The organism is Cellulomonas sp. Marseille-Q8402 (assembly GCF_965119525.1).
The window spans coordinates 969660-1025792 of sequence record NZ_CBCPLX010000002.1 but is presented as its reverse complement, the minus strand read 5'-3'; the positions used below and the strand labels follow the sequence as shown (position 1 = coordinate 1025792).

The 56133-nt window shown below is 74.1% G+C and carries 53 protein-coding genes and 1 pseudogene (2 of these 54 running past the window's edge); 22 read left to right on the top strand and 32 right to left on the bottom strand.

The annotated features are described in order from the left end of the window. Both typA and ACWPWW_RS15650 read right to left on the bottom strand, forming a co-directional pair. On the bottom strand, nt 1-991 hold the 5' portion of the coding sequence (gene typA, locus ACWPWW_RS15655) for a translational GTPase TypA (protein WP_454051265.1). It extends 938 nt beyond the left edge of the window; the window shows 991 of its 1929 coding nt (coding positions 1-991); it begins with the start codon at nt 989-991; the stop codon falls past the left edge of the window. Between the two features lie 132 nt (nt 992-1123). Then, entirely contained in the window at nt 1124-3046 is a 1923-nt protein-coding gene (locus tag ACWPWW_RS15650) for an ABC transporter ATP-binding protein (protein WP_454051264.1), read from the bottom strand. A gap of 94 nt (nt 3047-3140) precedes the next feature. Here ACWPWW_RS15650 and ACWPWW_RS15645 point away from each other — a divergent pair, with 94 nt between their 5' ends. Then, on the top strand, nt 3141-3755 hold the full coding sequence (locus ACWPWW_RS15645; protein WP_454051263.1) for a PH domain-containing protein: 615 nt from the start codon (nt 3141-3143) through the stop codon (nt 3753-3755). A 3-nt stretch (nt 3756-3758) separates the two neighbouring features. Here ACWPWW_RS15645 and ACWPWW_RS15640 read toward each other — a convergent pair whose 3' ends face one another. The 5 genes from ACWPWW_RS15640 to ACWPWW_RS15620 all read right to left on the bottom strand — a co-directional run bounded on the left by ACWPWW_RS15640 (nt 3759) and on the right by ACWPWW_RS15620 (nt 9852). Next, nucleotides 3759-4817, bottom strand: coding sequence for an ABC transporter permease (locus ACWPWW_RS15640; RefSeq protein WP_454051262.1), 1059 nt, complete (start codon nt 4815-4817; stop codon nt 3759-3761). After that, nucleotides 4814-6445, bottom strand: coding sequence for an ABC transporter permease (locus ACWPWW_RS15635; RefSeq protein ID WP_454051261.1), 1632 nt, complete (start codon nt 6443-6445; stop codon nt 4814-4816). Before ACWPWW_RS15635 ends, ACWPWW_RS15640 begins: the two co-directional genes overlap by 4 nt. Nucleotides 6446-6652: 207 nt before the next feature. Next, on the bottom strand, nt 6653-8497 hold the full coding sequence (locus tag ACWPWW_RS15630; protein WP_454051260.1) for an ABC transporter family substrate-binding protein: 1845 nt from the start codon (nt 8495-8497) through the stop codon (nt 6653-6655). 322 nt (nt 8498-8819) lie between these two features. Then, complete coding sequence (locus ACWPWW_RS15625) at nt 8820-9227, bottom strand: VOC family protein (RefSeq protein WP_454051259.1); 408 nt, start codon at nt 9225-9227, stop codon at nt 8820-8822. An 85-nt stretch (nt 9228-9312) separates the two neighbouring features. Beyond that, nucleotides 9313-9852 carry a CGNR zinc finger domain-containing protein gene (locus ACWPWW_RS15620; RefSeq protein WP_454051258.1) on the bottom strand — a complete coding sequence of 180 codons (540 nt, stop codon included), beginning with the start codon at nt 9850-9852 and terminating at the stop codon, nt 9313-9315. A gap of 84 nt (nt 9853-9936) precedes the next feature. On the opposite strand from ACWPWW_RS15620, the gene ACWPWW_RS15615 reads away from it, so the two are divergent. After that, nucleotides 9937-10629 (top strand): hemerythrin domain-containing protein, encoded by a 693-nt coding sequence (locus ACWPWW_RS15615; protein ID WP_454051257.1) that lies wholly within the window; start codon nt 9937-9939, stop codon nt 10627-10629. Between the two features lie 97 nt (nt 10630-10726). Beyond that, nucleotides 10727-11170 carry an iron chaperone gene (locus tag ACWPWW_RS15610; protein ID WP_454051256.1) on the top strand — a complete coding sequence of 148 codons (444 nt, stop codon included), beginning with the start codon at nt 10727-10729 and terminating at the stop codon, nt 11168-11170. A gap of 11 nt (nt 11171-11181) precedes the next feature. Here ACWPWW_RS15610 and ACWPWW_RS15605 read toward each other — a convergent pair whose 3' ends face one another. From ACWPWW_RS15605 to ACWPWW_RS15585, 5 genes are all read right to left on the bottom strand, one after another. Continuing rightward, the gene (locus tag ACWPWW_RS15605; protein ID WP_454051255.1) at nt 11182-11829 is read right to left on the bottom strand and encodes a D-alanyl-D-alanine carboxypeptidase family protein; all 648 of its coding nucleotides are present in this window, start codon (nt 11827-11829) and stop codon (nt 11182-11184) included. A 113-nt stretch (nt 11830-11942) separates the two neighbouring features. Further along, nucleotides 11943-12290 carry a cytoplasmic protein gene (locus ACWPWW_RS15600; RefSeq protein ID WP_454051254.1) on the bottom strand — a complete coding sequence of 116 codons (348 nt, stop codon included), beginning with the start codon at nt 12288-12290 and terminating at the stop codon, nt 11943-11945. 44 nt (nt 12291-12334) lie between these two features. After that, nucleotides 12335-13420, bottom strand: coding sequence for a redox-regulated ATPase YchF (gene ychF / locus ACWPWW_RS15595; protein WP_454051253.1), 1086 nt, complete (start codon nt 13418-13420; stop codon nt 12335-12337). Between the two features lie 51 nt (nt 13421-13471). Continuing rightward, nucleotides 13472-15034, bottom strand: a complete 1563-nt coding sequence (locus tag ACWPWW_RS15590; protein WP_454051252.1) for a hypothetical protein — start codon at nt 15032-15034, stop codon at nt 13472-13474. After that, nucleotides 15010-15786, bottom strand: a complete 777-nt coding sequence (locus tag ACWPWW_RS15585) for an ABC transporter ATP-binding protein (RefSeq protein WP_454051251.1) — start codon at nt 15784-15786, stop codon at nt 15010-15012. The genes ACWPWW_RS15590 and ACWPWW_RS15585 overlap by 25 nt, the downstream gene beginning before the upstream one ends. Before the next feature lie 51 nt (nt 15787-15837). On the opposite strand from ACWPWW_RS15585, the gene ACWPWW_RS15580 reads away from it, so the two are divergent. After that, nucleotides 15838-17202, top strand: a complete 1365-nt coding sequence (locus ACWPWW_RS15580; RefSeq protein WP_454051250.1) for a DNA recombination protein RmuC — start codon at nt 15838-15840, stop codon at nt 17200-17202. Between the two features lie 52 nt (nt 17203-17254). Here the strand turns inward: ACWPWW_RS15580 and ACWPWW_RS15575 are convergent, their stop codons facing one another. Then, nucleotides 17255-18301 (bottom strand): 4-hydroxy-3-methylbut-2-enyl diphosphate reductase, encoded by a 1047-nt coding sequence (locus tag ACWPWW_RS15575; protein WP_454051249.1) that lies wholly within the window; start codon nt 18299-18301, stop codon nt 17255-17257. Nucleotides 18302-18367: 66 nt separating this feature from the next. Between ACWPWW_RS15575 and xseA the strand changes: the two genes are divergently transcribed. The 3 genes from xseA to ACWPWW_RS15560 all read left to right on the top strand — a co-directional run bounded on the left by xseA (nt 18368) and on the right by ACWPWW_RS15560 (nt 21205). Then, a complete protein-coding gene (gene xseA / locus ACWPWW_RS15570; protein WP_454051248.1) occupies nt 18368-19714 on the top strand; it encodes an exodeoxyribonuclease VII large subunit in 1347 nt (448 codons plus the stop codon). 242 nt (nt 19715-19956) lie between these two features. Further along, on the top strand, nt 19957-20202 hold the full coding sequence (locus ACWPWW_RS15565; RefSeq protein WP_454051247.1) for an exodeoxyribonuclease VII small subunit: 246 nt from the start codon (nt 19957-19959) through the stop codon (nt 20200-20202). A 67-nt stretch (nt 20203-20269) separates the two neighbouring features. Further along, a complete protein-coding gene (locus ACWPWW_RS15560; protein WP_454051246.1) occupies nt 20270-21205 on the top strand; it encodes a carbohydrate kinase family protein in 936 nt (311 codons plus the stop codon). A gap of 129 nt (nt 21206-21334) precedes the next feature. Here ACWPWW_RS15560 and ACWPWW_RS15555 read toward each other — a convergent pair whose 3' ends face one another. Genes ACWPWW_RS15555 through ACWPWW_RS15540 form a run of 4 tightly spaced genes read right to left on the bottom strand, consistent with a single transcriptional unit; the run spans nt 21335 to nt 25810 of the window. Continuing rightward, entirely contained in the window at nt 21335-22648 is a 1314-nt protein-coding gene (locus ACWPWW_RS15555) for an ABC transporter ATP-binding protein (RefSeq protein WP_454051245.1), read from the bottom strand. Between the two features lie 32 nt (nt 22649-22680). Then, nucleotides 22681-23529 (bottom strand): carbohydrate ABC transporter permease, encoded by an 849-nt coding sequence (locus ACWPWW_RS15550; RefSeq protein WP_454051244.1) that lies wholly within the window; start codon nt 23527-23529, stop codon nt 22681-22683. Then, complete coding sequence (locus ACWPWW_RS15545; protein WP_454051243.1) at nt 23529-24515, bottom strand: carbohydrate ABC transporter permease; 987 nt, start codon at nt 24513-24515, stop codon at nt 23529-23531. Before ACWPWW_RS15545 ends, ACWPWW_RS15550 begins: the two co-directional genes overlap by 1 nt. Continuing rightward, nucleotides 24512-25810, bottom strand: coding sequence for a sugar ABC transporter substrate-binding protein (locus tag ACWPWW_RS15540; RefSeq protein ID WP_454051242.1), 1299 nt, complete (start codon nt 25808-25810; stop codon nt 24512-24514). Before ACWPWW_RS15540 ends, ACWPWW_RS15545 begins: the two co-directional genes overlap by 4 nt. Nucleotides 25811-25985: 175 nt before the next feature. Between ACWPWW_RS15540 and ACWPWW_RS15535 the strand changes: the two genes are divergently transcribed. Both ACWPWW_RS15535 and ACWPWW_RS15530 read left to right on the top strand, forming a co-directional pair. Continuing rightward, complete coding sequence (locus tag ACWPWW_RS15535; RefSeq protein WP_454051241.1) at nt 25986-26654, top strand: carbonic anhydrase; 669 nt, start codon at nt 25986-25988, stop codon at nt 26652-26654. 73 nt (nt 26655-26727) lie between these two features. Then, nucleotides 26728-28140 (top strand): class II fumarate hydratase, encoded by a 1413-nt coding sequence (locus ACWPWW_RS15530; RefSeq protein ID WP_454051240.1) that lies wholly within the window; start codon nt 26728-26730, stop codon nt 28138-28140. Nucleotides 28141-28270: 130 nt separating this feature from the next. Here the strand turns inward: ACWPWW_RS15530 and ACWPWW_RS15525 are convergent, their stop codons facing one another. Both ACWPWW_RS15525 and ACWPWW_RS15520 read right to left on the bottom strand, forming a co-directional pair. After that, on the bottom strand, nt 28271-30376 hold the full coding sequence (locus tag ACWPWW_RS15525; protein WP_454051239.1) for a Cache 3/Cache 2 fusion domain-containing protein: 2106 nt from the start codon (nt 30374-30376) through the stop codon (nt 28271-28273). A 156-nt stretch (nt 30377-30532) separates the two neighbouring features. Then, nucleotides 30533-31015, bottom strand: coding sequence for a MarR family winged helix-turn-helix transcriptional regulator (locus ACWPWW_RS15520; RefSeq protein WP_454051238.1), 483 nt, complete (start codon nt 31013-31015; stop codon nt 30533-30535). Nucleotides 31016-31337: 322 nt separating this feature from the next. Here ACWPWW_RS15520 and ACWPWW_RS15515 point away from each other — a divergent pair. Then, a pseudogene (locus ACWPWW_RS15515) lies at nt 31338-32114 on the top strand (FUSC family protein); the annotation flags it as partial. Between the two features lie 66 nt (nt 32115-32180). Here the strand turns inward: ACWPWW_RS15515 and ACWPWW_RS15510 are convergent. Both ACWPWW_RS15510 and ACWPWW_RS15505 read right to left on the bottom strand, forming a co-directional pair. After that, on the bottom strand, nt 32181-33527 hold the full coding sequence (locus tag ACWPWW_RS15510; protein WP_454051237.1) for a PhoH family protein: 1347 nt from the start codon (nt 33525-33527) through the stop codon (nt 32181-32183). Between the two features lie 298 nt (nt 33528-33825). Continuing rightward, nucleotides 33826-34587, bottom strand: coding sequence for an isoprenyl transferase (locus ACWPWW_RS15505; RefSeq protein ID WP_454051236.1), 762 nt, complete (start codon nt 34585-34587; stop codon nt 33826-33828). Nucleotides 34588-34787: 200 nt separating this feature from the next. Between ACWPWW_RS15505 and trhA the strand changes: the two genes are divergently transcribed. Both trhA and ACWPWW_RS15495 read left to right on the top strand, forming a co-directional pair. After that, the gene (gene trhA, locus ACWPWW_RS15500) at nt 34788-35456 is read left to right on the top strand and encodes a PAQR family membrane homeostasis protein TrhA (protein WP_454051235.1); all 669 of its coding nucleotides are present in this window, start codon (nt 34788-34790) and stop codon (nt 35454-35456) included. Between the two features lie 111 nt (nt 35457-35567). Continuing rightward, nucleotides 35568-35702, top strand: coding sequence for a hypothetical protein (locus tag ACWPWW_RS15495; RefSeq protein WP_454051234.1), 135 nt, complete (start codon nt 35568-35570; stop codon nt 35700-35702). Here the strand turns inward: ACWPWW_RS15495 and ACWPWW_RS15490 are convergent. Genes ACWPWW_RS15490 through mca form a run of 3 tightly spaced genes read right to left on the bottom strand, consistent with a single transcriptional unit; the run spans nt 35678 to nt 37772 of the window. After that, nucleotides 35678-36505 carry a carbon-nitrogen hydrolase family protein gene (locus ACWPWW_RS15490; protein ID WP_454051233.1) on the bottom strand — a complete coding sequence of 276 codons (828 nt, stop codon included), beginning with the start codon at nt 36503-36505 and terminating at the stop codon, nt 35678-35680. The two genes, ACWPWW_RS15495 and ACWPWW_RS15490, sit on opposite strands and share 25 nt — an antisense overlap. After that, nucleotides 36502-36918: a hypothetical protein gene (locus ACWPWW_RS15485; RefSeq protein WP_454051232.1), complete on the bottom strand. Its 417-nt coding sequence runs from the start codon at nt 36916-36918 to the stop codon at nt 36502-36504. Before ACWPWW_RS15485 ends, ACWPWW_RS15490 begins: the two co-directional genes overlap by 4 nt. Beyond that, the gene (mca, locus tag ACWPWW_RS15480) at nt 36915-37772 is read right to left on the bottom strand and encodes a mycothiol conjugate amidase Mca (protein ID WP_454051842.1); all 858 of its coding nucleotides are present in this window, start codon (nt 37770-37772) and stop codon (nt 36915-36917) included. Before mca ends, ACWPWW_RS15485 begins: the two co-directional genes overlap by 4 nt. A gap of 136 nt (nt 37773-37908) precedes the next feature. Between mca and ACWPWW_RS15475 the strand changes: the two genes are divergently transcribed. Both ACWPWW_RS15475 and greA read left to right on the top strand, forming a co-directional pair. Continuing rightward, on the top strand, nt 37909-38319 hold the full coding sequence (locus tag ACWPWW_RS15475; protein ID WP_454051231.1) for a DUF4307 domain-containing protein: 411 nt from the start codon (nt 37909-37911) through the stop codon (nt 38317-38319). A gap of 253 nt (nt 38320-38572) precedes the next feature. Further along, nucleotides 38573-39061: a transcription elongation factor GreA gene (gene greA, locus ACWPWW_RS15470; RefSeq protein WP_454051230.1), complete on the top strand. Its 489-nt coding sequence runs from the start codon at nt 38573-38575 to the stop codon at nt 39059-39061. A gap of 139 nt (nt 39062-39200) precedes the next feature. On the opposite strand, the gene ilvA is transcribed toward greA, so the two are convergent. From ilvA to ACWPWW_RS15455, 3 genes are read right to left on the bottom strand one after another with little or no spacing between them, the layout of a single operon-like run. Beyond that, the gene (ilvA, locus tag ACWPWW_RS15465) at nt 39201-40406 is read right to left on the bottom strand and encodes a threonine ammonia-lyase (RefSeq protein ID WP_454051229.1); all 1206 of its coding nucleotides are present in this window, start codon (nt 40404-40406) and stop codon (nt 39201-39203) included. A gap of 11 nt (nt 40407-40417) precedes the next feature. Further along, nucleotides 40418-41758: an AI-2E family transporter gene (locus tag ACWPWW_RS15460; RefSeq protein WP_454051228.1), complete on the bottom strand. Its 1341-nt coding sequence runs from the start codon at nt 41756-41758 to the stop codon at nt 40418-40420. Then, the gene (locus ACWPWW_RS15455) at nt 41755-42909 is read right to left on the bottom strand and encodes a cystathionine gamma-synthase (RefSeq protein ID WP_454051841.1); all 1155 of its coding nucleotides are present in this window, start codon (nt 42907-42909) and stop codon (nt 41755-41757) included. The genes ACWPWW_RS15460 and ACWPWW_RS15455 overlap by 4 nt, the downstream gene beginning before the upstream one ends. 199 nt (nt 42910-43108) lie before the next feature. Between ACWPWW_RS15455 and msrA the strand changes: the two genes are divergently transcribed. From msrA to ACWPWW_RS15440, 3 genes are all read left to right on the top strand, one after another. Then, nucleotides 43109-43777: a peptide-methionine (S)-S-oxide reductase MsrA gene (msrA, locus tag ACWPWW_RS15450; protein ID WP_454051227.1), complete on the top strand. Its 669-nt coding sequence runs from the start codon at nt 43109-43111 to the stop codon at nt 43775-43777. Between the two features lie 114 nt (nt 43778-43891). After that, nucleotides 43892-44599: a HEAT repeat domain-containing protein gene (locus ACWPWW_RS15445; RefSeq protein WP_454051226.1), complete on the top strand. Its 708-nt coding sequence runs from the start codon at nt 43892-43894 to the stop codon at nt 44597-44599. After that, on the top strand, nt 44596-45294 hold the full coding sequence (locus ACWPWW_RS15440; RefSeq protein ID WP_454051225.1) for a hypothetical protein: 699 nt from the start codon (nt 44596-44598) through the stop codon (nt 45292-45294). The genes ACWPWW_RS15445 and ACWPWW_RS15440 overlap by 4 nt, the downstream gene beginning before the upstream one ends. 139 nt (nt 45295-45433) lie before the next feature. Here the strand turns inward: ACWPWW_RS15440 and deoD are convergent, their stop codons facing one another. Next, nucleotides 45434-46153, bottom strand: a complete 720-nt coding sequence (deoD, locus tag ACWPWW_RS15435; protein ID WP_454051224.1) for a purine-nucleoside phosphorylase — start codon at nt 46151-46153, stop codon at nt 45434-45436. Between the two features lie 109 nt (nt 46154-46262). Further along, nucleotides 46263-46667 (bottom strand): FKBP-type peptidyl-prolyl cis-trans isomerase, encoded by a 405-nt coding sequence (locus tag ACWPWW_RS15430; protein ID WP_454051223.1) that lies wholly within the window; start codon nt 46665-46667, stop codon nt 46263-46265. 123 nt (nt 46668-46790) lie between these two features. Between ACWPWW_RS15430 and ACWPWW_RS15425 the strand changes: the two genes are divergently transcribed. Further along, nucleotides 46791-48059 (top strand): FAD-binding protein, encoded by a 1269-nt coding sequence (locus ACWPWW_RS15425; protein ID WP_454051222.1) that lies wholly within the window; start codon nt 46791-46793, stop codon nt 48057-48059. A gap of 92 nt (nt 48060-48151) precedes the next feature. On the opposite strand, the gene ACWPWW_RS15420 is transcribed toward ACWPWW_RS15425, so the two are convergent. Both ACWPWW_RS15420 and ACWPWW_RS15415 read right to left on the bottom strand, forming a co-directional pair. Then, nucleotides 48152-49558, bottom strand: coding sequence for a cystathionine beta-synthase (locus tag ACWPWW_RS15420; RefSeq protein WP_454051221.1), 1407 nt, complete (start codon nt 49556-49558; stop codon nt 48152-48154). Nucleotides 49559-49742: 184 nt separating this feature from the next. Further along, entirely contained in the window at nt 49743-50606 is an 864-nt protein-coding gene (locus ACWPWW_RS15415) for a Bax inhibitor-1/YccA family protein (RefSeq protein ID WP_454051220.1), read from the bottom strand. A 270-nt stretch (nt 50607-50876) separates the two neighbouring features. On the opposite strand from ACWPWW_RS15415, the gene ACWPWW_RS15410 reads away from it, so the two are divergent. The 4 genes from ACWPWW_RS15410 (at nt 50877) to ACWPWW_RS15395 (ending at nt 54992) form a co-directional block, all read left to right on the top strand. Next, nucleotides 50877-51827: an ABC transporter ATP-binding protein gene (locus ACWPWW_RS15410; RefSeq protein ID WP_454051219.1), complete on the top strand. Its 951-nt coding sequence runs from the start codon at nt 50877-50879 to the stop codon at nt 51825-51827. After that, nucleotides 51824-52651, top strand: coding sequence for an ABC transporter permease subunit (locus ACWPWW_RS15405; RefSeq protein WP_454051218.1), 828 nt, complete (start codon nt 51824-51826; stop codon nt 52649-52651). Before ACWPWW_RS15410 ends, ACWPWW_RS15405 begins: the two co-directional genes overlap by 4 nt. 11 nt (nt 52652-52662) lie before the next feature. After that, nucleotides 52663-54252, top strand: a complete 1590-nt coding sequence (locus ACWPWW_RS15400) for a histidine kinase (RefSeq protein WP_454051217.1) — start codon at nt 52663-52665, stop codon at nt 54250-54252. 116 nt (nt 54253-54368) lie between these two features. Continuing rightward, nucleotides 54369-54992 carry a response regulator gene (locus ACWPWW_RS15395; protein WP_454051840.1) on the top strand — a complete coding sequence of 208 codons (624 nt, stop codon included), beginning with the start codon at nt 54369-54371 and terminating at the stop codon, nt 54990-54992. Here the strand turns inward: ACWPWW_RS15395 and ACWPWW_RS15390 are convergent. Beyond that, a protein-coding gene (locus ACWPWW_RS15390; protein ID WP_454051216.1) for an efflux RND transporter permease subunit crosses the window boundary here: on the bottom strand, nt 54972-56133 show its end. Its footprint extends 2000 nt past the window's final position; only the last 1162 of its 3162 coding nucleotides appear in the window; its start codon lies beyond the right edge, outside the window — the gene reads right to left on this strand; it ends in the stop codon at nt 54972-54974. The two genes, ACWPWW_RS15395 and ACWPWW_RS15390, sit on opposite strands and share 21 nt — an antisense overlap.

Below are 56133 nucleotides of genomic sequence, written 5' to 3'. Positions count from 1 at the left end.
GCGGACGCGGGTCGTCGGGGTCGGTCAGCGTCTCGCCGATGGTGATGTCGGCGATGCCCGCGACGGCGACGATGTCACCGGGGCCGGCCTTGTCCGTCGGCACGCGGTCGAGCGCCTTCGTCTCGAGCAGCTCGGTGATGCGGACGTTCTGCATCGTGCCGTCGTGGCGCGCCCAGGCGACGGTCTGGCCCTTGGTCAGCTCGCCGTTGAAGATGCGCAGCAGCGCGAGGCGGCCGAGGAACGGCGACGCGTCGAGGTTGGTGACGTGCGCCTGCAGCGGCGCGCCCTCGGTGTAGGTCGGGGCCGGGATCTTCTCGAGGATCGTCGCGAACAGCGGCTCGAGGTCCTCGGAGTCCGGCAGCCCGCCGTCGGCCGGCTGGGTCAGCGACGCGCGGCCCGCCTTGGCGGCGGCGTAGACGACCGGGACGTCGAGGATCGCGTCGAGGTCCAGGTCCTCGACCTCGTCGTGCAGGTCGGAGGCCAGGCCCAGCAGGAGGTCGGTCGCCTCGGCGACGACGTCCGTGATGCGGGAGTCGGGGCGGTCGACCTTGTTCACCACGAGGATGACCGGCAGCTTCGCGGCGAGCGCCTTGCGCAGCACGAAGCGGGTCTGGGGCAGCGGGCCCTCCGACGCGTCGACCAGGAGCACGACGCCGTCGACCATCGACAGGCCGCGCTCGACCTCGCCGCCGAAGTCGGCGTGGCCCGGGGTGTCGATGACGTTGATGGTGATGCCGCCGGGCTCGCCCACCGAGGCCGCCGCGGGGCCGGCGTACCGGACCGCGGTGTTCTTGGCGAGGATGGTGATGCCCTTCTCGCGCTCCAGGTCGCCGGAGTCCATCGCGCGCTCGTCCACGTGGGCGTGCGCGCCGAAGGCGCCGGACTGGTGGAGCATGGCGTCCACGAGCGTGGTCTTGCCGTGGTCGACGTGGGCGACGATCGCGACGTTGCGCAGATCGCCGCGCACCCGGGTGCCGTCGGGCACAGACATGTCAGGACTCATTCCGCGAGGGGTGAAGTGTGAGGGCGCGACGACGTCGAGCGCCGATCAAGTGTACGCGCACGCGCGCCCCGGCACGAGAGGGTGCTCGTGCCGGGGCGCGCGGGGTGGTGCGGGGGCTGGTCAGACGCCCGATCCGCCGCGGGGGCGGATGTTGCCCTCGTAGCTGCCCTTGTTCTCGACCTCGGCGTCCTCGAAGGCCTGGACCCGCAGCCCGTCGGCCAGCGCGGTGGCGCCCGGCGCGGGCGTGCCGGCGGCCGCGGCCAGCAGCCGGTCGCGCTCCTCGCGGCGCAGCTTCTGCTCCGCGGGGTTCGGCACCGGGACGGCGGCGAGCAGGCGCCGCGTGTAGTCCTGCTGCGGGCTGCGCAGGATCTGCGCGCGGGGGCCGACCTCGACCAGGTCGCCCTTGTTCATCACGGCGATCCGGTTGGACAGGATCTCCACCACCGCGAGGTCGTGGCTGATGAACAGGCACGCGAAGCCGTACTCGCGCTGCAGCTCCTGGAACAGCTCCAGCACGCGGGCCTGCACGGACACGTCGAGCGCCGAGGTCGGCTCGTCCGCGATCAGCAGCTTGGGCGACAGGGCCAGGGCGCGGGCGATGCCGACGCGCTGGCGCTGGCCGCCGGACAGCTCGTGCGGGTAGCGGTTCCGCATGGCGCGGGGCAGGTGCACCCGGTCCAGCAGGCTCTCGACCCGGCGGTCCAGGTCCGCGCCGGTCGCGACCTTGTGCAGCTTGAGCGGCTCCCCGATCGACTCGCCGATCGGCAGGCGCGGGTTCAGCGAGGAGCCCGGGTCCTGGAACACGATCGACACGTCCTGGCGGACCGCGCGCAGGTCCTTGGGCTTCACGCCGGCCAGCTCGACGCCGTTGACCTTGAGCGAGCCGCCCGCGACCGGGAGCAGGCCCACGGCGGCGCGGCCGACGGTCGTCTTCCCGGAGCCCGACTCGCCGACCAGGCCGACGACCTCGCCCTTGCCGATGGTCAGGTCGATGCCGTTGATCGCCCGGAAGGCCGGGACGCGGCCGCGGCCCGGGTACTCGATGACCAGGCCCTCGGCCTCGAACGCGAACCCGGTCTGCGTGGTGTCCAGGGTGCCGGGCCGCTGCAGGGGCTGGCCGAGCGGCCGCTCGGAGACGTGCAGCGCGGCGGTGCCCTCGGCCTCGGCGACCGGGTGGTCGCCGTTCAGCCCGGCGGCCGCGAACGTCTCGGAGCCCAGGTGCGGGACCGCGTCCAGCAGCTGGCGGGTGTACGTGTGCTGCGGCCGGTTGAAGATCTCGTCCGAGGTGCCGGACTCGACCACGCGGCCGTTCTTCATCACCATCACGCGGTCGGACAGGTCCGCGACCACGCCCATGTCGTGGGTGATGAGGATGATGCCGGCGTCGACGCGGTGCCGCAGGTCGCGCATCAGCTTGAGGATCTCGGCCTGCACCGTCACGTCGAGGGCCGTGGTCGGCTCGTCGGCGATCAGCAGCTTCGGCTCGCAGGCGAGCGCCTGGGCGATCATCGCGCGCTGGCGCTGGCCGCCGGAGAGCTGGTGCGGGTACTTGTCGACGGCCTCGTCCGGGTTCGGCAGGTCGACCATGCGCAGCAGCTGGACGGCGCGTGCGCGGGCCTCCTTCGGGCTCATCTCGAAGTGCACGCGCAGCGTCTCGACGATCTGGAACCCGATCGTGTAGACGGGGTTCAGGGCCGTCATCGGCTCCTGGAAGATGACCGCGACGTCCTTGCCGCGCACGCCCGAGAGCTGCTTGTGGTTCAGCCCGAGCAGCTCGCGGCCGGCGAGCCGCGCGGAGCCCTCGGCCCGGCCGTTCGGCGGCAGCAGGCCGATGAGCGACATCGACGACTGGGTCTTGCCGGAGCCGGACTCGCCGACGATCGCGAGCACCTCGCCGGGGCGGACGTCGTAGTTGACGTCGACGGCGGCCGGGAACCACTCGCCGTCGACGAAGAACTCCACCGTGAGGTCGCGGACCTCGAGGATCGGGGCCTTGGCGTCGACCGGGGGCGTACCCGGGGCAGAGGCGGTGTCAGTGGTCACGGTTCACGAGATCCTTCCGTGGGGCGAGCCCGAGGGGTGCGGGCCGCGCGACGTCGAGACGGGCGGGAGTCCCCTGGTCTGGGACGATGTCCGCATGGTCTCGGCGGACGTGGTGGAGTACAGGCCGGCCTTCGGCCGGGTTCTTGCGGTGGTCGTGGCGACGCTCGGTGGCGGTGGCCTCGTGGCCGGCCTGGTGGCCGACCCGGGTGCGACGTGGCCCTTCGTGGCGCCGGTGCTGCTGGGCGTCGCGCTGGTCTGGGCCGCCTACTGGCGTCCCGCCGTGCTGATCAGCCCCGCGGGGGTCGAGCTGCGCAACGTGACCCGGACGATCGAGCTGCCCTGGCCGACGATCCAGCGCGTGGACACCCAGTACGCCCTCACGCTGCACACCGCCTACGGCGACTACGCGGCGTGGGCCGCACCCGCGCCAAGCCGGACCCGCGTGACGGTGTCCGGCGCGGACGACGCCGCGCACCTGCCCGGGTCGAGCTACGGCGCCGGCGGCAGCATCCGCCCCGGCGACCTCGCGTCGAGCGCCTCGGGTCAGGCGGCGATCATCGTGCGCACCCGCTGGGAGGAGCTGCGCGACGCCGGCCTGCTGGACGACCCGCGCGTCGAGCGCGCCCGGCCGCGGGTCCGCTGGCACGTCGGCACGCTGGCCGCGATCGTCGTGCTGATCGCGGCCAGCGCGCTGACCGTCGCGCTGTGACACTCAGGCGCTCGCCGTGGTCCGGGCCCCGGCGTCGGCCCGGCGGGCGTCCGCCTTCGACAGGGCCCGCTTGGTCGGGATGCGGCGCTGCCGCGGGTCGAACGCGTCGCGCAGGCCGTCACCGATGAAGTTCACGCACAGGGCGATCGCCACGATGAACAGACCGGGCCACCAGAACAACCAGGGCCGGGTGGCGAAGGCCGACTGGTACTCGTTGATGAGCTGGCCCAGGCTGACCTCGGGGCTGCTGATGCCGAACCCGAGGTAGGACAGCGCGGTCTCCAGCAGGATCGCGGAGGCCATGAGCAGCGTCGCGTTGACGATGATCACGCCGACGGCGTTCGGCAGGATGTGCTTGAACATGATCCGGAAGCTCGACGCCCCGGCCACGCGCGCGGCGTCCACGAACTCCCGCTCCCGCAGGGTGAGGAACTGCCCGCGCACCAGGCGCGCCATGTTGGTCCACGTCACGAGCGAGAGGGCGATCGCCAGGGTCCACGGGTTCGCCCCGCCGACCAGCACGCCGAGGATCGCGCCGATCATGATGACCGGGACGGTGATGATCATGTCGGTGAACCGCATGAGCAGGTTGTCCCAGCGGCCGCGGAAGTAGCCCGCCAGCGCGCCCACGACGACACCGATGGTCGTCGAGAGCAGGCCGATCACGACCATGACGGTCAGCGACTGCTGCGTGCCGCGCATGACCATCGCGAAGCCGTCGTGGCCGATGTTGTCCTGGCCGAACGGGTGCGAGCCGATGTGGAACCCGCCGTCGAAGCCCATGGTGGGCGCGCCGCCGGCGTTCACGATGTCGCTCGTCTCGCGGTAGTTGTACTGCCACCAGCCGGGGATCGGGCCCCAGCCGATGGACGTGGTCACCAGCAGGACGATCGCGGCCAGCACGACCGCCGAGATCATCGCGCCGCGGTGGCGCAGGAACCGGCGCAGGACGATGCGGCCCTGCGAGAGGCCCTCGACCTCCTTGAGCTCGATGGCGTTCTCGACGTTCTCCGCCGGGTCGACGATGCCCTCGCGGGGCTCGAGAGGGGGCTGGATGCTCATGCGTTGACTCGAATCCGGGGGTCGAGCGCCGCGTACACGAAGTCCACGACGATGTTGGCCAGGACCAGGAGCGTGCCCGTCACGAGGAAGTACCCCATGATCGGGTCGGCGTCCTTGTCGGCCAACGACTTGATGAACAGCTGGCCCATGCCGCTCCAGCCGAAGATCCGCTCGGTGATGATGGCGCCGCCGAACAGCGCGGCGATGTCCAGCGGCACGATGGTGGCCAGCGGGATCAGCGCGTTGCGGAACGCGTGCCGGACCGTCACGACGCGCTCGGGCAGGCCCTTGGCGCGCGCGGTGCGGATGTAGTCCTGGTTCATCACCTCGAGCAGGCTGGCGCGGGAGTACCGCGTGTAGCTCGCGAACGAGACGAGGATCAGGGCGATCGTCGGCAGCACCAGGTGCGTGTACTTGTCGAGCGTCTGCACCCAGAAGTCGCCGCCCAGACCCGGGGTCTGGGAGCCGATCGTCGCGATCGGGCGGCCGTTGATCTTGGACGCGTCGGAGTACTGCTCCCACACCCGCATGACGCGGTCGACGAAGATCAGCGCGCCGACGAAGAGGCCCGTGATCATGGCGCCGCGGATGGAGACCTTGCGGTCCATCCCGCCGTACAGGTAGCCGACGACGCCGGCGACCGCGAGCGTGACGAGGGCCAGGCCGCCGATCAGCAGCCAGGAGGCGTTCACGAACGCGTACTGCAGCGGGTAGTACAGCGCGACCCCGAGGGCGACGACGGTGAGCGAGGAGTACAGCGCCCGCCGGTCGCGCAGGCCCGCCGACAGGGCGGTCACCGCGAACGCGACGCCCACGCCGAGCGCGCCGATCACGACCGGGCCCAGGCTCGGGTCCGTCAGCCAGTCGCTGGTCGAGACGAAGAACAGGATGCCGGCGGTGGCCAGCAGGCTGGCGCCGAACGCGATCCAGCGCGTGCGCGTGCTCCCGCCGATGACCGACGACCAGATCACGCCGGAGATCACGGACAGCAGCGCGATCCACAGCGGTGGCACGTGCGGGTCCGCGAGGAAGTCGTTGAAGCCGATGGCGCCCCAGAGCTTGAGGAGCACCGCGACCCAGAAGGACGGCAGCGAGTACAGCACGAACGACATGAACGTGACGCTGTAGTCGAAGCGCGTGTACTGGCGCAGGGCCGACACGATGCCGACGAGGACGCCGAGGCCGATCGCGAGGAACGTGGACGCGGCCACGAGCTGCAGCGTGCTCGGGATGGCGCCGCTCAGCAGCGACGGGACCGACTGCCCGGTCCGCCAGCTGGTGCCGAAGTCGCACTGGCCGATGACGCAGCCGCCGATGCCGGCCAGCCACTTGAGGTAGCGGATGACGGGCGGGGTGTCGAGGTCGAGCGCGTCGATGCGCGCCGCGATCAGCGCCTCCTTGTTGGGGGCGGTGCTGGTGCGCAGCTCCTCGAGGGGGTCGAGCGAGTAGGCCAGGAGCATGTAGACGATGAACGTCGCTCCGAGCAGCACGACCGCGGAGGAGAGCAGGCGCCGGCCGAGGAACGTCAGCGTCGGTGCGCTGGTGCGCCACCAGGGACGACGTGCCGGTTCCGGCGCCCCGGCCACGGCGGGCACGCCGGTGGCACGGGTAGGGGCAGAGGTGGCCATAGGGTCCTTGACCTCACGGGAGGGGATGACTCGCGATGGGCGATTCTACGCGTACCGGATAGGGGACGCTGATCGCCGGCCCTCGTGGGGCGGAGCGAGCTCGGGCTGGTGCGGGCTGAGCAGGATCGGCACGCCGACGGGGGCACTGCGGCGGTGTGGCCGCAGTGCCCCCGTCGGGTGGAGACCTGGGTCGGTCAGATCACGGCGTCACTCGGACGCGGTGATCTCCCAGTCCCAGTAGTTCCAGAAGATCGTCGGCGAGAGCGCGATGGTCGAGACGCCCTGGAGGACGTCGCGGTGCGCGACCACACCGGGGAACTGGAAGAGGTTGACGCCGAACGCGTCCGCGTTGAGCAGCTTCTCGATCTCGATCGTCAGCTCGGTCTCGCGCTCGGGGTCCGTGTTGGTCGACATCTCGCCGTAGAGCGCGTCCACCTCGGGGTTGGCGTACCCGCCGAAGTTGTTGACGCCACCCTCGATGTAGTTCGCCTCGGAGTTCAGGGCGAACGTGTTGGTCGACTGCCAGCCGAAGAGCGACGCGTCGTACGTGCCGCCACCGAGCAGCGAGCTCCAGTTGTCGTCACCGTTGTCGATGACGTTGAAGCCGGCCTGCGCGGCCGAGGCCGCGATCAGCTGGTACTCGTTGGCACGACGCACGTTGGACTTGCCGTAGAGGAAGCGCACGTCCACCGGGGTGGCGACGCCGGCCTCGGCGAGCAGGGCCTGGGCACCGGCGACGTCCACGTCCGCGAACGCCTCGGAGCCGTTGGCCGCGATGACCTCGTCGTACGTCGGCGAGCCCGGGACCACGGTGAAGGAGTCACGCGTGGTGGCGTCCTCCTGCAGCGGGAGGACCAGCTTCTCCAGGATCTCCTGGCGCGGGATGACCTTGAGGAACGCCTCGCGGACCTTGCGGGCCTTCTCGGCGTCGCCGCCGTAGGTGGCCGGGTCGAACGGGCCGCCGTTGTTGAAGGTCAGGTCGACGTGCTCGTAGGTGCCCTCGGGCGCCGTCTCGTACGTGATGCCGTCGATGCCCTCGAGGGTCTGCAGCACGTCCACCGACGACTGCGGCGCGATGAGGTCGACCTCACCGTTCTGCAGCGCGGTGACCGCGGCCAGCGGGTCCTCGGTGTAGCGGATGGTGATCTCGTCCACCTTGGGCTCGGGGCCCCAGGTGTAGTCCTCGTTCTTCGTCAGCGTGACGTACTGGTTCTCGACGAAGTCGGAGATCACGTACGCGCCGTAGGAGAGGTAGAGGCGCTCGTCGTCGGGCAGCGACGTGAAGTTGAAGCCGTTGTTCCACGTCTCGGCGATCGGGGCGAGCGCGGCCGCGTCGTTGTTCTTGAACGCGTCGATCAGCGCCTGCTTCGCCTCGGCCGGGTCGTCCAGGCCCAGGGCGATCTCGGCCACCGCGTGCGCCGCGATGGGCGACGGCTGGCTCATCGAGACCTCCCAGTCGGAGCGGGGCTCCGTGTAGTGGAAGGTGACCGAGCGGTTGTCGTCGCTGATCTCCGGGAACTCGGTGATCAGGTTCATCGCCTCGGACGAGGAGTCGAAGTACACCTGGCCCTCGGCGGTCGAGACCGTGCCGTCCTCGGCGGTCTCCGACTCCTCGGTGGTGTCGAACATGTCGTTCTGCGCGCCCCACCACAGGATCATGTCCGCGGCGTCCACCGGCTCGCCGTCGGACCAGGTGACGCCCTCGTTGATCGTGTACTTGACGACGAGCGGGTCCTCGGACTCCACCTCGTAGGTGCCGAAGTCCTCGTTCTTCGCGAGGTTCAGGTCACCGTCGTAGTAGTTGAAGAACGAGGTCATCAGATAAATGATGTTCGCGTTCGCCGTGGCGTTGCCGTTCGACGTGAGGTTGTTCGTCGAGAACATCGGCTGGTTCCAGCTGACGTTGACCGACGTGGTCTCGTCGATCTCGCTCTCCGTCGCCGGGGCCGAGCACGCGGTGAGCACGAGGGCCCCCGACGCCGCGACGGCCAGGACGGCGCTTGTTCGCCTGATCTTCAATGTTCCTCCTGTGAAGGTGGCGCCCAGCGTCACTCGCCGTCCCGAGCCACCCCCGAGGGGTCGTCCCGAGCACGGCAGACGCACGGTCCCGCCATGGATGGGGCAACGCTAGAGGCCCCACTCAGGACAAAATGGACACAGCCCCCCTGATCGGCCGATCGTTACCGGATCGATACTGAGCAGTAGTGTCCAGCATTCAAGACGCTACATGCCCGTAACCTCCGGGAAACATGCGCGTCCGGCCGTCCGCGCCGCCGACGGAGCCCGTCCTGGGGCCATCGGCTCAGCGCGGGCGAGGGGTTCTGTGGTAAGGGACCGGCCGCTCCTGCCGCGTCAGACCGCCGCGGCTGCCGCGTCAGACCGCCGCGGCGACGCGGACCGCCTCGACGTTGAGGACGTTGCCGTCCGGGTCGGCGAACCACACGGACCGCATCCCGTTGTCGCTGAGCACGCCGTCCTCCCAGGTGCCGGACGGCAGCTCGAAGGTCTGGAACGTGATGCCCTGCGCGCGCAGGGCGGCGACCTCCTCGTCGAAGGCCTGGTCGGCGACCTGGAAGGACACGCTCGTGGCCTTGTTCGTCCCGGCGTAGGAGGACGGGTAGACGAGCATCGCGCCCTGCTTCGTCGCGTACACGACGCCCATCGTGTCGTCGAGGCCGGGCATCTCCGTCTGCCGGAAGCCCAGGACCTGCTCGTAGAACTGGCGCGCCCGCGCCACGTCGCTCACCGCGAGGCAGGGCATCGCGGGGTGGTCGGAGAGCATCACGCCTCCATCGCGGGCCGGGCGACCGTCGTCCGGCCGGCACCCGCGAGCGTAGGTCCGGTGCCTCGCAGCGCCGGCGCCCGCGTCAGGCCGGGCCGGCGCCGGCCCGGCCGCGCCGCCGGTAGGCCCGCGCCTTCATCACGTCCCCGCACTCCCCCATCGAGCACCACCGGCCCGACCGGTTCCGGGAGGCGTCGTGGTAGACCCACTGGCAGTCGGGGTTCGCGCAGGCCTTGAGCCGCGCCCACTCCCCCGTGGCCACCGCCCGGTGCAGCGCCGCGAGCACCCCCGCCACCAGCGCGCGGTCGCCGGTCGTCCCGGGCGCGGGGACGAGCCGGACCCCGACGCCGCCGGGATCGAGCACCAGCGGGTGCTCGGCGGCGACGGCGGCGAGGGTCGTGCCGTCCCCCCGGGTCAGGTAGTCCCGCAGCGCGTCCCGCACCGCGACGAGGGTGTCGGGCCCCGCGCCCCGGAGCCGGTCGACCCCGTGGAACCGGTCGTCGGTGTTGAGGAGCGCGCGCAGAGCCTCGGTCCCGTCCGGCGCCACCCCGGGCTCCGTGCCGCGCTGCACCCAGCGGTCGAGCGCGCTGAGCGCCACCGTGCTCGGAGCCTTGACGTCGGACATGCCCGTGAGGATAGTCGTCACCACCGTACCGAGTACACCGGTGACGTCGCCACGACGGCACCCCTGCTGAGAGCGAGCTCGACGATGACCGCCAGCACCGACCGCCGCGCGGCGGACCTCCCCGGTTGCGACACCTCCGGGCTGATCCACGTCCACCAGCTGTTCCGCCGGGCCTTCACCGACGCCCCGGTCCTCGTCCGCGGCGTCGCCGAGGGCGACACCGCCCGGGTGCGCGTCGTCGCCGCGCACGTCCGCGAGGTCGCCGGCGGCCTGCACCACCACCACGAGGGCGAGGACCTCCTCCTCTGGGACACCCTCGAGGAGCGCTCCCCCGGCTGCGCCCTGCACGTCGGGCTGATGCGCGCCCAGCACGGCGCGGTCGCTGACCTGCTGGCGGATATCGATGCCGCGCTGCCCGCCTGGGAGGCCGACGCGTCGGCGGACGCGCGCGACGAGGTCGCACGGCGGCTGGACGCGCTGCACCGGCTGCTCGTCCAGCACCTCGGCGAGGAGGAGGAGCGGATCCTGCCGACGGCCTCGAGCGTGATGTCCCAGCGCGAGTGGGACCAGCTGCACGAGCACGGCATGGCGGCGATCCCCCGCGACCGGATGCTCATCCAGCTCGGGTGGATCCTCGACGCCGTCCCCCCGGCCGAGCGCGCGGGCTGGCTCCGCACCAACCTGCCCGCGCCGGCCCGCCTGCTGTGGCACGTCGTCGGGCGACGGACGTTCGCCGCGCACCGGGCGCGGGTCTACGGGGTGCCCGTCCGCGGGTGACCCGGTGCGACCCGTCAGGATCGGAGAAGCCTCGCGGGGTGCCGGCTCCCTAGCCTGGGCGGGACGGATGACGACCTCCTGCACGAGGAGACCCGAGATGGCCACCACCGAGACGACCAGCGGCTTCACCGCCGAGGAGCGCGCCGCCATGAAGGAGCGGGCCCAGGAGGTCCGCGCGACGAAGCGCCCCGGAAAGGCGAAGGCCGACCCCGGGGCCGAGCTGCTCGCGAAGATCGCCGAGATGCCCGAGGACGACCGCGTCATGGCGGAGCGGGTGCACGCCCTCGTCCGCGAGGCCGCCCCCGGCCTCGAGCCGCGCACCTGGTACGGGATGCCCGCCTACGCCCGGGACGGCAAGGTCGTGTGCTTCTTCCAGCCCGCGAGCAAGTTCAAGGCCCGCTACGCGACCCTCGGGTTCAACGACGACGCCCGGCTCGACGACGGCGCGATGTGGCCGACGGCGTACGCGCTGACCCGCGTCACGGACGTCGAGGCGGAGCAGATCCGGGTGCTCGTGGCGCGGGCCGCGGGCGACGCCTGAGGCGCGGCCGCTCAGGCGCCGGTGAGCTTCGCGATCCGGTCCGGCTCGGGGCCGGTGCCGTCGTTCCAGCCGAGCAGCGCCCCGATCATGCGGCGCGGCTCGGTGATGTTCTCGTGGTTCACGACGGCGGCGGCGGCCTGCTGCGCCGTGTCGCCGCCGCGGAGCAGCGCGAGCGCGGCGACCTCGGGGCTGCCCGGCGCGGGCGCGGTCCAGCCCAGCAGCACGCCGAGCATCCGGCGGCACTCGTTCAGGCTCTCGGCCTCGGCGGGGGTGAGGGACACGTCGGCCTCCAGGGGTAGGGCGATCGGGGCGTCGGAGACGTGCTCGTCGAGGCGCGGCCGGTACTCGAAGTGCCACGCCTCGCGGTTGGTGCGGACCCACCCGTACGCGTGCCCGCGCCGCTCGAACCAGTCGCGCGGGTTCTCGCCCTCGTCCGGGATGTCGAGCCCCATCCCGACCTCGTGCTTCGACGTCCCCGGCTTCGACGCGAGCGCGCCGGTGCCGGCGAGGAAGGCGGCGTACAGCTGCGCCTGGAACTCCCGGGACCGCCACGCCGTCGTGATGCCCTCGGGGGCCCCGTCCCGGCGGCAGTGCAGGTAGGACACGGCGGCGTCCGGCGCGAGGAAGGCGCCACCCCCGACGTGCGTCAGGTTCGCCATCGCACCGCCTCCGGTCCGGGTGCGCGGATGAGCTCGTGCTCACGCTAGACCTCGGCGTCGCGAGGCTCCGGCGGCCGTGCCCCCGAGGCGGCGGGTCGCTCGGGCCGACGCGCTCAGCCCGGGCCGAGCACCGGGCCCGCCGCGGGCGGCGCGGTGCTGCCCTTCAGCTCGACCAGCACCACCCGGGTCGGCGTCGTCCCGGTGTTCTCCCCCGTGTGCTCCTGCGCGGGCAGCCACACCACGGCGCCCTGCGGCAGCTCCACGTCGCGCTCGCCCTGCGACCCGCTGAGCCGGCGCCGGAACGCGGACTGCGTGAGCATGACGCTGTCCGGGTGGACGTGCGGCGTCGTGCGGTCGCCCGGCTCGTCCTGGTACTGCAGGACCCGGACGAGCGCGTTCTCGAAGACGACGGCGTAGTGGTCGGGATTCGTCACGACCGGGTCGAGAGCCATCTCCGTCATGGTCCTCGTGCGGCGGCGCCCCGTCCAGGGCCCCGACCCGGCGGTCAGACGTTGAAGCGGAACTCCACGACGTCGCCGTCGGCCATGACGTAGTCCTTGCCCTCGATGCGCGCCTTGCCCGCGGACCGAGCGGCCGCCACGGAGCCGGCCTCGACCAGGTCGTCGAAGCTGATGACCTCGGCCTTGATGAAGCCCTTCTGGAAGTCCGTGTGGATGACACCCGCCGCCTGCGGCGCGGTCCAGCCCTGGTGGATGGTCCAGGCGCGGGACTCCTTCGGACCGGCCGTCAGGTAGGTCTGCAGGCCGAGGGTGTGGAAGCCGACCCGGGCGAGCTGGTCGAGGCCGGCCTCGTCCTGGCCGTTGTCCGCGAGCATCTCCTTGGCCTCGTCGGGCTCGAGCTCGACCAGGTCGGACTCGAACTTCGCGTCGAGGAAGATCGCGTCGGCCGGGGCGACGAACGCGCGCAGCTCGTCCTGCATCGCGGTGTCCGCCAGGCCGGCGTCGTCGGTGTTGAAGACGTAGATGAACGGCTTCGCGGTCATGAGCTGCAGCGACGCGAGGTCGGCCAGGTCGATGCCGGCGGCCTTCGCGCCCTGGAACAGCGTCTGGCCGGACTCGAGCACGGCCTGCGCGGCCTGCGCCGCGGCGAGCTCGGCGGGGTCCGCCTTCTTGATGCGGACCTCCTTCTCGAGCCGCGGCACGACCTTCTCGAGCGTCTGCAGGTCGGCCAGGACCAGCTCGGTGTTGATCGTCTCGATGTCGTCCTTGGGCGAGACGCGGCCGTCGACGTGCACGACGTCGGGGTCGGCGAACGCGCGGGTCACCTGGCAGATGGCCTCGGCCTCGCGGATGTTCGCGAGGAACTTGTTGCCGAGCCCCTCGCCCTCGCTGGCGCCCTTGACGATCCCGGCGATGTCGACGAACGACACCGTGGCGGGGAGGATCTTCTCGCTGCCGAAGATCTCCGCGAGCTTCTCGAGCCGCGGGTCGGGCAGGGGCACGACCCCCACGTTGGGCTCGATCGTCGCGAACGGGTAGTTCGCCGCGAGGACCTGGGCGCGGGTGAGCGCGTTGAAGAGCGTGCTCTTGCCGACGTTGGGCAGGCCGACGATGCCGATGGTGAGTGCCACGGGCGACCATCCTAGGGGTCCGCGGCCCGGCGTGGAGCCTGCGCGCCCGGCTCAGGCGAAGGAGCGGATGGTCTGCAGCAGCTCGGGCGCCCGCTGGTCGTACACCCGCGCACCGGCCCGGATCCCGAGCAGCAGCACCGCGGCGCCCACCCCGAGGCCCACGACCAGCGCCAGGACGTCGAGCAGGAGGACGTCGGTGAGCACCGCCACGACGCCGAGGGCGATCGTCGGGACGCACAGCGCGAGCAGCACGAGCATGCCGACGGTCTGCGAGAGCATCACCGCGAACGACGACCCCTGCGGCGTGGAGAACGGGTTGTCCCCCGGCTTGGGCACCGGGTAGACGACGCGGGCGGAGTACACGGACGACGCCCCGATGCCCACGGCCAGCACCCCGAGGGACATGCCGAGCACCGGGAGCGTCGCGTCCCAGCGGTCGCTGACGCCGAGGACCAGGACGTCGGTGGCGAGCACGACCACGCCGCCGACCAGGAGGCCGGCGAGCGCCCGCCCCGCGCGGTCGACGCGGCCGTCGATCGGCGCGGCGAGGTGCGTCCAGAAGGCCGTGTCGTCGTACGCGACGTCCGCACTGAGCGACCAGCCCATGACGAAGGCGACGAGCACCCCCGCGCCGAGCAGCGCGTCGCCGCCCCGGCCGAGGAACCAGAGGAGCAGCACCAGGACCGGCACCACCGCGACCGCCGCCGCGTAGCGGGAGTCGCGCAGCCAGTAGGTGAGGCAGCGGGCGGCGACGGCCCCCGTCGGGGTGGCGGGCAGGCGGCCGAAGAACCCGAGGCCCGCGCTGCGTGCCACGTGGCCGCTGCCGCCGGGCCGCACCAGCGCCGCCGAGAGCGCCCGGTCCCAGACGAGCACCAGCACGCCGAGCGTCCCGAGCGCGAGCGCGAGCTTGGCGACCGCCGCGAGCCACGCCCCGCCGGCGACGTCGGCGGCGAGCGCCCACGGCGCTCCGAGCGGCGTCCAGCCGGCGACCACCGCGGCCTCGGGGAGCGCCTCGGCGACGGCCGACAGGCCCGCGGTGACGCCGAGCAGGATGGGCCCGGCCAGCATCAGCGGGACGATGGCCAGCACGGCCGCGACCTCCCGGAACCGGCGGCCGCCGACCAGCGGGGCGAGCAGCGTCGTCACCGTCCGGGAACCGACCACGCAGAGCGCGACCCCCAGCGCCCCGCCGAGCAGGCCCGCGGCGAGCGCGGCCGGCCGCTGCCACCAGGCCAGCGCGGACGCGGCGCCCAGCAGCACCGTGGCGGCCCCCGGCACGCCGACCAGGCCCGCGAGGGTCAGCCCCGTCAGCAGGTGCCGGCGGCGCAGCGGGAACAGGCGGAACCGCTCCGGGTCCAGCGTGCTGTCGACGCCGAACGCCACCAGCGGCAGCAGCCACCACCCCGCGACCAGCAGCGTCCCCGCCAGGACGACGACCGTGCGGGCCAGCTCCGGGTCGTCCTGCGCGCCGAGCACGACCAGCCCGGCGGTCGCGAGCCCGACGAGGAACAGCGCGTAGGCGACGGACAGCAGCAGGCCGATCAGCTTCCACACGCTGCGCCGCAGACCGTTGCGCAGCAGGGCCAGCTTCAGTCGGACGAGGTGCGCAGCCACGCCAGCGCCCCCTCCGTGCGGCGACCCCCGACCAGCTCCACGAAGCGGTCCTCGAGCGTGGCCCCGGCGCGGACCTCCGCGATCGGCCCCTGCGCGAGCACGTGCCCGCCGGCGATCACGGCGACGTGGTCGCACATCCGCTGCACCAGGTCCATGACGTGCGAGGAGACGACCACCGTGCCGCCGCCCGCGACGTAGGACGCGAGGATGTCGCGGATGTTCGCGGCGGACACCGGGTCGACGGCCTCGAACGGCTCGTCCAGCACGAGCACCCGCGGGGCGTGCACGAGCGCGCAGGCCAGGGCGACCTTCTTGGTCATGCCGGCCGAGTAGTCCACGACGAGGGTGTCCGCGTCGGCGGCGAGGTCGAACGTCCGCAGCAGGTCCGCGGTGCGGTCCCGCACGACGTCGCGGTCCAGGCCGCGCAGGAGGCCGGCGTAGGTGACCAGCTGCGCGCCGGTGAGCCGGTCGAACAGCCGCACGCCGTCGGGGAGCACGCCCAGCAGGGTCTTGACCGCGAGCGGGTCGGCCCACAGGTCGTGGCCGCGCACGAGCACGCGCCCGAAGTCCGGGCGGAGCAGGCCGGTCGCCATCGACAGCGTCGTGGTCTTGCCCGCGCCGTTCGGCCCGACCAGCCCGTAGAACGACCCGGACGGCACCTCCAGGTCGACGCCCGCGACCGCGATCTTCTGGCCGAAGCGCTTCCAGACGCCCTGGATCGACAGGGCGGGTGGTGCGACCGGGGCCGTCATCGCCCCAGCATAGGTGCGTGCGTGTCGGTGGTGCCTGGCAATCTGCAGGTCATGGACACGGGACTCGTCGTCGCACTCGCCGGAGCACTCCTCGTGGGCGCCGTGCTGGGCTGGCTGGGCGCGTCCGCGCGGACGGGCAACCGGCTGCGCGCGGCCGAGGTGGACGCGGCCCGGTGGCGGACGGCGGCGGAGCTGGGCGGCGCGCCGGACGAGGACCGCCAGGCCGACCGGTTCCGGTCCATCGCCGCCGACGCGCTCGCGCAGAGCAGCGAGCAGTTCCTCGCGCTCGCGCACCAGAGCCTCGCCGCGCGGCACCAGGAGCAGGCGGGCGACCTCGCCCAGCGCGAGCAGGCGGTGCGGGCGCTGGTCGATCCGCTCGCGCGGACGCTCGACGCCGTGCGGGCCGAGCTGCGCACGGCCGAGCAGGGCCGCGCCCGGGGCGACGCCGCGCTCGGGGAGCAGGTCCGGCAGATGCGCGAGGAGGCCGGCCGGCTGCGGGAGCAGACGTCGCAGCTGGTCACGTCGCTGCGTTCCTCGCAGGTGCGCGGCCGGTGGGGCGAGGTGCAGCTCCGCCGGGTGGTCGAGGCCGCCGGGATGCTGCCGCACGTGGACTTCGCCGAGCAGGACCAGGTGCGCACCGACGACGGCCTGCTGCGGCCCGACATGGTGGTGCACCTGGCGGGCGGCAAGCGCGTGGTCGTGGACGCGAAGGTGGCGTTCCTCGGGTTCCTCGAGGCCGCCGAGGCGACCGACCCGGCCGAGCGGGAGCGCCGGCTCGCCGCGCACGCCCGGCACCTGCGCGCGCACGTCGACCAGCTCGCCGCCAAGCGGTACTGGGACCAGTTCAGCCCGTCCCCCGAGTTCGTCGTGATGTTCGTCCCGGCCGAGGCGTTCCTGCACGCGGCGCTCGACGTCGACCCCGGGATCGTGGAGCGGGCGTTCGAGAAGGACGTCGTCATCGCCACCCCGATGACCCTGCTCGCGCTGCTCCGGACCGTCGCCTACGCCTGGCGGCAGGACGCGCTGGCCAGCAACGCGCAGGCGGTGCTGGACCTCGGCAAGGAGCTGCACGGACGGATCGCGACGCTCGGCGGGCACCTGTCGAAGGTCGGGCGGGCGCTCGACTCGGCCGCGACCGCGTACAACCAGTCGGTGGCGTCGCTGGAGTCGCGCGTGCTGGTCAGCGCCCGGAAGTTCCAGGACCTGCGCGTCGTCGACGCCGGGCTGGAGACGCCGCCGTCCGTCGAGCGGCGGCTCTCCGTGGTCACCGCGCCCGAGCTCGTGGCCTGGGAGTCGGAGCGCGTGGTGGGCATCGACGCCGACGGCCCGGCGGCACCCGGCACCGGACGACGGCGCGCCGATGCCCTCGGGGCGCTGGACGACGCGGTGCTGGGGGACGTGCGCCCGGACGCCTGACGCAGCGCGGAGGCGTGACGCCACGCGCGGACGCCTGACGCGGTACGGCCGGTCAGGCCGGGTGGATCGACAGGTCGCGGCGCTCGCCCCGCCGCGGCCGCGGGTCGTCGGTGCCGGCCGCGCGCAGGTCGGTGCGGAGCTCCCGCGGCAGCGAGAACATCAGGTCCTCGGTCGCCGTCCGCACCTCCTCGACGTCGCCGAACCCGTGCACGGCCAGCAGCTCCAGCACCTCCCGCACCAGGAGCTCCGGCACGGACGCCCCCGACGTCACCCCGACGGTGCGGGCACCGGTCAGCCAGGCCGGGTCCACCTGCGCCGCGGTGTCGACCCGGTACGAGGTCCGCGCGCCCGCCTCCAGCGCGACCTCGACCAGCCGGACCGAGTTCGACGAGTTCGCCGACCCGACCGTGATCACCACGTCGCACTCGGGCGCCAGCTTCTTCACCGCGACCTGCCGGTTCTGCGTGGCGTAGCAGATGTCGTCGCTCGGCGGGTCCTGCAGCAGCGGGAACCGCTCGCGCAGCCGGCGCACCGTCTCCATCGTCTCGTCGACGGACAGCGTGGTCTGCGAGATCCACACCACCCGGGACTCGTCCCGGACCACCACGTCGGCGACCGCCTCGGGCGAGGCCACGACCTGCACGTGCTCGGGCGCCTCGCCCTGCGTGCCCTCGACCTCCTCGTGGCCCGGGTGGCCGATCAGGAGGACGTCCAGGTCGTCGGCCGCGAACCGGACGGCCTCCCGGTGCACCTTGGTCACCAGCGGGCAGGTCGCGTCGATCGTGCGCAGCGACCGGGCCTCGGCCGCCGCCTTCACGGCCGGGGACACCCCGTGCGCCGAGAACACCACGCGGGCGCCCTCGGGCACCTCGTCGGTCTCCTCGACGAACACCGCGCCGCGCGCCGCGAGCGAGTCGACGACGTACCGGTTGTGCACGATCTCCTTGCGGACGTACACCGGGGCGCCGTAGTGCTCCAGCGCCTGCTCCACCGCCACCACCGCGCGGTCCACGCCGGCGCAGTACCCGCGCGGGGCGGCCAGCAGCACGCGCCCGCGGACGGGGGCGGCGCTCGGCTCGGCACCGGGGGCGACGGTCACCCGGCCAGTCTAGGTGGGGTGCTGCCGGGCGCGGCCGTTGTCGGGCCCGCATGACAGGCTGGGCCGGTGCAGCAGTCCTCCGCCGCGGCCTCCTCCGCAGCCTCCGCAGCCTCCGCAGCCCCCGCCGCCGCCGCGCCCACCGAGCTCCCGGTGCGCGCCGCCGACACGACCGCCGAGCGTCCCTGGCCGGTGCGGCTGCTGTCCGCCAAGATCGCCGACTACGTCGCGAAGATGTCGGCGCTGTGGGTCGAGGGCCAGGTCGTGCAGCTCAACCGGCGGCCGGGCGCGAACATCGCGTTCCTGACCCTGCGCGACACCGACACCGACATGTCGCTGCCCGTGTCCCTGCCGGCGCAGGTGCTCGCCGCCGCCGAGACCCCGCTCGCCGAGGGCGCCCACGTCGTCGTGCACGCACGGCCGACCTTCTGGACCAAGCGCGGCACCCTGCAGCTGAACGCCGACGCGGTGCGGGCGGTCGGCGTCGGCGAGCTGCTCGCCCGCATCGAGCACCTCAAGCGCGTGCTCGCCGCCGAGGGGCTCTTCGACGCCGAGCGCCGGGTCCCGCTGCCGTTCCTGCCCGCCGTCGTCGGGCTGGTCTGCGGGCGCGAGTCCAAGGCCGAGCACGACGTGGTCGTCAACGCCCGCGCCCGCTGGCCGCAGGTCGAGTTCGTGATCCGCGAGGTCGCCGTGCAGGGCGTCAGCGCCGTGCCGCAGGTGAGCCGCGCCATCGCCGAGCTGGACGCGGACCCGCGCGTCGAGGTGATCGTCGTCGCCCGCGGCGGCGGCTCCGTCGAGGACCTGCTGCCGTTCAGCAACGAGAGCCTGGTCCGGGCGGCCGCAGCCTGCCGCACGCCGCTGGTGTCCGCGATCGGCCACGAGACGGACACCCCGCTGCTCGACCTGGTCGCCGACTACCGCGCGTCGACCCCGACCGACGCGGCCAAGCGGATCGTGCCCGACGTCGGCGAGGAGCGCGCCCGCGTCACGCAGGCCCGCGCCCGGATCCGGGCCGCCGTCGAGCACCGCGTCGCCCGCGAGGCCGCCGGCCTGCAGCAGGTCCGCAGCCGCCCCGTCCTCGCGCGGCCGCACACCATGGTCGAGACCCGCGAGGCCGACGTGCACCGGCTGCGGGACCACGCCCGGCGCTCGCTCGACCACGCCCTGCAGGGAGCGGTCACGTCGACACGGGCGCTCGCCGCGCAGGTCCGGGCGCTCTCCCCCGCGGCGACCCTCGACCGCGGCTACGCCGTGGTGCAGACCGCCGACGGCACCGTGGTCCGCGACGCGACGAGCGTGTCCGCCAAGGACTCGCTGCGGGTGCGGGTGTCCCGGGGCGAGCTCATGGCGACCGTGCTCGCGGTGGCCCCCGCCCGGCGACGGCCCTCGGACGCCGAGACCGACGGCGACGCCTGACCTCCCCCGGACGGATGCCCGCCGGCCGGGGTGTGCTCGGCAGGGGTGCACTGCGGGAGGCGTGCACCGCGGGAGGGTGTCCACGTCGCCGGAGGACAGGTGCCGCTCCCGGGCGGCACGCCGACGGCCACGAGCGGGCCCGGACCAGCCCCGCGGCCGCCCGTCGCGCCCACCCAGGACGACTCCGCCGGACACGACCCCGGACGACTCCGCTGGACACGGCGTCCGGGGTCGTTGGTTAGATGGGTGGCGTGAGCGCCACCACCCCCGCACCGGACGCCGCGAGCGTCACCGAGCTGTCCTACGAGCAGGCCCGGGACGAGCTCGTCTCCGTCGTGTCCCGCCTGGAGGCCGGCGGCGCGACGCTCGAGGAGTCGCTGGCCCTCTGGGAACGCGGCGAGGCCCTGGCCGCCCGCTGCCAGGAGTGGCTGGACGGCGCGCGCGCCAAGCTCGACGCCGCCCGTGGCGAGGACGACCCCGCGTCCTGACCGGCGAGGCCCGCTGATCCCCCGACTGTCCCCGAGCCGGCACCGACGCCGGACGCGAAGGAGTCCCATGACCGAGCAGCACGCCCGCGCCCTCGTCGTCGGGGAGGCGCTGGTGGACGTCGTCCTCCGTCGCGGCGCCGACCCGGTCGAGCACCCCGGCGGCAGCCCCGCGAACGTGGCGATCGGGCTCGGCCGGCTCGGCCGCCGGGTGGACCTGCTGACGTGGCTGGCGGACGACGCGCACGGCGACCTGGTCCGCGAGCACCTCGCCGGGTCGGACGTGCACGTGCTGACCGGCGACCGGGCCCCCGACCGCACGCCGGTCGCGCGGGCGCACCTGGACGCCGACGGCGCCGCGACGTACGAGTTCGACCTCACCTGGGACCTCCCGGGGCGCTGGGACGAGGGCGACGAGGCCCCGCTGGTCGTGCACACCGGGTCGATCGCCACGGTCATCGAGCCCGGCGCCGCCGCGGTGGCGCAGCTGCTGGCCGACCGCCGGGCGACGTCGACGCTGACCTACGACCCCAACCTGCGGCCCGCGCTCATGGGCAGCCCCGAGGAGACGCTGCCGGTCGTCGAGCGCCTGATCGCGCTGGCGGACGTCGTCAAGGTCTCCGACGAGGACCTGGCCTGGCTGCACCCCGGCGTCGCGCCGGTCGAGGTCGCGCAGGACTGGCTGGGCCGGGGCCCGTCGCTGGTCGTCGTCACGCTGGGTGGCGAGGGCGCGCTCGCGCTGACGGCGGGCGGTGACGAGGTCCTGGTGACGGCCCCGCCCGTCGAGGTCGCGGACACGGTCGGCGCCGGCGACTCGTTCATGGCCGCGCTGGTCGACGGCCTCTGGACCGCCGGCCTGCTCGGCGCGGACGCCCGCGAGCGCCTGCGCGCCGTCGACCGGGCCACGGTCGAGCGCGTCCTCGTCCGCTGCGCGGCCGTCGCCGCCATCACGGTCTCCCGCGCCGGCGCCAACCCGCCCACCACCGCCGACCTCGGCGAGGCCTGACCCGCAGCCCGGACGGCCGCGAGGTCGTCACTCCGGCACGAGGTCGTCCCGCAGGACGGGCGACCTCGTGCACGAGTGACGACCTCGCGGTGCGCCGGGTGCGGCGTCGCGGTGGCGCCGGCGTCGCGGTCAGCCGGCCGCGCGGTGCCGGCCCGCCGCCTCGGCCGCGGCCTGCCGGTCGCTCGGGCGTCCGCCGCCGTCGGCGTCCCGGTGCGCGCGCTCGAGCGCGGCCCGCCGGTCCTCCTCCGTCTCGGAGTCGATCCGCTGCGCGTCCTCGACGCTGTAGGTGAGGTTCTCGCCGGACTCCGGGTCGAACACCAGCAGCCGCTTCGGGTCGAACCACAGCTCGGCGCGGCTGCCGTCCCGGACGCGGCTCTCGGAGCCGAGCGAGACGATCATCTGCGTCCGCATCCCCTCGCCGTCCAGGTCACGGTCGAGCTCCTCGAGCTTCTGGGCGACGTCGGCGTGCGTCTCGAACGGGATGTACGCGTAGAGCTCCGACCCGAGCCACTCGACCACGTCGACGTCGGCCTCGAACGACGCGCCCGTGGCGCGCTTGTCGTCGTCCAGGACCCGCGCGTCCTCGACGTGCTCGGGCCGCAGGCCGACGATGACCAGCTCCCGGCCGCCGAGCCGCTCGCGCAGGCCGTCGGGCAGCGGCACCTCGCCGAACGGCAGCTTCAGGGTGTCGCCGCGCACCTCGCCCGGCAGGAAGTTCATCGGCGGGGACCCGATGAAGCCGGCGACGAACAGGTTCACCGGCTGCTCGTACAGCGCACGGGGGCTGGCGACCTGCTGCAGCTCGCCCTTGCGGAGCACCGCCACCCGGTCGCCGAGGGTCATCGCCTCGGTCTGGTCGTGGGTGACGTAGACGGTCGTCGTGCCGAGCCGGCGCTGCATGCGCGCGATCTCGGTGCGCATCTGCCCGCGCAGCTTGGCGTCGAGGTTGGACAGCGGCTCGTCGAACAGGAACGCCTGCGCGTCCCGGACGATCGCGCGGCCCATCGCGACGCGCTGCCGCTGGCCGCCCGACAGGTTGGCCGGCTTGCGGTCGAGGTGCTCCCGGAGCTCCAGGGTGTCCGCGGCGTACTCGACGTTGTCCTTGATCTGCTCCTCGGTGTACTTGCCCTTCTGCAGGCGCAGCGGGAACGCGATGTTCTCGTACACGGTGAGGTGGGGGTAGAGCGCGTAGTTCTGGAACACCATCGCCAGGTGCCGGTCGCGCGGCGCCTTGTCGTTGACCACCTGGTCGCCGATCCTCAGCTCCCCGGACGTGATGTCCTCGAGGCCGACGATCATCCGGAGCAGCGTGGACTTCCCGCAGCCGGACGGGCCGACCAGGATGACGAACTCGCCGTCCTTGATGTCCAGGCTGACGCCGTTCACGGCGGGGTAGCCGTCGCCGTACTTCTTGACGATGTCCGTCAGGGTGATGGATGCCATGAGCTCCTCCTGGAGTTCTCAGCGCGCGGGTCTCAGCCCTTGACCGCGCCCTGGGTCAGCCCGGACACGATCTGGCGCTGGAACAGCAGCACCAGGACGACCACGGGGATGGTGACGACCACGGCGGCGGCGGAGATCGCGCCGGTGGGGTCCTCGAACTGGGACGCGCCGGAGAAGAACGCCAGCGCGGCGGGCACGGGCCGGGCGGCCTCCGTGGAGGTCAGCGAGATGCCGTACACGAAGTCGTTCCACGCGATGAAGAACGCGATCAGCGCGGTGGTGAACACGCCCGGCGCGGCCAGCGGGACGATGGCCTTCCGGAACGCCTGCCAGGTGGTCGCGCCGTCCACCTGCGCGGCCTGCTCCAGCTCCCACGGGATCTGCCGGAAGAACGCGGTGAGCGTCCAGATGGAGATCGGCAGCGTCAGCGACAGGTACGGGATGACCAGGCCGGCCCAGGTGTCGTAGAGGCCGATGGTCCGCCACAGGTTGAACAGCGGCGTGACGATCGAGATGACCGGGAAGATCGACACCCCGAGCGCGGTGGTGAGGATCAGCTTGCGCCCCGGGAACTCCAGCCGGGCGATGGCGTAGGCCGCCAGCGTGGCCAGCACCGAGGAGATCGCGGTCGCGATCAGCGAGATGCCGATCGAGTTGCGCAGCGAGGACAGGAACAGGTCCTGCGCCGAGCCGTCGGGGGCCAGGATCTGCTCGTAGTTGGTCCACGTCCACGTGGTCGGCAGGAACTTCCCGGTGGTCAGGTCGCTCGGCAGCTTGAACGACGTCGCCATGATCGACACGACCGGGAACAGCGCGTACAGCAGCACCGCCACCGTGATGGCCGCCCAGGCCACCTTCTGCTTGCGGGACAGCGCGCCCATCACTTCTCCCCCCGTGCACCCGCGAGGTCGACCTTGAAGATCTTGATCGCGACGAAGCAGATGATCATCACGCAGATGAACAGCAGCACCGAGATCGCGGAGCCGAGCCCGATCTCCAGCCGCCCGATCGACGTGCGGTACGCCAGCAGCGACAGCACGGTGGTGCCGTTCGCGCCGTTGGTCATGATGAAGACGTTGTCGAAGATGCGGAACGCGTCGAGCGCCCGGAACAGGACGGCGACCATGATGGCGGCCTTCATGTTCGGCAGGACCACGCGCCGCATCCGCTGCCACCAGGTGGCGCCGTCGACCTGCGCCGCCTCCTCGAGGTCGCCCGGCACCTGCGCCAGACCCGCCAGCAGCAGGAGCGAGATGAACGGCGTCGTCTTCCACACCTCGGAGGCGATGATGACGAACAGGCTGGTGCCGGTGCCCGCGAACCAGTTGAGGTCGGAGCTGATGCCCGGCACCCAGTCGAACCACTGGTTCACGTACCCGGAGTCGATGCTGAACGCGTAGAACCACGCGAACGCCGAGACCACGGTGATGATGCCGTAGGGCACGAGGATCGCGGTGCGGAGCAGCCCGCGGAGCCGGGTGATCGCCCGGTGCATGATCATCGCCAGCGCGAAGCCGAGCACCACCTCGATCGCGACGGTGATGACCATGATGATCGTCGTGACCAGCAGCGACTGCCAGAACACCGGGTCGCTCAGGATCACGCCGTAGTTGCCGAGCCCGATGAACGCGCGGTCGTCCGGCGCGGTCAGCCGGTTGCGGAACAGGGACTCGTAGACCGCCTGCGCGATCGGGTAGGCGGTGACGGCCAGCATCACCACGAACGCGGGGCCGGCGAGCAGCCAGCCGAGCCGGGCCTCGGCCCGCGCGCGGTCGCTCTTCCGGGGCTTCGACGCCTTGTCCGGGCCGGCGCCCCGGGTGCTGCTCCTCGCGACGCCCGCCGTGGCGCCCGTGACCTCGGTACTCACAGCAGTCGCTCCCCTCGCAGCACGGCGGTGATGAAGTCGGTCGACTCCTGCGGCGTCGTGTCCGGGTTCACGGAGACCGGCGGGTGCCACGTCTCCTGGAGGCCCTGGGAGACCTCGTTGTAGTACGGCGTCTGCGGGCGGGGCGCCGCCTGCTCCAGCGACTGCCGGATGACGTCCGCCATCGGGAACGTCTCCTGCACCTCGGGGTCGTCGTAGGCCACGGTGCTGGACGGCGGGTTGCCGTCGGAGACGAAGTACGCCGCCTGGTTCTCGGGCGCCACGATGCACGCGGCGGCCTCGTAGGCCTCGTCGACGTGCCGGCTGAACGCCCCGACGCCCAGGTTGATCCCGCCGTACGGCGGCGCGGCGTCCTCGCCCTCCACCACCTGCGGGTAGACCGCCCAGCCGACGTCGTCCAGGAACGACTGGTCGAGGGTGCCGTCCTCGACGGCGCCCTGCATCGCCGGCCAGACGAACGGCCAGTTGACCATGAACGACCCCGAGTCCCCCTGGAACTGGGACAGCGACGCGTTCTCGTCCTGGGTCGGCAGGCCGGGCCCGCCGAGCCGCTCGGACCCGATCTCGCCGATGATGCGCGCGGCCTCGCGCCCGGCGTCGGAGTCCAGACCGAGCTCCACGTCCTCGGCGCTCGCCTCCGGGGTCTCGACGATCTGCCCGCCGGCCGACTCGACCAGCGCGTTGATCCACACCGTGTACGCCTCGGCCTTGATGCCCTGGACGCCGAGCTGCAGGTCCTGGTCGCGCGCGACGTCCATCACCTGGTCCCAGGTCACGGGGGTCGTCGCGGGGTCCAGACCGGCCTGCTCGGCGACCGACTTCTTGTACCAGAGCAGCTGCGTGTTGGCCCAGAACGGCACGGTCACCAGCTCGTCGCCCCAGGAGGCGCCCTGCAGCGCGCCCTCGGCGACGTCCTCGCTGACCTGCTCGGCGATGTCGTCCGGCACCGGCGCGAGGAACCCCGCGTTCGCCAGCTCCGGGATGAACGGCGGGTCCAGGCTCATCAGGTCGATCGACGCGTCCTTCGCCGCCAGGCGCCGGGCCAGCTGCTCCCGCTGCGAGCTCGCCTCCCGGGGCAGCACCGAGACCTCGATCCGGTACGCGCCGCCCGCCTCCTCCGTGCACTGCTGCGCCAGCGCGGCCTGCCCGCCGGCGTCCGGGTTGGTGTACCAGGTGAGCACCGGGGTGTCGTCGGCCGGCGAGCACGCGGCCAGCCCTGCCCCCAGCGCGAGCACCGTGGCCCCGGCGATCGCCCTCGACCGTCTCCGCACCCTCATCGCCCTTCCGCCGGTCGCGGGCGCCCGACCAGGGCATCCGCGACATGTCCGCACGTCCGTGGCCCCACGGTGCACCGGTCCGCGCACCTCTGCCACCGGAGAGCACCCGGGGGCGCGGGCCCCGCACCTGCGGACACGTGCCGGAGCACCTGGCGCGTGGTGCGACGATGGGGGCATGGCACCGACCACGACCCCCGCCGAGGCCTGGTCCGCGCTGCGCGCGGGCAACGACCGGTTCGTCCGCGGCGCGATGGAGCACCCGTCCCAGGGCTTCGAGCGCCGCGCCGAGGTGAGCTCCGCGCAGCACCCGTTCGCCGTGGTGTTCGGCTGCTCGGACAGCCGCGTCGCGGCCGAGATCATCTTCGACCAGGGCCTCGGCGACGTGTTCGTCGTCCGCACCGCGGGCCACGTGCTCGACACGACGGTGATCGGCTCCATCGAGTACGGCGTCGAGGTGCTGGGCGCGTCGCTGGTCGTCGTCCTCGGGCACGACTCGTGCGGCGCGGTGGCCGCGGCGACGGCGGCGCTCACCACGGGCGAGCTGCAGCGCGGCTTCGTCCGGGCCGTGGTCGACCGCGTGATCCCGAGCATCGTGGGGATGGCGCACGGCAAGGACGGGGAGGGCCGCCCGCGCGACCTGTCGACGATGGACCCCGCCGACCTCGGCCACGAGCACGTGCGGCACACCGTCGACATGCTGCGGTCGTACTCGGTCACGCTGGCCGAGGCGGTCGACGAGGGCCGGTGCGCCGTGGTCGGCGTGGAGTACACGCTCGCGGACGGCGGCGCCCGCCTGACGACGGTCGTCGGCGACGTCGGCGAGGAGCCCGTCAGCGAGGTGTGACCTCCGCCACCCCGGTCCGCCCGGGCCGGGGGCCACGGGGACGGGCGCGCCCCGCGATGGCAGGATGCCGCGCATGAGCACGCATGCTGACGACGACGTCGAGTACCGCACCGAGCACGACACGATGGGCGAGGTCCGGGTGCCCGCGGCCGCCCTGTACCGCGCGCAGACCCAGCGCGCCGTCGAGAACTTCCCGATCAGCGGGACCGGCCTGGAGCGGGGCCACGTCGCCGCGCTCGCCCGGGTCAAGAAGGCCGCCGCCCTGGCCAACGCCGAGCTGGGCATCCTCGACCGCGCGGTCGCCGACGCCATCGCCGCCGCGGCGGACGAGGTCGCGGACGGCCGGCACGACGCGCACTTCCCGGTCGACGTCTACCAGACCGGCTCCGGCACGTCGTCGAACATGAACATGAACGAGGTGCTCGCCACGCTCGCGACGCGGTCGCTCGGCAGCGACGTGCACCCGAACGACCACGTGAACGCCTCCCAGTCGTCCAACGACGTGTTCCCCACGTCCGTGCACGTCGCCGCGACCGACGGCGCGGTCAACGACCTGGTCCCCGCGCTGGAGCACCTGGCCGCGTCGCTGGAGCGGCTCGCGGCGAAGCACGCGGGCGACGTGAAGTCCGGCCGCACGCACCTGATGGACGCCACCCCGGTGACGTTCGGCCAGGAGTTCGGCGGGTACGCGGCGGCGGTCCGCCGGGGCGTCGAGCGCGTGCAGGCGGCGCTCCCCCGCGTCGCCGAGGTGCCCCTGGGCGGCACCGCGGTCGGCACCGGCATCAACACCCCCGCCGGCTTCCCGCAGCGGGTGATCGCGCTGCTCGCCGAGGAGACCGGGCTGCCGCTGACCGAGGCCCGCGACCACTTCGAGGCGCAGGGCGCCCGCGACGGGCTGGTCGAGCTGTCCGGCGCGCTGAAGACCATCGCCGTCAGCCTGACCAAGATCTGCAACGACCTGCGCTGGATGGGCTCCGGGCCCAACACCGGCCTCGGCGAGATCCGCATCCCCGACCTGCAGCCGGGCTCGTCGATCATGCCGGGCAAGGTCAACCCGGTGATCCCCGAGGCCGTGCTGATGGTCGCCGCGCGGGTGGTCGGCAACGACGCGACGGTGGCGTGGGCCGGGGCGTCGGGCTCGTTCGAGCTCAACGTGCAGATCCCCGTGATGGGGCAGGCCGTGCTCGAGTCCGAGCGCCTGCTCGCCGCCGCGTGCCGGGTGCTGGCCGACCGCACCGTCGACGGCATCGAGGTCGACGTCGAGCGCGGCCGGGCCTATGCCGGCTCCTCGCCGTCGATCGTGACGCCGCTCAACCGCGTGATCGGCTACGAGGCCGCCGCGAAGATCGCCAAGCACGCCGTCGCGCAGGGCATCACGGTCCGCGACGCCGTGGTCGCGCTCGGGTACGTCGAGCGCGGCGAGGTCACCGAGGCCCAGCTCGACGAGGCCCTGGACCTGCTGAGCATGACCCGCCCGAAGGGCTGACGGGCCCGGGTTCGCGGGCCCCTGGCGCGCGAGCGGGCAGCCGACACGTCGAGGGAGCACCCGGTGGGTGCTCCCTCGACGTGTCTCGTGCTCACCCGCGCAGGGCGCACGCCGGCCGGGTGGCCGCGGGTCAGCGCGCGAGCGTGAACTCGTCGGCGCCGCGGGCGAGCTCGGCGGCGACGTCGGTCAGCGACACGACGGCCTGCCGGACCTCGGCGGCGCCGTCGAACGCCTGGCCGGCGGCCTCGGCCACGTCGGCCGCGCTGCCCGCGATGTCGCTGGTGCTCGACGCGGCGACCACCAGGTTCCGCTCGATCTCCGACGTCGTGGCGCTCTGCTGCTCCACCACCGCGGAGACCGCGCCCTGCAGCCCGTCGACCGTGGTGACCGCCTGCGAGATCCGGCTGACCGAGGCCTGCACGTCGGCGGCGTCCCGGGTGACGGCCTCGAGCACCGGCGCGATGGTGCCGATGGCGTTGGACGTCTGCTGCGCGAGGTCCTTGACCTCGCCGGCCACGACCGCGAACCCGGCGCCCGAGGCGCCCGCGCGGGCCGCCTCGATCGACGCGTTGAGCGCCAGCAGGTGGGTCTGGCTGGCGATGGTGGTGACCGTGTCGAGGACGGCGGCGATCTGCGACGTGGACGCGGCGAGCCGGTCGGCGGCGGACGCGGCGTCGGCGGTGATGCCGACGGCCTGCGCCGCCTCGCCCGACGCGGCGGTGACGTCCTGCGCGACGGACTCGATGGACGAGCGCATCTCGGTCATCGCGGCGGTGACGGTCTGGACCTCCGTGCTCACGACCGACGCGGAGCCGGCGGCGCCCTCGGCCCGGGACACCGTGCGGCCCGCGGCCTCCTCGAGCGTGCCGGACGACCCGTCGAGGCGGCCCGCCGTGCTGCGCACCGCCTCCGCGCCCTGCTGCATCCGGGTCAGCGCGGCGCGCATGGCGTCGATCGCCTCGCCGAGCGCCGCCCCCATGACGCCGATCTCGTCCTGGCCCTCGCCGCGCACCTCGACGGACAGGTCGCGGTCGGCGACCCGGCGCAGCGCGGTGGTCAGCCGGCCCACGCGGCCGACGACCCGTCCGGAGATCCACACGACCAGGGCGACGGCCAGCAGCGCGACGACCAGCCCGACGACGAGCAGCGTGAGCATGAGGGTGCCGGACCCGGCCTCGAGCTCGGCGGACACGGAGCGCATGTCGGCGTCGAAGCCCCAGGCGGCGATGGTCCAGCCCCACGGGGCGTACCGGGCGACCTGCACGGACGCCGCGCCCGCGTCGCCGAGGTCGATCCGCTCGGTCGCGGTCTCGCCGTCGGGCAGCTCGGCGGCAGCCTCGACCAGGCGGGTGGCGTACGCGTCGCCCGCGGCGTCGACCTGGCCCGCGGAGTCACCCGCCTGCGCCCCCGGCGGCGGCACGACCCAGGCACCGTTCGCGTCGGCGACGGTCAGGTAGCCCTGCTCGCCGACGGACACCTCGGCCAGCGCGGCGCGCAGCGGCTCGTCGACCTCCGTCTGCGGGACCCCGACGAACAGCGCCCCGACGACCTGGTCGCCCACGACGAGCGGGGCGTACCCGGTGACGTAGGGCTGGCCGACGACCTGCGCGGTGCCGTAGTAGGACTGGCCCGCGAGCAGGGAGGAGACGACGGCGTTCGGCGTGCCGTCCGCGCCGGTGGCGGCGATCGCGGTGCCGATGGCGCGGTTGCCCTCGGCGTTCTGCACGCTGGTGGCGACGCGCAGCATGTCGCCGTCCTCGTCGACCCGCTGGAACACCGTCACGGCCGCGCCGAGCAGCGAGCTGATCTCGTCGACGACCGGCACCGGGGCGGCCGGGTCGACCGTGTGGCCGAGCCAGGTGCCGCCGACCAGCAGCTGCGGGAGGTCGACCTCCTCGCTGGTGCCCGTGGTCTGGTCGGTGACCGTCCAGTGCTCGGGCGCGCCGAACGACACCGCGCCCGCCTGGGCGAACGTCTGCTGGGCCACGCGCAGGTCGGACGCCATCCGGTCCGTCACGGTGGCGACCTGCGTCTCCACCAGCGTCACCGCCTGCTGCGTCGTCTGGGTCATCGAGTCGCTGACCAGCCGGTCCACGTCGTCACCGGCGTCGGACGCGAGCCCGGTCACCTGCCAGCCGCCGACGGCGGTGAGCAGGGCCGCGGTCACGGCGACGGCACCGGCTCCGGTGGCGACGAGCTGAGCGCGCAGGCTGGTGCGCAGTCGTGGCAGAGGCACGGGGGTCTCCTGGGCCGAGAGGGTACGCGTCGGCTCGGGGTGACCGACGACGGGATGCCGGTCTCATCGGGGGACTTTCGTCCCATGTGAGCGGTCCCAGGGTGCGTAAGGGACGAATCGGGACGACTTCACCCGGTGGTGGGACGGCCGGTGCGCTCAGGCGCCCTCGACCCGCAGCAGCACGCGCGACAGCAGCCCCGCGAGCCGCTCGGCGTCGGCGGCGCTCAGCCCGTCCAGCGCCTCCGCCTCGCGGGCGAGGTGCTCCGGCATCAGCCGGTCGACCGTCGCACGACCGGAGTCGGTCAGCTCCAGCAGCACGCCGCGCCGGTCCCGGCTCGGCACGGCTCGGGCGACCAGGCCCGCCCGCACGAGGGCGTCCGCGCGCTTGGTGATCGCGGCGCCGGAGGCGGCGGTGATGGTGGACACCTCGCTCGCGCGCAGCGCCCGGCCTGCCCGGCGCAGCGCGCACAGCAGGTCGAACTCGCCGCGGCTGAGGTCCGCCGCTGCCAGGTCGGCCTCGGCCCGCGCGGCCAGCAGCGCGGCGATCCGGGTGATCCGCCCCGCGACGGCGATCGGGGTCACGTCCAGCTCCGGCGCCTCGCGCTCCCACTCCGCCCGCAGGCGGTCGACGCTGTCCACGGCGGCCACCCTACCGACCGTGAGTTCGTTCACGAATCATTTACTCGTGAAGCATCCCGCGTACGATGGACGGGTGCACCGCCTCTCCCTCGTCGCCGCCCTGCTGCACCCCGAGCAGCTCCGGACCGCCCTGCGCCCGCACGCCGGCGGCCCGAGCACCCGGCAGGCGCTCGGCGGCGCGCTGCGGTGCGGCGCGAGCGTCGCCCTCGCGTTCGTCCTGGTGGCGGCGGTCGGCCGGCACGAGCTCGCGGGCTACGCCGCCCTCGGCGCGCTCGCCTCGCTCTACGGCCGCTCCTCCGGCTACGCGTGGCGCGTGCGGCTGATGGCCCTGGTCGGCGCGGCTCTGGCCGGGGCGGTCGCGGTGATGGCGGCGCTCGTCGCCGCCGGTGCGCCGACGGTCGCGGAGCTCGCCGCCCTGACCCTGCTCGCCGCGGGCGCGACGGCGGGCGCCGCGGCCCTGCGCACCGGGCCGCCCGGGGCCACCATCCTCGTGTTCGCCGCCGGCGCCGGCACGGCCCCCGCGGGCGGCGCCGGCGACGTCGTGGCCCGCACCGGCACCGTCCTCGCGGGCGTGCTCGTGGCGCTCGTCGTGTGCAACGCCGGCGCCCTGCTCGACCGGTGGCGCGGCCGGGCCGTCGAGGCCGCGCCCGCGCTGCGGGACGTCGTGCGCGCCGGGACGGCCGGTGGCGCGGCGCTCGGCCCCGCCATCACCGTGGCGGTCGCCGCCGCGATCGCCTCCACCGTCGCCGCCGTCGCGGGCTGGGGCCACCCCGCCTGGGCCGTGATGGGCGCGGCCGCCGTCCTGCAGGGCACCCACGTCCGCCACATGGGCGTGCGGGCGCTGCAGCGCGCCGCGGGGACGGCCTGCGGCGTCGCGATCGCACTGCCCCTGCTCGGCGCGGACCTCGACTTCGCCGCGGTCGCCGTCCTGGTGGTGGTGCTGCAGACGGTCACCGAGCTGGTCGTAGCCCGGCACTACGGCGTCGCCATGCTCACGATCACGCCCATGGCGCTGCTGATGACCTCGATCGGCGCCTCGGCGGATCCCGCCGCGCTCGCGCTGGACCGGGCGCTCGACACCGCGGTCGGGGCGGTCGTCGGGCTCGTCGTGGCGGTCGCCGCGGCGCGGCCGGAGCCCTCGGCCCCGACCGCGCCGGCGGGGCCGTCAGAGCTCGATGCCCTCCAGCATCTCCGTGACCAGGGCCGCGACGGGCGACCGCTCGGACCGGGTCAGCGTGACGTGCGCGAAGAGCGGGTGGCCCTTGAGCGCCTCGATGACCGCGGCGACGCCGTCGTGCCGGCCGACCCGCAGGTTGTCCCGCTGGGCGACGTCGTGCGTGAGCACCACGCGTGAGCTCTGCCCGATCCGGGACAGCACCGTGAGGAGCACGTTCCGCTCGAGCGACTGGGCCTCGTCCACGATCACGAACGCGTCGTGCAGCGAGCGGCCGCGGATGTGCGTCAGCGGCAGCACCTCGAGCAGGTCGCGGTCGATGATCTCCTCGACGACCTCGCGGCTGACCACGGCGCCGAGGGTGTCGAAGACCGCCTGCGCCCAGGGGTTCATCTTCTCGGACTCGCTGCCCGGCAGGTAGCCGAGCTCCTGGCCGCCGACCGCGTACAGCGGGCGGAACACCATCACCTTGCGGTGCTGCCGCCGCTCCAGCACGGCCTCGAGCCCGGCGCACAGCGCGAGCGCCGACTTGCCGGTGCCGGCACGGCCGCCGAGCGACACGATGCCGACGGCCTCGTCCAGCAGCAGGTCGATCGCGACCCGCTGCTCCGCGCTGCGGCCGTGCAGGCCGAACACGTCCTGGTCGCCCCGTACGAGCTGCACGTGCTTGTCGGCCGTCACCCGGCCCAGCGCCGACCCGCGCGGGCTGTGCAGCACCAGGCCCGTGTGGCAGGGCAGCGTCGGCGAGCCCTCGAGGTCGGCGAGCGCGAGCGACTCGTGCTCCCACAGCTGCGCCATCTGCTGCTCGGCCATGTCGAGGGTGTCCATGCCGGTCCAGCCCGAGTCGACCGCGAGCTCGTGGCGGTACTCCTCCGCGCGCAGACCGATGGCCGACGCCTTGATCCGCATCGGCAGGTCCTTGGACACGACGGTGACGTCGCACCCCTCGGCGGCCAGGTTCGCCGCGCACGCGAGGATCCGGGTGTCGTTGTCACCGAGGCGGAACCCGGCGGGCAGCACGGTCGGGTCCGTGTGGTTGAGCTCGACCCGGAGCGTGCCGCCCTGGTCGCCGATCGGCAGCGGCGCGTCCAGGCCGCCGTGCTGGATCCGCAGGTCGTCCAGCATCCGCAGCGCCGTCCGCGCGAAGTACCCGAGCTCGGCGTGGTGCCGCTTCGCCTCCAGCTCGGTGATGACCACGACGGGCAGCACCACGTCGTGCTCGGCGAACCGCGTGATGGCCTTCGGGTCGGACAGCAGGACGGACGTGTCCAGGACGTGCGTCCGGCGCCCCTCCGGCTGGTCGGTCGAGGCGGTGGCGGTTCCCAGCTTGCTGACCACGGCAGGCTCCCTCCGGCGCTGGTGCTAGCGCCGCATCGGGCCCGGGGTGCCGAGCCACGACGGGCTCGTGCGGCACTCGGGAAGGGGACGAGGGCGGCCTGCCCGGACGAAGGGCCACGACCGGCCCTCCCCCCGGAGCGCGTGCTCCATAGGGCTGGCCTCCCGGGGACGACGGGTGCCGTCCGTTGCTCGGGACGCTACGCCCGGCCCGCGGGTGCGCAGCGCGCGCGACACGCCGCGGATGTGATCTGCAACACGATGTTCACCCGGCGGTCACGCGCCGTCGTGCGGCGGGCCCTCAGCGCCCGTGCCGCCGCTCGCGCGCGGCGTAGTCCCGCACCGCGCGCAGGAAGTCGACCCGCCGGAAGTCGGGCCAGTACGCCTCGCAGAAGTAGTACTCGGAGTGCACCGACTGCCAGAGCATGAAGCCGCCCAGGCGCTGCTCCCCCGACGTGCGGATGACCAGGTCGGGGTCCGGCTGGCCCTTGGTGTAGAGGTGGTCGGCGATGTGCTCGACGTCGAACGTCGCCGCGATGTCGTCGAGCGAGGCACCCTCGGCGGCCCGCTCGGCCAGGTACGAGCGGACGGCGTCGGCGATCTCCTTGCGGCCGCCGTAGCCGATCGCGACGTTGACGTGCAGGCCCCGCACGTCGGCGGTGGCGGCCTCGGCGTCGCGCAGCACGCGGACCGTCGCGTCGGGCAGCAGGTCGAGCGAGCCCACAGCCTGCAGCCGCCAGCGCCGGGTGGCCGCGAGCTCGCGCACCGCGTCCTCGATGATCCCGAGCAGCGCCTCGAGCTCCGCGGCCTCGCGCGTGAGGTTGTCCGTCGACAGCATCCACAGCGTGACGACCTCGACGCCGACCTCCTCGCTCCACTCCAGCAGGTCGGCGATCCGCTCGGCGCCGCGGCGGTGGCCGGTCGCGGTCGACTCCCCGAGCTGCCGGGCCCAGCGGCGGTTCCCGTCCAGGATGACCCCGACGTGCCGCGGCGCCTGGTCGCGGTCGAGCGACGCGGCGAGCCGGCGCTCGTACAGCCCGTACAGCGGATGGGGCAGGCGCACGTGCGGGACTCCTTCGGACGGTCGGCGGGCGGTGCTCACGCTACCGCCCGGCGGCCCGGCGACCCCGTGCGTCCGGCGCGCGGCACGAGGAGGATCTGTGCAGGGACGACAGCGGCGGGCAGTGGTACCTACGGTTCCGTAACCTACGCGGTCGTAAGTTAGGCTCGTCCGGTCGTCCCGTACCGCCCAGGAGGTCCGTCGTGAAGGTCGCCGAGACCGCCGATCAGCTCGCCGACGTCGTCAAGCCGCGGCTGCGGGGCTGGATCCACGCCGGGATGTTCCCGGTCGCCACCGTCGCGTCGATCGTGCTCGTCGTGCTGGCGCCCACCACGGCGCTCACCGTCGCGGCCGCCGTGTTCGGCGCCGCCGCGATGCTGCTGTTCGGCACCAGCGCCGTCTACCACCGCGGCACCTGGTCCCCGCGCGTCGCCGGCGTCCTGCGCCGGCTGGACCACACCAACATCTTCCTGGTCATCGCCGGCACGTACACGCCGCTCGCGGTGGCCCTGCTGCCCGCCTCGACCGCCCGGACGCTGCTGATCATCGTCTGGGCCGGCGCGGTGGCCGGCATGCTCGCGCGGATCTTCTGGCTGAACGCCCCGCGGTGGGTCTACGTGCCGGTCTACATCGCGCTCGGCTGGGTCGCGGTCTGGTTCCTGCCCGCGTTCGGCCGCGCCGACAACGGCGGCGCGGCGGTCGTCTGGCTCGTCGCGGGCGGCGGGCTGGCCTACACGCTCGGCGCGCTGGTCTACGGCCTCAAGCGGCCGAACCCGAGCCCGCGCTGGTTCGGCTTCCACGAGATCTTCCACCTGCTGACGGTCGTCGGCTGGGGCTGCCACTACGCCGCGGTGGCCATCGCGATCCTCTGAGGCCGGACGCCGGCGCCGGCGAGGTCGTCAGGACGGCACGAGGTCGTCCGTCCTGCAGGACGACCTCGTGAACGACCGACGACCTCGCGCCGCGCACGGCACACTCGGTCCTTGACCAGCCTCGACGGCGCGACGCGGCTGGCCGGGACGCTCGGGCTCGGCTACCTGACCGTGGTCCGCGCGACGACCCGGGCCGGCCTGCTCGGCCGCCTGTCCGCGCCTCAGCCGGCGGGGACCACCCGGTAGCGACGGTTCGCCAGGGACGGGTTCGACTCCCGCACGCCGGCCAGCGCCGCCGGGTCCAGGTCGACGGTCCGCAGCTCGGGCTCGTCGCCCATCTCCAGGCCGACGACGCCGTCGGGGCCGACGACGAGCGAGCGCCCGGTGACGCCCCTGCCCGCCTGGCCCACCGCGACGACGACGGCGGTGTTCTCGATGGCCCGGGCGGTGGCCAGCGTGCGCCAGTGGTGCTCCTTGAGCGGTCCGGACGCCCAGGCGGCCGGCACCACGAGCACGTCCGCCCCGGCGTCGACGACGCGGCGGGCCGACTCCGGGAACCGCAGGTCGTAGCAGGTGAGCACGCCCAGCCGGGCGCCCGCGACGTCGAGGACGAGCGGCGCGGCGTCGGCGGGGCCGGGCTCCAGGCGGTCCGACTCGCGGTGCCCGAACGCGTCGTACAGGTGCACCTTGCGGTAGACGCCCGCGAGCCCGCCGTCCGCGCCGACCGCCACGACCGCGTTGACCGCGCGACCGGGCTCGCGGCCCGGCAGCGTCGTGCCCGCCACGACCGCGACGCCGTCCGCCGCCGCCCGCTCGCGCAGCAGCTGGACGAACGGGCCGTCGATCGGCTCGGCGTGCTCCGGACCGGTCCCCCGCGGGTCGAAGCCCGAGGCGTACTCCGGCAGCACCAGGACGTCGGCCCGCGCCCGCGCGGCGGTGTCGAACGCCCGCCGGACCACCTCACGGTTGGCGGCGTGGTCGTCGCTCACCCGGAGCTGGCCGACGGTGACCCGCACGGCGGGCCGCTCGGGCGGCGGGACGCTGCTCATCCGCGGTCGCGGGGTGCCGGGCCGTCGGCCTCCGGGCCGTCGGGCGCGCCGGGCGCGTCGGGCGCGCCGGGCGCGTCGGGCGTGCCGGGCGTGCCGGGCGCGTCCGGCGTGCCGGCGCCGGTACCGCCCGTCGTGGGCCCGTCGGCACCGGGCGCCCGGCCCTCCTCCGCCGCGGCCAGCCGGCGCGCGTTCCGGTCCACCACCCGCAGGTGCCGGATCAGCGAGAACCCGAGCCCGATGACGGCGGCGGCCACCGCGAACGTCACGAGGAAGCCGAGCAGCCCCGGGGAGGTCTGGTCCTCCGGCGGGATCTCGATGGAGCTGGGCGACGGCGACGGGTCGACCGCGGAGAGCGCGCCGGCCGCCTGGAGCAGCGTGCCGTGCGCGACCGCGAGCAGCGAGGCGGCGCTCACGCGAGCACCTCCCGCACACCGGCGAACAGGTCGTCCTCGGGCAGCGTCGTGGGCACGCGGGACTCGGCGAGCTCGTACTCCTCGGTCGACCAGACCTCGAGCTCGAGGTCGCGCGGCATCGCGAAGAAGAAGCCCTCGGGGTCGATCTGCGTGGCGTGGGCGCGCAGGGCGGCGTCCCGGGCGTCGAAGTGCTCGTGCACGTCGACGAACGTCGTGACCTCGCGCTCCGGGATCTCGCGGGCGGCCCGCGACTCGACCCACTCGCCGAACGGGGACTCCAGGCCGCGCTCGACCATGGCCTCGTGCGCCGCGCGGATCCGCGCCATCGAGAAGCCGTGGTTGTAGTAGAGCTTCAGCGGCGTCCAGGGCTCGCCCGCGCCGCGGTACCGCTCGGGGTCGCCGGCGGCGTGGAAGGCCTCGAAGGCGACCCGGTGGCACATGATGTGGTCCGGGTGCGGGTAGCCGCCGGTCGGGTCGTAGGTCGTGATCACGTGCGGCCGGAACTCCCGGACCAGCTCGACCAGCGGCCGGGACGCCTCCTCCAGCGGCTGCAGCGCGAAGCAGCCGTCGGGCAGCGGCGGCAGCGGGTCGCCCTCGGGGAGGCCGGAGTCGACGAACCCGAGCCAGTGCTGCCGGACGCCCAGCGCCTCCGCCGCGGCGGCCATCTCGACGCGACGCAGCGCCCGCATCTCCTCGATGCCGCCCTCGAACGGCGGGTAGTGCGGGTTCAGCACGTCGCCGCGCTCCCCGCCGGTGCAGGTGACGACCAGGACGTCGATGCCCTCGGCGGCGTACCGGGCGGTCGTGGCCGCCCCCTTGCTCGACTCGTCGTCCGGATGGGCGTGCACCGCCATCAGGCGCAGCTGCTCGGTCACGGTGTCCTCGTGGTCCTCTCCTCGTCGCCGGTGCGGCCCCCGGCGCGAGACAATGATCGCGCACCCCACCGACAACTCTGCGCCAGAGCGCGCGGCCGACCTCCTGGAGCAGCGCGTGACGGCGACCCCGACCCCCGCACCGAGCCCGCCGGCGGGGCGGTACGGACGGCCCGACAGCCCCCGCCGTCGCCGCGTGGTCCGCTGGTCGATCATCGCGCTGGCCGTCGCCGGCGTCGCGCTCACCGTGTGGATCGGCCTGGGCCGGGCCGGGACTCCGGTCCGCTGGGACGAGGTCGGGTTCCGCGTGGACGGCCCGACCAGCACCGAGCTGACGTTCGACGTGACCAAGGACGCCGACGCGACCGCGACGTGCCGGGTGCAGGCCCTCTCCGACCGGTACGCCGAGGTGGGCGTCCAGACCGTCACGGTCGGGCCCGCGGGCACCGCGACCCAGCGCGTGACGGCGACCATCCCGACGGCGGAGCTCGCGGTCTCGGCGGTCGTCGTCGGCTGCGAGCCGGCCTGACGGGCCTCCCGCACCTGCCCCGACGGGGTGATCCTGCGGTCGGCAGCCCGCCGGACCGCGCCGCGTTGCTATGCTTGCCGATTCATACGCCGCCCCCGGTCCGACGTCGCCCGACGTCGCCGCAGGTCGACGCGACCGCGAGGGACACGGCGCAGCCCGTTCACGCCACCGCGACGTCGCGCACGCCTGACCGGGGACGACGACATGTGGGCACGCCCAGCGCGGGAGTGCGACACGCAGGAAGGAGAAGGACGTGACCGACACGACGCAGGCCGCCACGTGGCTGACGCAGGAGGCCTACGACCGGCTCAAGGCGGAGCTCGAGCACCTCGAGGGCCCCGGCCGCGCCGAGGTCACCGAGCGGATCGCCGCCGCGCGTGACGAGGGCGACCTCAAGGAGAACGGCGGCTACCACGCCGCCCGCGAGGAGCAGGCCAAGCAGGAGGCCCGCATCCGCGAGCTCAAGGAGAAGCTCCGCAACGTGCAGATCGGCACCCCGCCGGACGACGGCGTCGTGGAGCCCGGCATGGTCGTCACGGCCGAGGTCGCCGGCGACGAGATGGTCTTCCTGCTCGGTTCCCGCGAGATCGCCGGCTCCGCCGACATCGAGGTGTTCTCCCCGACGTCGCCGCTGGGCGCCTCCATCAACGGCCGCGCCGTCGGCGACACGGTGTCCTACACCGCGCCGAACGGCCGCGAGATCCCGGTGACGGTGAAGGACGCGAAGCCCTTCACGGGCTGAGCCGACCTGCCGCGCACCACGAGGGCCCCGACCGCCGCTGCGGCCGGGGCCCTCGTGCGTGCGGGACCGCGGAGCAGGGCGGAGAAGCCGTCGACCTGCTGGACCGGCTGGACGCCCCGCGCTGACCGGAGGGCAGCGCTCAGCGCTCCGCGAGCCGGAAGCCCGCGTCGCGCAGGCGCTGCAGCAGCCGGGCGCAGTGCTCGGGGCCCTTGGTCTCCACCTGCACCTCGATCTCGACCTCGTCGATCTCCAGGTCCACGCCGGTGCGGACGTGCGACACGTGCATGACGTTCGCGCCCGCCGACGCGAGCTCGCGCAGCAGGTCGGCCAGCGCGCCGGGGGCGTCGTGCACCCGGACCCGGAGCTGCAGGTACCGCCCGGACACGGCCAGACCGTGGCGCACGACGCGCAGCAGCACGAGCGGGTCGATGTTGCCGCCCGACAGGAGCACGACCACCGGGCCGTCGAGCTCGCCGGGAGCGGCGGCCATCACCGCGGCCACACCCGCCGCGCCGGACGGCTCGACCAGCAGCTTCGCGCGCTCCGCGACGAGCAGCAGCGCCCGGGACAGGTCCTCCTCGGACACCGTCCGCACCTCGCAGCCGTGCTCCTGGAGCAGCGCGAACGGCACGGCGCCGGGGGTGCCCACGGCGATGCCGTCGGCCATCGTGTGCAGCTCGGGCGCGCGGGTCGGCACGCCCGCGACCAGCGACGCCGGGTACGCGGCCGCGCGCGCGGCCTGCACCCCGATCACCCGCACGTGCGGCGCGAGCTCGGCGACGACCGCCTGGATGCCGGCGGCCAGGCCGCCGCCGCCGAGCGGCACGACGATCGTGCGGACGTCCGGCACCTGCTCGAGGATCTCCAGCGCGAGCGTGCCCTGCCCGGCGACGATGTCGGCGTGGTCGAAGGGGTGGATGAGCACCCGCCCGGTCCGGTCGGCCTCGGCGCGGGCCTCGACCAGCGCCTCGTCGACGCTGTGGCCGTGCAGCCGGACCTCGGCGCCGTACTCCTTGGTGGCGGCGATCTTCGGCAGCGCGGCGTCGAGCGGCATGTAGACCACCGCGTCCAGCCCCAGCAGCTGCGCCGCGAGCGCGACGCCCTGCGCGTGGTTCCCGGCGCTCGCCGCGACGACGCCGCGTGCCTGCTCCTCCGGGGAGAGCCGGGCCATGCGGACGTAGGCCCCGCGGATCTTGAAGGACCCCGCGCGCTGCAGGTTCTCGCACTTGAGCAGCACGGGCGCCCCGGCGATCTGGGACAGGGCGCGGGAGGACTCCACCGGGGTGCGGGTCGCCACGCCGGTGAGCAGGCGCGCGGCAGCCTGGGCGTCGTCGAGGAAGGTCACCCGCGTATCTTCTACGATCCGGCGCCCTCGTCGTCCGGGCCGCGCCGTGCCCCGCCGGCCCCGCGCGACCCGCCCGGCTCCACGCCCTCGGCGCCGGCGTTGCTCGCCGCGGGCTCCTTGCCGCGGCCCGCGCCCCGGCGCCGGCCGAACATGCCGGGCGGCCGGAGCGTGACGTGGTCCTCGGTGCCGAGCTGCGGGAACTTGTCGTGCCCGTGCAGGTACAGCACGACCGTGTTGAGGACGGCGGCGATCGGCACCGCGAACAGCGCACCGACGATGCCCGCGGCGAGCGACCCGGCGGCCACGACCAGCAGCACCGCCACCGGGTGCAGCGAGACCGCGTGCCCCATGAGGAACGGCTGGAGCACGTGGCCCTCGATCTGCTGGACCAGCAGCACGACGCCCAGCATGATCAGCGCGACGACCGGGCCCTGGGACACCAGCGCCACCAGCACCGCCACGGCGCCGGTGGCCACGGCCCCGACGATCGGGATGAACGAGCCGACGAACACGAGCGTCGCCAGCGGCAGCGCGAGCGGGACGCCGAGGATCGCGGCACCGACCCCGATGCCCGTGGCGTCGACGAACGCCACCAGGATCTGCGTGCGCGTGTAGCCGGACAGCGTGACGATGCCGCGGCGGCCCGCCTGGTGCACGCGCTCGCGCACGGAGACCGGCAGCAGCCCGACGAGCCACGCCCAGATGGTGCGGCCGTCGAGCAGGAAGAAGAACGTGCAGAACAGGGCGATCAGCGTGCCCGCGGCGACGTGCCCGACCGTGGTCGTGACCGACAGCGCCCCGGACACCAGCGAGTCGGCGTTCGAGCTGATCTGGTCCCGGCCCTGCTGCACCAGGTCGTCGAGCTGGTCGGTGCTGAGGTTCAGCGGGCCGGTCGACAGCCAGTCCAGCGCCTCGTCGATGCCCTGCGACGCCTGGTCGTACAGGTCGCCGAACCCGCTGGCGATGGACCGGCCGGCGACGACCACCAGTCCGGTGACCACGGCGAGCAGCAGCAGCACCGACGTGATCGCGGCGAGCCCCCGGGGGAACCGCGCCCGCCGGTGCAGGAACCGCGCCACGGGCGCGAGCAGCACCGTCAGCAGCAGGGCGACGGCGACCGACACCACGATGACCTGGAAGAAGCCGATGACCCACAGCAGCGCGGCCGTGGCCGCGGCGATGAGCAGGAACCGCCAGGACCACGCCGCGGCGGCCCGCACCGAGGGCGCGACCGACTGCTCGGCCGTCCACCCCGCCGGCGTGGACCCGGTCGCGAGGTCGCCCTCGTGCAGCACCGGGGCCGCCGGCTCGCTCCCCCGGCCGCGGCGCCAGGTCGAGCGCGGCGTGGTCATGCCAGCGCCTGCGTCAGGTCCGCGATCAGGTCCGCCTCGTCCTCGATGCCCACCGACAGGCGGACCAGGTCGTCGGGGACCTCGAGGTCCGTGCCGACGACCGAGCCGTGCGTCATCCGCGCCGGCAGCTCGATCAGCGACTCGACGCCACCCAGCGACTCGGCCAGCGTGAACACCCGGGTGCGGGCGCAGATCTGCGCGGCACGCTCGGCGCTGCCCGCCCGGAACGACACCATCCCGCCGAACCCGGACATCTGCCGGGCGGCGACCTCGTGGTGGGGGTGGCTGTCGAGCCCCGGGTAGATCACCGCGGGGACGTCGTCGCGCTCCTCGAGGAACCGGGCCACCGCCGCCGCGTTCGCGCCGTGCCGGTCCATCCGCACCGCGAGCGTCTTCAGCCCGCGGAGCGTGAGCCAGGAGTCGAACGGACCGGCCACCGCGCCGGACGCGTTCTGGTGGAACTGCACGGCGTCCGCGAGCGACGTGCCGCCCGTCGGACCCTCGAGCCCGACCGGCAGCTGCGCGCCGTCCGCGACGACCAGCGCGCCGCCGACCACGTCGGAGTGCCCGCCGATGTACTTGGTCGTCGAGTGCACCACCACGTCCGCGCCCAGCGCGATCGGCTGCTGCAGGTACGGCGTCGCGAAGGTGTTGTCGACGACCAGCACCGCCCCGGCCGCACGCGCGTGCGCCGACAGCGCCGGGATGTCCGAGACGCCCAGCAGCGGGTTGGTCGGGGTCTCGACCCACACCAGCTTGGTCTGCCCCGGCCGGATCGCGGCGAGCACCGCGTCCGCGTCGGACAGGTCCACCGGCGTGTGCTCGACGCCCCACGGGCCGAACACGCGGGCGATCAGCCGGTAGGTGCCGCCGTAGGCGTCGTTCGGCACCACGACGTGGTCGCCCGGTCGCAGCACCGCACGCAGCACCGTGTCCTCCGCGGCCAGGCCGGAGCTGAACGCGAAGCCCGCGCCCCCGCCCTCGGCCGATCGCAGGGCCTCCTCGAGCGCGGCGCGCGTCGGGTTGCCGGACCGCGAGTACTCGTAGCCGCCGCGCAGGCCGCCGACGCCGTCCTGCTTGTAGGTCGACACCTGGTAGATCGGCGTCACCACCGCGCCGGTCGCCCCGTCGGGCTCCTGGCCCGCGTGGATCGCGCGGGTGGCGAAGCCCGCCCCTGCCCAGTCGCCGTGCTGGTGGTCCTGGTCGGTGTGCTGGGTGAGGTCGCCCGAGGCGGCCAGGTCCGGGGTCTGCTGCTCGTCGGTCACGCCCCCAGGCTAGGCGCTCCGGCCCGCGGGAACACCCGGGGCAGCGGCACGGTTGTGGACGTCGGACCCGAGGAAGGGAGTCACCATGAACTGGCTGTTCGGATCGGCCCTCAAGTCGACGATGGTCGAGCCGGAGCGCGCGCTGAAGGGCCGCGACGGCTACGCCTACCACGTGCCCGCGACCCACACCGTGCTCGGGACCCCGCTGCAGGGACCCTGGCCCGAGGGCACCCGGACGATCGTGCTCGGCATGGGCTGCTTCTGGGGCGCCGAGCGCATCTTCTGGCAGCTGCCGGGCGTCGTCAGCACGTCGGTCGGCTACCAGGGCGGGTACACCCCCTACCCGACCTACGAGGAGACGTGCACGGCGCTGACCGGGCACGCCGAGGTGGTCCAGGTCGCCTACGACCCGACGATCGTCTCGGACGCGGACGTCCTCCGGACGTTCTGGGAGTCGCACGACCCGACGCAGGGCTTCCGCCAGGGCAACGACCGCGGCACGCAGTACCGGTCGACGATCTACACGACGACGCCGGAGCAGGCGGCCGCCGCCGAGGAGACCCGCGCCGTCTACCAGGAGCGGCTGACCCGCGCCGGGTTCGGCGAGATCACCACCGAGGTGCGCACCGCCGCCGAGGCGGGCCCGTACTACTACGCCGAGGACTACCACCAGCAGTACCTCGACAAGAACCCCGACGGGTACTGCGGGATCGGCGGGACCGGCGTGTCCTGCCCGCGTCCGCTCGACGCCTGACGACCTGACGACGGCCCGGCCCCCCGTGGGGTCGGGCCGTCGTGCCGTTCCTGGCCAGCACCAGCACGCAGAACCGGCCCCCGGGGCGCTCCGGTGCCGCTAGCGTCTCGAGGCATGAGCCGACGGGACGAGCACCGGGCCGCGCTGCGGGCGCTCGACGCCGACGCCGTGCGCGCGTACCTGACCGCGGGTTCCGGCCTGCCGGGGCCGCGCGCGAACCTCGAGCTGATGGCGGCGTGCGCGGACGTCGCCCCGCCGGAGCTCCTGCTGGACCTCGCCGACGAGCCCGACGAGTACCTGCGCTGCTGCGGGACCGTCGGCCTCGGGCGGCTGCTGGTCGAGTCCGTCGTCGGGCCCGCTGCCCTGCGCGCCCGCGCCGCCGACCCGTCCTGGCGGGTCCGGGAGGCGGTGGCCATGGCGCTGCAGCGCGTCGGCGACGCGGACCCCGCGATGCTCCGGGACCTGGTGGCCGACTGGGGCGGGGACCCGGACCCGCTGGTCCGGCGAGCCGCCGTCGCCGGCGTCTGCGAACCTCGCCTGCTCCGCGACCCGGCCACCGCCGCCGCTGCCCTGCGCGCCTGCGCCGCCGGCACCGCGAGCATCGAGGCGCTGCCTGCCGCCGCGCGCCGCGACCCCGACGTCCGCACGCTGCGGCAGGCCCTCGGCTACTGCTGGAGCGTCGCGGTCGCGGGCGACCCCGCCGCGGGGCTGCCCGCGTTCGCCGCGCTGACGACGTCGGCCGACCCCGACACGCAGTGGGTCGTCCGCGCGAACCGGACGAAGGCACGCCTGCGCCGCCTGCTCGAGGAGCAGCACCCGTGACCCGCCGCCCGCTCCCGGCCACCGCGCTGCTCCTGCTGCTCGCCGGGTGCGCCGCCGGCACCGTGCACCCCGGCGCGGCCGAGGTCGTCGCCGACGGCCCGGACTGCCTGGCCACCGAGGTGCTGCGGGGCCTCTCCGTCGAGCCGCCGCACGGCCACGACCGGGACGCGCCGCGTGCGGGGTCGGTGCCGGTCGGGTTCGACCCCGTGGCGGTCGTCGAGTGCCGCGGGCCGCTGTCGGAGATCGGCCTCGGCGCCCCCATGACCGTGCCGGGGCCGGTCGAGCCCGGCCAGGAGGCCACGCTGCTCCCCGCCCCGCCACCACCCGCCGACCTCGCCGGGCGCCCGGAGCACGTCGACCTGTCCGACGTCACCGGCCCCCAGCCCGGCGGGCCCGGGAGCCCCGCGACCCCGGACGCCCCGCGCGCCGTCACCGTCACCGAGGTCGAGCTCCGCGGCGACCTGGACCCGCTGCTGGCCGACCTCGCACGGGCCAGTCGCACCCCCGGACCCGACCAGGCGTGCCCCGCGATGATGGAGTTCCAGCCCCAGGTCTACCTGGTGGACGCGGTCGGCCGCGCGGTCCGGGTGCAGTGGCCGGCGGACGAGTGCGGGTTCCTGCTGGACGGCGTGACCGACGGCCTCCAGGACCTGGCGGAGGCCGGCCGCGCGACCCGCACGCTGCCCGCGGCATGACCCGCGGCGCGCGCCACCCGCGGCGCGGTCACCTGACGATCCGCTGGGTCGACCGCATCGCCAGCCGATTCTCGCGCCGCAAGCCGAGGTGTCGGCCGGCGACGGGAGAATCGGCTGGCGACCCGGGGCAGCGCCCGGGTCAGCCCGCGGTGGCGAACGCGCGCAGCGCCAGCTGCACCGCGTGGTCGAACAGCTGCTCGCGCTCGTCCGAGGTCAGCTCGGCCGCCTGGAAGGTGAAGTCCGAGATCGACAGCAGCGCGAGCGCCTGCCGCTGCTCGCGGTCGGCGACGGCGTAGAGGCCGGCCGCCTCCATCTCGACGGCGAGCGTGCCGTGGTCCACCAGCGCCTGCGTGACGTGCGGGCGGTCGGCGTAGAACACGTCGGAGGTCAGCACCGGCCCGGCCTTCACCCGGGCGCCCGGCACCTCACGGGCGGCGGCGAACGCGGCCGACGCCAGACCGAAGTCGGGGGCGTGCGAGTAGTGGACGCCGCCGGGGATGCGGTTCGCGCTCACGGCGGAGTCGGTGTGCGCGGCCGTGGCGACGACGACGTCGCCGAGCTCGAGGTCGCGCGACATGCCGCCGGCGGTGCCGATCCGGATGATCCGCCGCACGTCGTAGAACCGGAACAGCTCGGTCGCGTAGATCGAGATCGACGGGACGCCCATGCCGGACGCCATCACCGACACCGGCCGGCCCTGCCACGTGCCGGTGTAGCCGAGGATGCCCCGCACCTCGGTGACCAGGCGCGCGTCCTCCAGCACCGTCTCCGCGATGCGGGTGGCACGGCGGGGGTCGCCCGGCATGAGCACGTCGGGCGCGAGGTCACCGGGCTGGGCGGAGATGTGCGGGGTGGGCATGACGGGCTCCTGTCGGGTGCGGGCGAGACGGTGCGGACGCCACGCCGCCGCCCGGCCCGCGCAGATGCTGCGGGCGCAGGCGGCGGCGTGCCGGGTGCTGCGGGTGCGGTCAGCGGGTGCCGACGATGTCCACGACGAACACCAGCGTGTCGCCGCCCTTGATGCCGGCCTGCGGCACGCCGCGGTCGCCGTAGCCCAGGTGCGGCGGGATGGACAGCAGGACGCGGGAGCCGACGGGCTGGCCGACGAGGCCCTCGTCCCAGCCGCCGATGACGGCGCCGACGCCGATCGGGAAGTTGATCGACGACCCGCGGTCGTACGAGTTGTCGAACACGTGGCCGTTCCAGGACTGGCCCAGGTAGTGCACCTCGAGGTCGTCACCGGCCTCGACCAGCGCACCGTCGCCGGGCGACAGGACGAGGACCTCGAGCTCGGCCGGGGCGGCGCCCTCGGGGAACGTCAGGGTCGGCTTCTCACCGAACGAACCGGTGGCCTCGGGCAGGGTGGCGGACATGACGTCTCCTCAGGTGTGAGCGGTACTCCCCCATCCTGCCCGGCGGACGGCCGAGCCCGCGAATGCGCATCGGGATACGGTCGCAGGCGGCGGACGAGGGGCGTCCGCCGGACGGGAGCACCGATGTCGCTGACCACCTGGGCCGGGAACCGCACCTACGCCGCCGCGCGCGTGCACGAGCCGCGCACGGTCGAGCAGGTGCAGGAGGTGGTCGCGGCGGCGCGGCACGTCCGGGCGCTCGGCACCCGGCACTGCTTCAACGACCTCGCCGACACCCCGCACGACCTGGTCCGCCTGGACGGCCTCGACCCCGACGTGCAGGTGGACCCCGACGCCCGGACGGTCACGGTGTCCGCGGGCACCCGCTACGGCACGCTCGGCCAGGCGATCCACCCCCGGGGCTGGGCGCTGCACAACCTCGCCTCCCTGCCGCACATCTCGGTGGCCGGCGCGGTGGCGACGGCGACCCACGGCTCCGGCGACCGCTCGCGGAACCTCGCGTCCGCGGTGGCGGGCCTCGACCTGGTCACCGCCGACGGCTCCCTGCGGCACCTGGTCCGCGGCGACGCGGACTTCGACGGCGCGGTGGTCGCGCTCGGCGCGCTCGGCGTGGTCGTGCGCGTGACGCTCGACGTCGAGCCCACGTACGACGTCGCGCAGGAGGTGCACACCGACCTGCCCTGGGACGCGGTGCTCGAGCACTTCGACGCGATCACCTCCTCCGCGGACTCCGTCAGCCTGTTCACCGACTGGGCCGGCCCGGGCGTCCGCCAGGTGTGGCGCAAGACCCGGGTCGCGCCGGGCGGCACCTACGAGCGGCGCACCGACCTGTTCGGCGCCCGGCCGGCTCCCGGACCCCTGCACCCGCTGCCCGGGATCGACCCCGTGAACTGCACGCCGCAGCTGGGCGTGCCCGGCCCGTGGCACGAGCGGCTGCCGCACTTCAAGCTGGAGTTCACGCCGAGCAACGGCGACGAGCTGCAGACCGAGTACCTGGTCCCGCGGGCGCACGCGGTGGAGGCCGTCGAAGCGCTGCGCGCGCTCGCACCCGTGGTCGCGCCGCTCCTGCAGGTCGCCGAGATCCGCACGATGGCCGGCGACGACCTCTGGCTCAGCGGTGCCCAGGGCGGCGACCGGGTCGGCCTGCACTTCACCTGGCTCCCGCGCCAGCCCGAGGTCGAGGCCGTGCTGCCCCGGATCGAGGCCGCGCTGGCGCCGTTCGGTGCGCGCCCGCACTGGGGCAAGCTGTTCGCGTCCGTCGGCGCGCCCGGCTCCGACCCTCGCGACCTCTACCCCCGGCTGGACGACTTCCGCGCCCTGGTGGCGCGGCTCGACCCGGAGGGCACGTTCCGGAACCCGTTCGTCGACCGGCACGTGCTGGGCGCCCGCTAGCCCGAGCGCATCGCCCACGCATTCTCGCCCCGCAGACCGAGATCTCGGTGGGCGGGGCGAGAATCCGCTGGCGGTGCGATCCCGCCGGCGGCTCAGCGCGTGAGGAACGCCAGCAGGTCGTGCCGGGTCAGGACGCCGACCGGCTGGCCGTCGTCCACCACCATCAGCGCGTCGTGCTTCTGCAGCGCCTCGCGCGCCGACTCGACCGACTCCCCGCTGCCGATCAGCGGCAGGGCGGCGGACATGTGCCGGTCCACCCGGTCCGAGAGCGACGCCGACCCGGCGAACACCGCGTCGAGCAGCTCCCGCTCGGAGACGGCCCCGGCCACCTCGCCGATCTTGACCGGCGGCTCGGCGCCGACGACGGGCATCTGGGAGACGCCGTACTCCTTGAGGATCTCGATGGCGTCCCGCACCGTCTCGTTCGGGTGCGTGTGCACCAGCGCGGGCAGGCTGCCGTCCTTGGTGCGGAGCACGTCGGTGACGGTCTGGCCCGACTCGGAGTCCAGGAAGCCGTAGGACCGCATCCAGCGGTCGTTGAAGATCTTGGACAGGTAGCCCTTGCCGCTGTCCGGCAGCAGCACGACGATCACCGCGCGGGCGGCCGCCTCGGGGTCCTCGTCCTGCAGCCGGCGGGCGAGGCGGAGCGCCCCCTCGACGGCCATGCCGCACGACCCGCCGACCAGCAGGGCCTCCTCGCGGGCCAGCCGCCGCGTCATGGCGAACGAGTCCGCGTCCGACACGGCGATGATCTCGTCCGGCACGCTCGGGTCGTACGCCGTCGGCCAGAAGTCCTCGCCGACGCCCTCGACCAGGTACGGCCGTCCGTCGCCACCCGAGTACACCGAACCCAGCGGGTCGATCCCGACGACCTGGACGCGACCGCCGTCGGCCTCGGCGCGGTCGGCGGAGGCGTCGTGCAGGTACCGGCCGGTCCCCGTGATCGTGCCGCCGGTGCCGACACCGGTGACGAAGTGCGTGACGCGGCCGTCGGTGTCGTCCCAGATCTCCGGGCCGGTCGACGCGTAGTGGCTGGCGGGTCCGTTCACGTTCGCGTACTGGTTCGGCTTCCAGGCGCCCTCGATCTCGGTCACCAGGCGGTCCGAGACGGAGTAGTAGGAGTCCGGGTGGTCGGGCGGCACCGCGGTCGGGGTGACGACGACCTCGGCGCCGTACGCGCGCAGCACGTCGCGCTTGTCCTCGGACACCTTGTCCGGGCAGACGAACACGCAGCGGTAGCCCCGGCGCTGGGCGACCAGCGCCAGCCCGACACCGGTGTTGCCGCTGGTCGGCTCGACGATCGTGCCGCCGGGCCGCAGCTCGCCGGAGGCCTCGGCCGCCTCGATCATCTTCAGCGCGATGCGGTCCTTGGCCGAGCCGCCGGGGTTGAAGTACTCGACCTTGGCGAGGATCGTCGCCGACAGCCCCTCGGTCACGGCGTTGAGCCGGACCAGCGGGGTGCCGCCGACCAGCTCGGAGATGTGCTGCGCGTACTTCACGGGTCTCCCAGGACGGTGTGCGGGTGGAGGGGGCCGTCGGACGACCCAGGACCCAGCCTAGGTCTCACGTGACGGTGCCGATGTGCCAGGGGATGAACCGGCCCGCACGGCGTCACCGGGCCCGGTGACGCGGACGGCCCGCACCCCCCGAGGGAGGTGCGGGCCGTCTGCGTGGCGGGAGTCGTCAGTCGCTGCCGCGGAGGATCGCGAGGATCCGCAGGATCTCCAGGTACAGCCAGACGAGCGTGACGATGAGGCCGAACGCCGCGGACCAGGCGAACTTGGCCGGGACGCCCTGCTCGACACCGCGCTTGATGGAGTCGAAGTCCATGATCAGGCTGGCCGCGGCCAGGCCCACGGCGAACAGGCCGACGACCACGCCGAGCCCGCCGTTGCGCAGCGGGCCGAAGCCGTCGCTGGACACGAAGAACGACATCACCAGGTTGACCACGGAGAAGGCCAGGTAGCCGACCATCGAGATGATGAGCCAGCGCGTGAACTTCGGGGTGACCCGGACCCGGCCGGACCTGAAGAGGAACAGCGCGGCGCCGAACGTCGCCATCGTCGCGACGACCGCCTGCAGCACGATCGGCTGCACGCTGGTCCCGTTGAACGTCATGTTCTGGAACGCCAGGCTGATGCCGCCGAGGAACACGCCCTGCGCGGCCGTGTAGGCGATGATCAGCGCCGGGCTCGGGTTCTTCTTGAACGCGTTGACCAGGCCGAGGACCAGGCCGACGAGCGCGCCGACCGGCCAGAGGCCGGGCGCGAAGTTCCAGGTCGCCGCAGCGACCACGACCAGGAGCGCGAGCAGCCCGCCGGTCTTGACGATGACGTCGTCGTAGGTGAGGCGGCCCGTGTCGCGGGTGGTCGCCGTCGGGGCGCCGTACATCTGCTCCAGCGAGGGCGCGTCCATCACGGCGCCGCCGGTGGTGGCGGTGCCGTACGGGCTGACGGGCGGCTGCTGCGACGGACGCGCGCCGGCCCGGTTGCCGCGGGCGCGCGGGTCGCCGAAGACGGCGCTGTTGTTGAAGACCGGGTTGGCCATCGTGTCCTCCGAGGTCGGTTCGAGATCGAGCCGGCAGTGGTTCTCCAGCCTGTAACGCCGCAACCCTCCGCGTAGTTCCCGCCCGGCGGCACCAGCCCGCGGGCCGACACCGGCGGGCTCGCAGCCGGACCGGGGTCATCCCCAGGGAGGAGGAGGTCGTCCGTGATGCCGAGGCGGGGTGCCGCGAGGTTAGGCCTCGTGGCCGTTCCGCCGCGCGACCACGTTCCGTAGGTTCGACGACGTACCTGGAGACCGACCTGTGAGGACGTCATGATCGAGGCAGTGGGACTGACCAAGAGATACGGGAAGAAGACGGCCGTCGCCGGCATCGACTTCACCGTGCAGCCCGGCAAGGTCACCGGCTTCCTCGGCCCGAACGGGGCCGGGAAGTCCACCACGATGCGGATGATCATGGGCCTCGACCGGCCCACGTCCGGCACCGTCACCGTGAACGGGAAGCCGTACGCGCAGCACCGCTCGCCGCTGACCGAGGTCGGCGCGCTGCTGGACGCCAAGGCCGTGCACTCCGGCCGTTCGGCGGCGAACCACCTGCGCGCCGTCGCGGCCACGCACGGCATCAGCGGGAAGCGGGTCGACGAGGTCATCGAGATGACCGGCCTGCAGGGCGTCGCCAAGAAGCGGGTGGGCGGGTTCTCGCTCGGCATGGGCCAGCGGCTGGGCATCGCCGCCGCCCTGCTCGGCGACCCGCGCACGCTGATCCTGGACGAGCCGGTCAACGGCCTGGACCCGGAGGGCGTGCTCTGGGTGCGCAACCTGGTCAAGCACCTCGCGTCCGAGGGGCGCACGGTGTTCCTGTCGTCGCACCTGATGAGCGAGATGGCGCTCACCGCCGACCACATCCTCGTGATCGGCCGCGGCCGGATCATCGCCGACGCGCCCGTGCAGGCGATCGTCGACGGCGCGTCCGCCAGCACGGTGCGGGTCCGCAGCCCGCAGGCCGGTCAGCTGGCCGAGCTGCTGCGCGGTCCCGACATCACCGTCACCTCCGTCGAGTCCGGTCTGCTGGAGGTCGTCGGCAGCAGCGCCGAGACCATCGGCGAGCTCGCCGCGCGCAGCGCCGTCGTGCTGCACGAGCTGACCCCGGTGCACCAGTCGCTGGAGGCGGCCTACATGTCGCTGACCGCCGACGACGTCGAGTACCACTCCACCACCCCGACGGCCGCCGCCGTCGCGCAGACCCCTGAGGAGGCCCGGCGATGAGCGCCACCGCCACCGTCCCCGCCACGCGTGCGGCGGCCCGTCCCGCCGGCGACGTCCACGTCACCTTCGGCCGCCTGGTGCGGTCCGAGTGGATCAAGCTCTGGACCGTCCGCTCCACCTGGTGGGTCGTGCCGATCACGGTCGTCGCCCAGGCGGGCATCGCCTGGATGATCGCCTACTTCGGCACCCAGCAGATGGAGCAGAGCGGCGCCGACCTCGGACCGTTCTCGGCCGGCGACCTGGTGGGCGGCATCCAGTTCGCCCAGCTGGCGATCTGCGTGCTGGCAGTCCTCACCATCACCGGCGAGTACTCGACCGGGATGATCCGCAGCACCCTCACGGCAGCGCCGACGCGGACGCCGGCGATGCTGGCCAAGGGTCTCGTGGTGGTCGTCGTCGCGTTCGTCACCGGCATCGTCGGCACCGTGGTGTCGTGGGCGGTCACCTACCCGGTGCTCGGCGAGACGTACCGCGTCGACCTCGCGGACGGCGTCAACCAGCGCATCCTCGTCGGTGCCCCGCTGTACCTGGCGGCCATCGCCCTGCTGGCGTTCGCGATCGGCGCCCTGCTGCGCCACTCGGCCGGTGCGCTGGCCACGGTGCTCGGCCTGCTGCTGGTCGTCGAGGGCGTGTTCGCCTCGATCCCGTGGACGTTCTTCGAGAAGGTCAGCCCGTACCTGCCGATGTCGGCGGGCTCCCAGCTGGTGCAGACCGGCGGCCCGGACGCGGTGCTCTCGCCGTGGGAGGGCTACGCCGTCCTCGTGGCCTGGGGCGTCGTCGCGCTGGTCGGTGCGCTGGTGCTGGTGCGCCGCCGGGACGCCTGACCTCCGGTCCGGTGCCCGTCACGCCGTGGCAGGGTGGCCCCGTCCCCGTCCGGGGGCGGGGCCGCTCCGCTGCGGCTCCCCGCGCCGTCCCCGGCACGACCCCGCCCGCCACGCCCCCGGAGGACCCGCTGACCCCGGACCCGCTGACCCAGGACCCGACCCCGCCGACGTTCACCGAGCTGGAGGCCCGGCGGCTCGGCCGCGTCCGGCGGTTCTTCGCCCGCCGTCCGGTGGCGTCGGACGTGCTGGTGTGCGTCCTGTACGTGCTGGCCGCCGTGACGGGCGTCGGCCCGGACCTGTCGGCGATGTCGGGCGCCGGTGCGTGGTCCGCGCAGACCCGGGAGGTGCTGTCGATCGCGCTGACGGTGCTCGGTCTGGTCGCCCTGGTGTTCCGCCGCCGGTGGCCGGTCCGCGTCGCGATCACGCTGGCCGGGCTCGCCGTCGTGCACGTGCTCGTCACCGGCTGGGTCGGCGCGTTCGTCATCGGGTTCGCGCTGGCGCTGTACGTCGTCGCCGCCGCCCGGCCGCAGCGCCTCGGCTGGCTGGTCCTGGGGTCGGCGACGGCCGCCGTGCTCGGCGCGCTGCTCCTGTGGGGCGGCGTCGAGGGACCGCCCACGCCGGGTGACGGGGTGACGGTCACCGGTGCCGACGGCCGGGTGATCCAGCCGGGGTCGGCGACCGCGGCGAGCACGGACACCCCGTCCTTCCTGCTCGCCGGCCTCGTGGCCCTGGCCGTCGGCGCCAACGTCCGCGGCCGGCGCCTGCACACCCGCGCGCTCGTCGAGCGGCACCAGCAGCTGATGGACGCCGGCGAGCAGCACGCGAAGCTCGCGGCGGCCGCCGAGCAGGCGCGGATCGCCCGCGAGATGCACGACGTGGTCGCGCACGGCCTCACCGTGATGATCGCGCTGTCCGACGGTGCCCGGGTCGCGGTACGCCGGTCCCCCGACGACGCCGAGCACGCGCTGGACCTGCTGTCCGAGACCGGGCGGTCCGCGCTCGCCGACATGCGCCGGATGCTCGGCGTGCTGCGCGGCGCCGACGTCCCCCTCGAGCCGCAGCCCGGCAGCCAGGACCTCGAGGCGCTGGTGCAGCAGTTCCGCGCCGCGGGGCTCACGGTCCACCTGACCACGACCGGCCCGCCGCTGCCCGACGACGCCGCGCTGGCCCTGACCGTCTACCGGGTGGTGCAGGAGTCGCTGACCAACGCCCTGCGGCACGCGGGTGCCGGCGCCCGGGTGGACGTCCTGGTGCGGCACGGCACCGGCCGGGTGGGCGTCGAGGTCGTCGACGACGGCGGCGGCGCGCGCCCGGTGCCCGACGCCGAGGGCGAGCCCGGCCGGCTGGGCCGGATCGGCGAGCGGCTGACGGAGCGGCGCGACGACCCGCTGGAGGCCCGGACCGACGCCGCCGGGGACGCGCACGTCGTCGCGCCGCCCGCCCGCACCGGCCGGGGCCTGGTGGGGATGCGCGAGCGCGCGGCGGTCTACCGTGGCTCCGTCGCCGCCGGCCCCTCGCGGTCCGGCTGGCGGGTGCACGTGGAGCTGCGCACCGACGACGACCCCGGCACCACCCCGACCGACCTCCAGGAGCACGCGTGACCTCCGCCCCGCACGATCCCGCACGCAGCACCGGCAGCGCCGGCGGCGCTGAGCCGCCGGCGGCGCGCACGGGCCCGGTCCGGGTGCTGCTGGTCGACGACCAGCCGCTGCTCCGCATGGGCTTCCGCCTGGTGCTGGACGTCGAGGACGACCTCACGGTGGTCGGCGAGGCCGGCGACGGCGCCGAGGCGCTGCGGCAGGTGGCGGCGCTGGACCCCGACGTCGTGCTGATGGACGTGCGCATGCCCGGGACCAACGGCATCGAGGCCACCGAGCGGATCGTCGCGTCGGGGTCGCGGTCCCGCGTGCTGATCCTCACGACGTTCGACCTGGACGAGTACGCGTTCGCCGCGCTGCGGGCGGGTGCCAGCGGCTTCCTGCTCAAGGACGCCCGCCCGGCCGAGCTGACGGCCGCGATCCGCGCGGTCGCCACCGGCGACGCCGTCGTGTCCCCGCGGGTGACCCGCCGGATGCTCGAGCTGTTCTCCGAGGCGCTGCCCACGGCGGACGCGCGCCCCGCGCCGCAGACGGACGCCCGGATCGACGACCTCACCCACCGCGAGCGCGAGGTGCTGCTCGCGGTGGCCGAGGGGCTGTCGAACGCGGAGGTCGCCGAGCGGCTGTTCCTGTCGGAGGCCACCGTGAAGACCCACGTGGGGCGGATCCTCGCGAAGCTCGGCGTGCGCGACCGGGTGCAGGCCGTCGTGCTGGCCTACGAGTCAGGCCTCGTCGGTCGCTGACGCCCCGGCGGTGCTCGCGGCGTGCCGGCCCTGCTCGGGCAGACCGTCCTGCGCGGCGCCGGAACGGGCGCCCGTGCGCCCGGCCTCCGCGCGCGCCACCGCCCGCCGCTCCCCGCGGCGCTCGGTCAGCGTGTAGAGCACGGGCACCAGCACCAGGGTCAGCAGCGTCGAGCTGAGCAGGCCGCCGATCACGACGATCGCCAGCGGCCGGGAGATGAACACCCCGCCGCCGGTCAGGCCGAACGCCATCGGCAGCAGCGCGCAGATGGTGGCGGCGGCGGTCATGACGATCGGCCGCAGGCGCTGGCGGGCACCCTCGACGACCGCCACGTCCAGCGGCCGGCCGTCGCGCCGGTACTGGTTGACCAGGTCGATCAGCACGATCGCGTTGGTGACGACGATGCCGATCAGCATCAGCACGCCGATCAGGGCCGGGACGCCCAGCGCGGTCGACGTGACGAGCAGCCCCAGCAGCGCGCCGGTCGCGGCGAACGGCACCGACACCAGCAGCACGACCGGCTGCCGCAGCGACCGGAACGTCGCCACCATCACCACGTACACGATGGCGATGGCGATCAGCAGCGCGAGCCCGAGGTCGGCGAACGCGTCCTGCTGGTCGGAGGACACGCCGCCGATCGTCACCGAGGCGCCGGCCGGGACGTCGATCCCGTCCACCACGGCCTGCAGGTCCGCCGTCAGCGTGCCGAGGTCCTGGCCCGCCGGCGTGGCGGACACGGTGGCGGCGCGCTGCCCGTCGATCCGGGTGACCGACGTCGGCACGTCCACCACGTCGACCGACGCCACGGCGGTCAGCGGCACCACCCCGGCGGCGGTGGGCAGCACGACGGCGCGCAGCTCGTCGACGGTCGCGGGCGCCTCGCCGGTGCGGACGACGACGTCGACCGGGCCGTCGCCGAGGTCGAGCTGCCCCGCGGCCCGCGGGCTCAGGAGCCCGGCCAGGGTGCCGGCGACCTGGGTCTCGGTCAGGCCCGCCGCGGCGACGGCGTCCCGGTCGACCGCGACGCGCACGGTCGGCTGCTCCGCCGCGAGGTCGTTGGTGACGTCGGTCGTGCCGTCGACGCCGCGCACGGCCTCCTCCACCTGCGTGGCGAGGTCGGCGAGCGTGTCGCTGTCGGCGGCC

Bases quoted from the DNA above. Each gene is read 5' to 3' on its own strand.
- ACWPWW_RS15645 (WP_454051263.1), top strand. From the start codon at position 3,141: ATGGTCTCGGCGGACGTGGTGGAGTACAGGCCGGCCTTCGGCCGGGTT.
- ACWPWW_RS15640 (WP_454051262.1), bottom strand. From the start codon at position 4,817: ATGAGCATCCAGCCCCCTCTCGAGCCCCGCGAGGGCATCGTCGACCCG.
- ACWPWW_RS15635 (WP_454051261.1), bottom strand. From the start codon at position 6,445: ATGGCCACCTCTGCCCCTACCCGTGCCACCGGCGTGCCCGCCGTGGCC.
- ACWPWW_RS15625 (WP_454051259.1), bottom strand. From the start codon at position 9,227: ATGCTCTCCGACCACCCCGCGATGCCCTGCCTCGCGGTGAGCGACGTG.
- ACWPWW_RS15620 (WP_454051258.1), bottom strand. From the start codon at position 9,852: ATGTCCGACGTCAAGGCTCCGAGCACGGTGGCGCTCAGCGCGCTCGAC.
- ACWPWW_RS15615 (WP_454051257.1), top strand. From the start codon at position 9,937: ATGACCGCCAGCACCGACCGCCGCGCGGCGGACCTCCCCGGTTGCGAC.
- ACWPWW_RS15610 (WP_454051256.1), top strand. From the start codon at position 10,727: ATGGCCACCACCGAGACGACCAGCGGCTTCACCGCCGAGGAGCGCGCC.
- ACWPWW_RS15605 (WP_454051255.1), bottom strand. From the start codon at position 11,829: ATGGCGAACCTGACGCACGTCGGGGGTGGCGCCTTCCTCGCGCCGGAC.
- ACWPWW_RS15600 (WP_454051254.1), bottom strand. From the start codon at position 12,290: ATGACGGAGATGGCTCTCGACCCGGTCGTGACGAATCCCGACCACTAC.
- ACWPWW_RS15585 (WP_454051251.1), bottom strand. From the start codon at position 15,786: ATGACGGCCCCGGTCGCACCACCCGCCCTGTCGATCCAGGGCGTCTGG.
- ACWPWW_RS15580 (WP_454051250.1), top strand. From the start codon at position 15,838: ATGGACACGGGACTCGTCGTCGCACTCGCCGGAGCACTCCTCGTGGGC.
- ACWPWW_RS15565 (WP_454051247.1), top strand. From the start codon at position 19,957: ATGGGTGGCGTGAGCGCCACCACCCCCGCACCGGACGCCGCGAGCGTC.
- ACWPWW_RS15560 (WP_454051246.1), top strand. From the start codon at position 20,270: ATGACCGAGCAGCACGCCCGCGCCCTCGTCGTCGGGGAGGCGCTGGTG.
- ACWPWW_RS15555 (WP_454051245.1), bottom strand. From the start codon at position 22,648: ATGGCATCCATCACCCTGACGGACATCGTCAAGAAGTACGGCGACGGC.
- ACWPWW_RS15550 (WP_454051244.1), bottom strand. From the start codon at position 23,529: ATGGGCGCGCTGTCCCGCAAGCAGAAGGTGGCCTGGGCGGCCATCACG.
- ACWPWW_RS15540 (WP_454051242.1), bottom strand. From the start codon at position 25,810: ATGAGGGTGCGGAGACGGTCGAGGGCGATCGCCGGGGCCACGGTGCTC.
- ACWPWW_RS15535 (WP_454051241.1), top strand. From the start codon at position 25,986: ATGGCACCGACCACGACCCCCGCCGAGGCCTGGTCCGCGCTGCGCGCG.
- ACWPWW_RS15530 (WP_454051240.1), top strand. From the start codon at position 26,728: ATGAGCACGCATGCTGACGACGACGTCGAGTACCGCACCGAGCACGAC.
- ACWPWW_RS15490 (WP_454051233.1), bottom strand. From the start codon at position 36,505: ATGAGCAGCGTCCCGCCGCCCGAGCGGCCCGCCGTGCGGGTCACCGTC.
- mca (WP_454051842.1), bottom strand. From the start codon at position 37,772: ATGGCGGTGCACGCCCATCCGGACGACGAGTCGAGCAAGGGGGCGGCC.
- ACWPWW_RS15460 (WP_454051228.1), bottom strand. From the start codon at position 41,758: ATGACCACGCCGCGCTCGACCTGGCGCCGCGGCCGGGGGAGCGAGCCG.
- msrA (WP_454051227.1), top strand. From the start codon at position 43,109: ATGAACTGGCTGTTCGGATCGGCCCTCAAGTCGACGATGGTCGAGCCG.
- ACWPWW_RS15445 (WP_454051226.1), top strand. From the start codon at position 43,892: ATGAGCCGACGGGACGAGCACCGGGCCGCGCTGCGGGCGCTCGACGCC.
- deoD (WP_454051224.1), bottom strand. From the start codon at position 46,153: ATGCCCACCCCGCACATCTCCGCCCAGCCCGGTGACCTCGCGCCCGAC.
- ACWPWW_RS15430 (WP_454051223.1), bottom strand. From the start codon at position 46,667: ATGTCCGCCACCCTGCCCGAGGCCACCGGTTCGTTCGGTGAGAAGCCG.
- ACWPWW_RS15425 (WP_454051222.1), top strand. From the start codon at position 46,791: ATGTCGCTGACCACCTGGGCCGGGAACCGCACCTACGCCGCCGCGCGC.
- ACWPWW_RS15415 (WP_454051220.1), bottom strand. From the start codon at position 50,606: ATGGCCAACCCGGTCTTCAACAACAGCGCCGTCTTCGGCGACCCGCGC.
- ACWPWW_RS15410 (WP_454051219.1), top strand. From the start codon at position 50,877: ATGATCGAGGCAGTGGGACTGACCAAGAGATACGGGAAGAAGACGGCC.
- ACWPWW_RS15405 (WP_454051218.1), top strand. From the start codon at position 51,824: ATGAGCGCCACCGCCACCGTCCCCGCCACGCGTGCGGCGGCCCGTCCC.
- ACWPWW_RS15395 (WP_454051840.1), top strand. From the start codon at position 54,369: ATGGGCTTCCGCCTGGTGCTGGACGTCGAGGACGACCTCACGGTGGTC.